38 protein-coding genes and 1 pseudogene (1 of these 39 only partly in view) are annotated in these 57,671 nt (G+C 42.4%); 21 read left to right on the top strand and 18 right to left on the bottom strand.

Features of this window, described 5'->3' with window-relative positions; all coding sequences use genetic code 11:
• Positions 1-2,028: 2,028 nt before the first annotated feature.
• The 5 genes from GCHA_RS22055 to GCHA_RS22035 form a co-directional block, all read right to left on the bottom strand.
• Positions 2,029-3,222, bottom strand: coding sequence for a glycoside hydrolase family 88/105 protein (locus GCHA_RS22055; protein WP_007992307.1), 1,194 nt, complete (start codon positions 3,220-3,222; stop codon positions 2,029-2,031).
• A 9-nt stretch (positions 3,223-3,231) separates the two neighbouring features.
• Entirely contained in the window at positions 3,232-4,950 is a 1,719-nt protein-coding gene (locus tag GCHA_RS22050) for a GMC oxidoreductase (RefSeq protein WP_007992305.1), read from the bottom strand.
• Positions 4,947-5,594, bottom strand: coding sequence for a gluconate 2-dehydrogenase subunit 3 family protein (locus GCHA_RS22045; RefSeq protein WP_007992304.1), 648 nt, complete (start codon positions 5,592-5,594; stop codon positions 4,947-4,949). Before GCHA_RS22045 ends, GCHA_RS22050 begins: the two co-directional genes overlap by 4 nt.
• Positions 5,595-5,668: 74 nt before the next feature.
• Complete coding sequence (locus GCHA_RS22040) at positions 5,669-7,309, bottom strand: LamG-like jellyroll fold domain-containing protein (RefSeq protein ID WP_039992910.1); 1,641 nt, start codon at positions 7,307-7,309, stop codon at positions 5,669-5,671.
• Complete coding sequence (locus GCHA_RS22035) at positions 7,306-7,851, bottom strand: sigma-70 family RNA polymerase sigma factor (protein ID WP_318249033.1); 546 nt, start codon at positions 7,849-7,851, stop codon at positions 7,306-7,308. Before GCHA_RS22035 ends, GCHA_RS22040 begins: the two co-directional genes overlap by 4 nt.
• Positions 7,852-8,093: 242 nt before the next feature.
• Here GCHA_RS22035 and GCHA_RS22030 point away from each other — a divergent pair, with 242 nt between their 5' ends.
• The 6 genes from GCHA_RS22030 to GCHA_RS22005 all read left to right on the top strand — a co-directional run bounded on the left by GCHA_RS22030 (position 8,094) and on the right by GCHA_RS22005 (position 19,378).
• The gene (locus tag GCHA_RS22030) at positions 8,094-10,937 is read left to right on the top strand and encodes an alpha-L-rhamnosidase (protein ID WP_052018014.1); all 2,844 of its coding nucleotides are present in this window, start codon (positions 8,094-8,096) and stop codon (positions 10,935-10,937) included.
• Between the two features lie 54 nt (positions 10,938-10,991).
• Positions 10,992-13,349, top strand: coding sequence for an alpha-L-rhamnosidase-related protein (locus GCHA_RS22025; RefSeq protein ID WP_007992300.1), 2,358 nt, complete (start codon positions 10,992-10,994; stop codon positions 13,347-13,349).
• Positions 13,350-13,364: 15 nt separating this feature from the next.
• Positions 13,365-16,400, top strand: coding sequence for a sulfatase-like hydrolase/transferase (locus GCHA_RS22020; RefSeq protein WP_007992298.1), 3,036 nt, complete (start codon positions 13,365-13,367; stop codon positions 16,398-16,400).
• A gap of 201 nt (positions 16,401-16,601) precedes the next feature.
• Complete coding sequence (locus GCHA_RS22015) at positions 16,602-18,035, top strand: IS1182 family transposase (RefSeq protein ID WP_007992296.1); 1,434 nt, start codon at positions 16,602-16,604, stop codon at positions 18,033-18,035.
• A gap of 347 nt (positions 18,036-18,382) precedes the next feature.
• Positions 18,383-18,589 (top strand): hypothetical protein, encoded by a 207-nt coding sequence (locus GCHA_RS22010; protein WP_039992909.1) that lies wholly within the window; start codon positions 18,383-18,385, stop codon positions 18,587-18,589.
• Positions 18,590-18,592: 3 nt separating this feature from the next.
• The gene (locus GCHA_RS22005; RefSeq protein WP_007992294.1) at positions 18,593-19,378 is read left to right on the top strand and encodes a hypothetical protein; all 786 of its coding nucleotides are present in this window, start codon (positions 18,593-18,595) and stop codon (positions 19,376-19,378) included.
• 534 nt (positions 19,379-19,912) lie between these two features.
• Here GCHA_RS22005 and GCHA_RS22000 read toward each other — a convergent pair.
• Positions 19,913-22,474, bottom strand: a complete 2,562-nt coding sequence (locus tag GCHA_RS22000; RefSeq protein ID WP_007992292.1) for a heparin lyase I family protein — start codon at positions 22,472-22,474, stop codon at positions 19,913-19,915.
• Positions 22,475-22,596: 122 nt separating this feature from the next.
• Between GCHA_RS22000 and GCHA_RS21995 the strand changes: the two genes are divergently transcribed.
• Positions 22,597-25,905: a glycosyl hydrolase gene (locus GCHA_RS21995; protein WP_007992290.1), complete on the top strand. Its 3,309-nt coding sequence runs from the start codon at positions 22,597-22,599 to the stop codon at positions 25,903-25,905.
• Between the two features lie 211 nt (positions 25,906-26,116).
• Here GCHA_RS21995 and GCHA_RS21990 read toward each other — a convergent pair whose 3' ends face one another.
• Positions 26,117-27,394 (bottom strand): type II toxin-antitoxin system HipA family toxin, encoded by a 1,278-nt coding sequence (locus tag GCHA_RS21990; protein WP_007992288.1) that lies wholly within the window; start codon positions 27,392-27,394, stop codon positions 26,117-26,119.
• On the bottom strand, positions 27,391-27,714 hold the full coding sequence (locus tag GCHA_RS21985; protein ID WP_007992286.1) for a helix-turn-helix transcriptional regulator: 324 nt from the start codon (positions 27,712-27,714) through the stop codon (positions 27,391-27,393). The genes GCHA_RS21990 and GCHA_RS21985 overlap by 4 nt, the downstream gene beginning before the upstream one ends.
• A gap of 821 nt (positions 27,715-28,535) precedes the next feature.
• Here GCHA_RS21985 and GCHA_RS21980 point away from each other — a divergent pair.
• A complete protein-coding gene (locus GCHA_RS21980) occupies positions 28,536-29,153 on the top strand; it encodes a hypothetical protein (RefSeq protein ID WP_007992284.1) in 618 nt (205 codons plus the stop codon).
• A gap of 115 nt (positions 29,154-29,268) precedes the next feature.
• On the opposite strand, the gene GCHA_RS21975 is transcribed toward GCHA_RS21980, so the two are convergent.
• Entirely contained in the window at positions 29,269-30,240 is a 972-nt protein-coding gene (locus GCHA_RS21975) for a tyrosine-type recombinase/integrase (RefSeq protein WP_007992282.1), read from the bottom strand.
• Positions 30,241-30,998: 758 nt separating this feature from the next.
• Here GCHA_RS21975 and GCHA_RS21970 point away from each other — a divergent pair.
• Positions 30,999-34,244, top strand: a complete 3,246-nt coding sequence (locus tag GCHA_RS21970; RefSeq protein ID WP_318249032.1) for a TonB-dependent receptor — start codon at positions 30,999-31,001, stop codon at positions 34,242-34,244.
• A 1,174-nt stretch (positions 34,245-35,418) separates the two neighbouring features.
• Here the strand turns inward: GCHA_RS21970 and GCHA_RS23280 are convergent.
• The 3 genes and pseudogenes from GCHA_RS23280 to GCHA_RS21955 form a co-directional block, all read right to left on the bottom strand.
• Positions 35,419-36,175: pseudogene (locus GCHA_RS23280) on the bottom strand (IS630 family transposase); the annotation flags it as partial.
• Between the two features lie 133 nt (positions 36,176-36,308).
• On the bottom strand, positions 36,309-38,789 hold the full coding sequence (locus GCHA_RS21960; protein ID WP_007992275.1) for a TonB-dependent receptor: 2,481 nt from the start codon (positions 38,787-38,789) through the stop codon (positions 36,309-36,311).
• Between the two features lie 224 nt (positions 38,790-39,013).
• Complete coding sequence (locus GCHA_RS21955; protein WP_007992273.1) at positions 39,014-39,781, bottom strand: SDR family NAD(P)-dependent oxidoreductase; 768 nt, start codon at positions 39,779-39,781, stop codon at positions 39,014-39,016.
• Positions 39,782-39,928: 147 nt separating this feature from the next.
• Between GCHA_RS21955 and GCHA_RS21950 the strand changes: the two genes are divergently transcribed.
• The 4 genes from GCHA_RS21950 (at position 39,929) to GCHA_RS21935 (ending at position 44,626) form a co-directional block, all read left to right on the top strand.
• On the top strand, positions 39,929-41,773 hold the full coding sequence (locus tag GCHA_RS21950) for an outer membrane protein assembly factor BamB family protein (protein ID WP_007992272.1): 1,845 nt from the start codon (positions 39,929-39,931) through the stop codon (positions 41,771-41,773).
• Between the two features lie 98 nt (positions 41,774-41,871).
• A complete protein-coding gene (locus GCHA_RS21945; protein WP_007992271.1) occupies positions 41,872-42,942 on the top strand; it encodes a VOC family protein in 1,071 nt (356 codons plus the stop codon).
• Between the two features lie 25 nt (positions 42,943-42,967).
• Entirely contained in the window at positions 42,968-43,972 is a 1,005-nt protein-coding gene (locus GCHA_RS21940) for an alpha/beta fold hydrolase (protein WP_007992270.1), read from the top strand.
• Between the two features lie 429 nt (positions 43,973-44,401).
• Positions 44,402-44,626, top strand: a complete 225-nt coding sequence (locus tag GCHA_RS21935; RefSeq protein ID WP_007992269.1) for a hypothetical protein — start codon at positions 44,402-44,404, stop codon at positions 44,624-44,626.
• Between the two features lie 511 nt (positions 44,627-45,137).
• Here the strand turns inward: GCHA_RS21935 and GCHA_RS21930 are convergent.
• The 4 genes from GCHA_RS21930 to GCHA_RS21915 all read right to left on the bottom strand — a co-directional run bounded on the left by GCHA_RS21930 (position 45,138) and on the right by GCHA_RS21915 (position 47,466).
• The gene (locus GCHA_RS21930; RefSeq protein ID WP_007992268.1) at positions 45,138-45,776 is read right to left on the bottom strand and encodes a TetR/AcrR family transcriptional regulator; all 639 of its coding nucleotides are present in this window, start codon (positions 45,774-45,776) and stop codon (positions 45,138-45,140) included.
• A 252-nt stretch (positions 45,777-46,028) separates the two neighbouring features.
• Positions 46,029-46,484: a hypothetical protein gene (locus GCHA_RS21925; RefSeq protein ID WP_007992267.1), complete on the bottom strand. Its 456-nt coding sequence runs from the start codon at positions 46,482-46,484 to the stop codon at positions 46,029-46,031.
• Positions 46,485-46,588: 104 nt separating this feature from the next.
• Positions 46,589-47,098, bottom strand: coding sequence for a hypothetical protein (locus GCHA_RS21920; protein WP_007992266.1), 510 nt, complete (start codon positions 47,096-47,098; stop codon positions 46,589-46,591).
• Positions 47,098-47,466 (bottom strand): hypothetical protein, encoded by a 369-nt coding sequence (locus GCHA_RS21915; protein WP_007992265.1) that lies wholly within the window; start codon positions 47,464-47,466, stop codon positions 47,098-47,100. Before GCHA_RS21915 ends, GCHA_RS21920 begins: the two co-directional genes overlap by 1 nt.
• A gap of 153 nt (positions 47,467-47,619) precedes the next feature.
• Here GCHA_RS21915 and GCHA_RS21910 point away from each other — a divergent pair, with 153 nt between their 5' ends.
• A complete protein-coding gene (locus tag GCHA_RS21910) occupies positions 47,620-47,817 on the top strand; it encodes a helix-turn-helix domain-containing protein (RefSeq protein ID WP_007992262.1) in 198 nt (65 codons plus the stop codon).
• A gap of 584 nt (positions 47,818-48,401) precedes the next feature.
• Complete coding sequence (locus GCHA_RS21900) at positions 48,402-49,529, top strand: Fic family protein (protein ID WP_007992260.1); 1,128 nt, start codon at positions 48,402-48,404, stop codon at positions 49,527-49,529.
• Between the two features lie 499 nt (positions 49,530-50,028).
• Here GCHA_RS21900 and GCHA_RS21895 read toward each other — a convergent pair whose 3' ends face one another.
• Positions 50,029-50,376 (bottom strand): helix-turn-helix domain-containing protein, encoded by a 348-nt coding sequence (locus GCHA_RS21895; protein ID WP_007992255.1) that lies wholly within the window; start codon positions 50,374-50,376, stop codon positions 50,029-50,031.
• A gap of 364 nt (positions 50,377-50,740) precedes the next feature.
• On the opposite strand from GCHA_RS21895, the gene GCHA_RS21890 reads away from it, so the two are divergent.
• Together GCHA_RS21890 and GCHA_RS21885 are read left to right on the top strand one after the other, a co-directional pair.
• On the top strand, positions 50,741-50,962 hold the full coding sequence (locus tag GCHA_RS21890; RefSeq protein ID WP_007992253.1) for a helix-turn-helix domain-containing protein: 222 nt from the start codon (positions 50,741-50,743) through the stop codon (positions 50,960-50,962).
• A gap of 90 nt (positions 50,963-51,052) precedes the next feature.
• Complete coding sequence (locus GCHA_RS21885; RefSeq protein WP_007992251.1) at positions 51,053-51,958, top strand: DNA replication terminus site-binding protein; 906 nt, start codon at positions 51,053-51,055, stop codon at positions 51,956-51,958.
• A 350-nt stretch (positions 51,959-52,308) separates the two neighbouring features.
• On the opposite strand, the gene GCHA_RS21880 is transcribed toward GCHA_RS21885, so the two are convergent.
• Positions 52,309-53,229 (bottom strand): AraC family transcriptional regulator, encoded by a 921-nt coding sequence (locus tag GCHA_RS21880; protein WP_007992246.1) that lies wholly within the window; start codon positions 53,227-53,229, stop codon positions 52,309-52,311.
• 211 nt (positions 53,230-53,440) lie between these two features.
• Here GCHA_RS21880 and GCHA_RS21875 point away from each other — a divergent pair, with 211 nt between their 5' ends.
• The 4 genes in view from GCHA_RS21875 to GCHA_RS21860 are tightly spaced (at most 37 nt apart) and all read left to right on the top strand, a layout consistent with a single transcriptional unit that may run on beyond the window.
• A complete protein-coding gene (locus GCHA_RS21875) occupies positions 53,441-54,496 on the top strand; it encodes an alpha/beta hydrolase (RefSeq protein WP_007992244.1) in 1,056 nt (351 codons plus the stop codon).
• 12 nt (positions 54,497-54,508) lie between these two features.
• A complete protein-coding gene (locus GCHA_RS21870; protein ID WP_039992907.1) occupies positions 54,509-55,600 on the top strand; it encodes an alpha/beta hydrolase in 1,092 nt (363 codons plus the stop codon).
• 37 nt (positions 55,601-55,637) lie between these two features.
• A complete protein-coding gene (locus GCHA_RS21865; protein WP_007992240.1) occupies positions 55,638-56,783 on the top strand; it encodes a (R)-mandelonitrile lyase in 1,146 nt (381 codons plus the stop codon).
• 32 nt (positions 56,784-56,815) lie between these two features.
• Positions 56,816-57,671, top strand: partial view of an aldo/keto reductase gene (locus tag GCHA_RS21860; protein WP_007992237.1) — the 5' portion only. Its footprint extends 272 nt past the window's final position; only the first 856 of its 1,128 coding nucleotides appear in the window; the start codon lies at positions 56,816-56,818; the stop codon falls past the right edge of the window.

Here is a 57,671-nt window from a genome sequence, read left to right as displayed (position 1 = left end):
ATTGATCGACATCATCAATTAATAGTGTAGCTACTAAACGCTCAAATTTGCCGAGCCATACCCTTGTGCTGCAAGCCAGATAGCCCTGTAAGTTGAGTATTTGTATCAGTCGGCGAGATTAACGTGCTGAGGAAGCCGGTCAACTCGATAGCGTTCCAACATTATATTCAGGACAATAAAACATGCAGCTAGTTAATCGCTTTAGACACCCATTTTAGATGTATTTCTGCTTTAAACCTCGGCCGGTACCGTGTTGCCTTAAAGATTGTTCCAAAACAATAGTGGCAGTTGTAGTGGTTTTTTAAGCACTCTAAATGTAAGCGTTTTTGGTATTATGCAAGGTATTAAAAAATTCATATTGAAATCAAATTAAACTGCTTTAAGTACGATGAGAAGTGTTAAATTTATTGCTTGAAAGACGCTCTAATTTAGAAACTAGTGCCAGTGAATTTAAGAATTTTGCTAACGCAGCAAACAAACTACTTCACGCTATATCGCTGGGCTTGGATACGTAATTAGACGCAGTCCCACTGCCTCAACACTCGATATATTCTGACGATTACTTCGTTGAAGATGCTAAGTTTAAGTATTTAGTTGCGTGATATACTCTGAAAAAAGAGTGCGCGACTGAAGCATTTACCATGATGTAAACTACTGAATCATCGTTTTTTTGGGCAAATTTTACGTGCGCAAGGTCCCGTGTGTTCGCTTTTTTTTTGCTATTTCGGCTTAGCTATGCACGTGAAGTGGCCAACTCAGTGAATTGAAAATTAGACGAATTGACTGCTTTATTGATGAAAAAAGTCGATTGAAATGCATTCTCTTAAAGCAAGTTAATAACGAAAAAGTGTTTTAAATTGACGGCCAAAAGATACTATTTAGTAGATCTTTTTTGAATCATTTCGAGCAACTTTTTTGTGATTAAATGTCGAAATTTATCTCGCTTTTTTACCTGTTTCTTTCTGCTGTTTTGTAAATTTTCGGGAAGGAAATTTGACATTTTTTATTGATTAAGTCGTAATATTTTTTGACTGAATAACATACCTTTCAACGCCGTTTAGTCTCATCTCATCTGCTCAAAATGACGATTTTGGGTCAATTTCAAAAATCGTGATTCGCAGTTTATTTTGACACTCAAAAAGCTAAAAACATTGATTTTTGTCAGTTCTGAATTGCAGAGTTTGTGTAAGACGAAAAACGGTCTTGGAGCGCAGTGAAAAAGCGTTACCCCTGAAACCGAATAATTCAATTCTGGATCCTATCCCCCCCGTTACTCCTGAAATTTTATTTCAGGGGTAACACTTTTTCCGTTTCAGGGGTAACACCTGATATTTCAACCAAATCATCCTTTTTTAGGGTAATATATTTGACCATTGATTAACTGTCGTATTTGCGATTTGATTTTTACTTTAAAAACAAAATGAGCGACGAATTTTCGCTTTATCGTCAGACTTAGACATCTGCGATGTTGATGATTTTTTATCGAGCTCTTTTATTACATTATGAAGTCTCTCGTGTTAATAATTTCATAGCGCAAAGTAAGATCAGAATGATGTCAGTTAAAGTAAAAATAATTCATGATCTTTTCACTTGGCAGAGACGCATAAATATGTGTGGATTGGAAACAATCTAAAACGATTAGGTTGAGTGGTTCTACTTATTAATTCTTAGAGGGTGAACAGACAAGTTAAGTGTCTACGAAACGGGGTGAAGATCAAAGGTCTTTTCTCAGTGTGGCATTAATGCCTTTTAAATTGGTATTGCCATCACTTGCTTCTTTGGTGGTGCTTATGTAGTAGGTGCCTGACAATCGCAACGTTAACCTGTGTTGGTACCTTGCTACCAAGCGTTTTTAAGGCAGATGCATTTCCTCTTGGATCGGTAGGATTATTAGTACAGTGCGCCGCCAACACATGCCCAGTAAACGACGCTATACCAATGACACAAACTGTTTTAATTTTTATATAATATTTATGATCACGTTTTTACACTAGCAAGGCAGTGTCCGTGATGGTTGAGAAAGAAAGCTCATTTTTGCCCTAAAAAGTCATATAGTGCGCTGCCAGCAAGTAAAAAAGCGCCAACTCCGAAAAGCTGAGAATCGTCTTTTGTCACCACGTCGGGCTTTTCATTGACGCCTTGTACCCAGCCGAATTTACCGTCGGGGTGCACGGCTGACGACAGTACTTTCCAGCCCTTCATTGCGGCAGGTAAGTAAGCTTCGCTTTCTAGTAATCCGTTGTTCATTCCCCAAATTATCCCGTAAGTGAAAAATGCGGTTCCGCTTGTTTCGGGTTCTTTATAGTTTTCCCCTGCAAGTAATGACATAGGCCAGGCACCGTCGGCTTTTTGCAGCGCTACTATGGTTTTTGATAATTGAAGATACAGTGCTTCATAATAAGAACGATATTTGTGGCCAACAGGAAGACTTTCTAGCGAGTGAACGACGCCAGCGTAGACCCAGCCCATACCCCGTGACCAAAACACCTGTTCTTCGAATTTTCCCTTTTTATTGAAAAAGCGAGAATCTCTGAAGACAAGTTTGGTTTTCGGGTCTTGTAAGTAATCGATAGTGGCTTTAAATTCTTTGTGGGCATAGTTCGCGTATTTCGGGTCGCCGGTAATAGAAGACAACTCGAAGAGCGCAGGAGGAGCCATGAACAGCGCATCAGCCCAGCACCAACGCCACTGACAGTTGTGTACCTTGTCTTTATTTCTGTCCGCCACAAATTCGAGGCTATTGTCGGGGGCTTGCTCAATGAGCCAGTCAAACGTTTCTTTTACTGGCGCAAGCGCTTCTTCGTTTTTGTGCCTGCGGTAGTACCAAAGGTTAGTTTGGGCGATAACATGGTCATCAGCGAAGTATTTTACTTTCCCTAGCTTCCAATTGTGATCTTTACCAACATAACCAATCCATGTTTCATAAAAAGGATTTTCAGAGCGCTCAGCTAGCTTTGTCAAACCTTTGTAAAAGGCGCCTTGAATCCACCTTCCGTAAGCTTCAGACCCCGCTCTCGCTCGGCCAACATGCGTCATATGCTGGGTACGGGCTATTTGCCAATTCGCTACCTTTTCCATTTGGGCCATAACGCCTTCTTTGAGAGGAAGTGCCTCTTGCTGATCACCGTTTGCCAGCGATACAAACGGAAAGCATGCGAGTATGAAAGTCGTTAATAGTGGTCTAAATACTTGAGTTAAGATTTTGATTATTCTGTTTGGCATATTCACACCTTAGATGATGTTTCTTTGAAGTAATTTTGACGCGTAGTCTGCTGCGCGAGCGGTAATAGCCATGTATGTTAAGGACGGGTTCTGTGTTGCACACGAAGCCATACAAGCGCCGTCGGTTACAAACAAGTTGGGTACATCGTGTGCTTGCCCCCAGCCATTTAGTACCGATGTGTTCGGATCGCTTCCCATACATGCGCCGCCCATTTCATGTACTTGTTTGCCCATGGGAATGTGCTTGCTTTGTGGTGTGGCAGCAACTTCAATATTTGTACAACCGCCTGCTTCAAGCATTTCTTCAATGTCTTTAGCCGCCTGCTTAATCATCTTCCGTTCGTTTTCTTTTATTTCGGCATCGATATGAAGTAGGGGCATGCCCCATTCGTCTTTTTTGCTAGGATGCAGGGTGGCGACATTGTCATAATAGGGCAGTACTTCTCCGTACATAAAAGCTCTGAAGCGCCACGGACCCGGCTGCCCAACGTTTTGTTTGGCAATAATTCCGATACCTTTTTCTTTGGCCGTGGGCCGGGTAGAGGAGCGGTGTTGTGCGGTGGTTTGAAAGCCAAAACCTCTTACAAAATCAGCATCAGCGCGCTTTTCATGCCGATAATTTGGGATATAAGTAGCAATAGGGCGTCGTCCAAATGCAAATTTATCTTCACCACCCGGTACATCTGCACTCGCCACTACACCGGTGACATGTCCCAGTATGTAACGTCCCAGCATGCCGCTGGCATTTGCGATACCGGTTGGAAACGTTTCCGATTTAGAATTTAGCAGTACTTGCACGGTACCAAGAGATGATGCGCACATAAAAACAACACGGCTTTTGTATTGCCTTCTTTCTTTCGTATTTGTATCGATGACGGTAACACCCAAGGCCTTTTTACTGCTCTCATCGTAATCAACTCGTTCCACAATCGCATCGGTGACTACCGTCAAATTACCGGTTTTCTGCGCAGCAGGAAGAGTGGCTGACTGAGAACTAAAATAAGCGCCAAATGTGCACCCGCGGCGACAGTATGAACGAGCCTGGCATTTGCTTCGACCCAAAGCGGTTTGTTCCTGACTTGGTGATGTGAGGTTTGCCGCTCTGCCAATGATGAGGTGCCTATCGGTGTAGCGTTTCGCAATATTGTTGGAAATATATTGCTCGGCATAGCTCATTTCCCATGGCGTTTGAAATTCCCCATCAGGTAATGTCTCTAAGCCATCTTTATTGGCAGAAACGCCGATAAACTTTTCGACATAACTATACCAAGGTGCCAAGTCGTCGTAGCTAATAGGCCAAGGGATACCATGCCCGTCCTTCGCGTTTGCCTGAAAATCCATAGGGCTCCATCGCAAAGCTTGACGCCCCCATGTTAAAGATCGTCCGCCCAGTTGGTATCCGCGAGTCCACATAAAGGGTTTATCTTTAGGAAAGCTGTAGGGGTGTTTCTTATCGTCCACAAAAAAATGCAGTGCATCTGTTTTGTATAAATGACCTTTTTTTCTTAGAGTAGCGTAGTGACCATTATCGGCGAGTTCTTCATCAGGCATTCCACGGTTTTGTAGTTCCCATGGCGCTTGAAAATCCTTGTACTCAGGCCCTCTGTGTTCTACGTTTCTGCCTCGCTCCAAAACTAGGGTATTGAAGCCTCTTTCGCAAAACTCCTTCGCTGCCCAGCCACCGGTGATCCCTGAACCAACAATAATGACATCATATTCTTTGTTCATAAGTATTTTCTCTTGTGGATTGCACTCAGCTCAGACTCTGTAAGGTTTCCCTTGTATCCGCCAGGGACTAAGAAGAAGTTGGGATTAGCTTCTTCAGAAGAGTAGTGAATATGGAAAATCAGCGCTTTTATTCGCTTATATGCCGTTGAAAATTCGTTTCTGTCTTTTTCGAAAGCGTTTCCATCGACATATTCTACGAAGGCTTCACGCTCTTTTTTTGTGAGTGAAAAGTAGTTTGAGTTGTTAGCACCTTTCGCTTTTGATTGAAATTGAGCTAAGAAGTTGGTGAATTGTCGCTGAGTGGATGACGATGCCCAAGAGACCATTAACTCATCTAACACTTGCGCAGTGTGAGAATCTGAAGCTCCAGGGGTGTTTGTAGTAGGTATCATTATATTCGCAAGATCATAAACCAGCGTCATTTGATCAGCGTTAAAGAAAGCCGCATCTGACTTAAAGACGTTGAGTTTAAGCACCTTTTTTAGCTCTGATGGTAAAACAGAAGCTGAAACCACATACAGCATAGCGCCTAAGAATATCCGTCTGTTTATTTCCACATTACCCTCTTCTTCTTTTGACTCGGGAAATTTGATGACGTTGATACTACCTATAAAAACAAGCCAAAAGCAATCATTATCAATCAAAATAATTTACATTATTTTGACATTAATGTATTAGGTAGCAGGATATTAGTTGTAGGTGGGTTAATAGTTTCTGTTTAAAAATTGTCTTTGGGTAAGCCGGTGATGTTATCTAGTAGTAGCGTCTTATTAGGAGTAAGTTCTATATGGCTTTTGTACGGTAACGCTTTTGCAGATGGCTGGCTGCCGTAGTAATTCAGGCCCATCAAAACATTGTTATAGTGAAGCGCTACCATAAAAGGTGTTAGCGCAAAATCATAAAATGCCACTTCATCTATAGTCCCCGCATAGGCCTCTGCGGCGTGCCCTTGAGCGTTAGGAGAATTGCCAATATTGGCTAACCCCGCTCCACCGCTCAATACTTTTGAGCCGGGTGGGTATCGGTAAAGTGCGCCTACTTTTCCGTCGATATAAATTGCTTTTATCCCACTTTCAACGTCATAAGTTGCCGCCACATGGTGAAAGTTTCCATCTTTTAACTGCTGAAGCGTTGGACGTCCGTCTCTGCCGTCTAATGGTAGTTTGAGCTCATGGTACCCTTGACCTAAAATGTACAACCCGAAGCTTAGAGACTCTGGATAGTCTCCAGCTGGCACTACTATTGATTTGTTGCGGTCATTTTGAAAGCTAAGCAGTATTCTATGATCTTTATCACTTTGATCTTTCCTGAAAATCTCATCAATTTCACCGTATCGTGTCGTAGTTGGGCCTTCTCCACTATATAAAGGCTTAATCAATGCTTCTATAGTGACACCATCAATAACGGAGAACGAACCTGTTGCGGGCGCACTTCCACCTCCGCTACCCACGTTAATTCTTGCATGCTTTCCATTATCAAAATAGAAAGCGCCTTTTCCGACGAGTCCATCGATGCGTTGAGCTCCACTACTTGGAACACCGACTGCGCGACCTGCAAAGTCCATCACTCTGTCGCCAACATCATCGAGGTTCCAAAAGTGTTTAGGTCGCCATGTTTTAGGAAAGATTTTTGCTTTGGTGTTACCAGAGACCGAGGTTGCATCACTGTCAATGTTTACGGTTAACTTGCCCGAATGCATCTGAATATCAGAGGCGTTGGCAGAAATAGCAATAGTCTTATTTGAATGAGAGATAACGTTAACCTCACCGCTTTTTAACTCAATTTCGGTAGAGTTAAATAATTTAAAGTGCGAATGAGCAGAGAGTATTAAGCTATCACCAGAGCGTAATTCAAGCTCGACCGGTCGTTCGGTTTTGTACATACCAGGATAAACGAGAGTGTTTTGTACGTTACCATTTTCGTCAATTAACAGCTCCCCACTAACTATTTTTCCTATAAAGGGTTCGTCGGGAAGTGGTTTGAATTGAATAATTAGGTATACCACCAGCATGCACAGCACTGTGAGTCCCCCCGCTAAATAGAACTTACGTTTTGTGCTCGCGGCTCTCTTTTCAGAGGAGGCTTCATAAGGTTGGTTTTGATGAGGTAAATTTGAAGCGTGCGTGGGCCGCATAATAAGTTCGTCGACGAAGGTTTTTCGCCTGACTATTTCAAGTTTTGGAAGAGCATTCGATTTAAGATGAAAGTGAAATTCGATGTAATCAAGGTAAAACCGTTGAGCCTGCTCATCGTTACTCAACAGTGATTCAAGTTTTTGAAGCTGCATCTGTGTAACGGTACCTGCGCAAATATCATCTGCTATGGCCCGAACTTCCTCAAACCTTTCTGAGCGATTCAAGTGTCGTGCTCCACTTTTTGTTTATCAACGCAGTCGAAGAGCTTACGGCGAAGCAAGTGGATAGATTTACGAATACCAAAAATCGAGCGCCCAGTTTTGTCTGCAAGTGCCTGTGCGCTTAAATTTTCTATGAAAAAACCATAATATAATTGGTGTGCGGAAGCAGAGAGGTGAGAAACGCAATGCTGCAGCATGCCCCATTTTTGGTCTGTATTATCTTGATGGGAAGCTACTGCTGATAGCTGCTCTAGCAACTCATCACTCAAACCTGAGACGAGTTTTGTTTGTTGTCTTCGGTACGTTCTGACACAGTTAAACACAATCGTATTTGACCATTTTCTAAAACTCGTTCCTTGCTCAAAAGTCTCGAATTCTTTCCAAAGAATAACGCTTGTCTCCTGAAAAATATCATCCGCGGCCGCTTTGTCTAAAACAAAGGCATAGATGTATGCATACAAACGTTGCTTTTCTGATTCAAACATTGCCGAAAACATGTCTGAGGTTGTATCCAAAGAACCTCGATTACCCTGTGGTGATGGCACGTTTTGATACACCTTAACCTCTCTATTACGATGTGATCATCAAATTCATCGCGACAGTTCACTACTCATGTCAGCAGCGTTAGCGTCACACAATTAGTGTATGCGCAACACTGTAATAATTTACGCAAATTTAACATTTAAGACATTGTTTGACTATATTTGATTGAATTTAAATTTTAAGGGTATCAATCTCACAATTCGGTGCCTTTTCTAATTATATAAAGTCTGATTTGAGCCAAACAATGTCATATTATCGTTACTCACTATTATGTTTATTCGCTATTTTTGTTGTTGCCTGCGAGCACGTAGGGCCTGACTCCATCAATGACAATGAGTCATCATTAATAGCTCCTCCCATTGGACTTACGGTGGGAGAAGGGATGGTAAATCCCATCGGCCACTATGAGAGCGTGCCACGTTTTAGTTGGCAGCTTGACACCGAGTCTTCTCAGCTAGCTCAGCAAAACTACCAACTTCAAGTTGCAAGCGACGATGCATTCAAGCCCGAACAAATCATTTGGGATAGCGGAAGAGTAACCTCCTCTAAAAACGCTTGGATAAGACCTGAAGGCCTCACTTTGGAATCAAGGCAACGCGTGTTTTGGCGAGTTAAAACATGGGATGTACAAAGCAATAGTTCACAATGGAGTGAAATACAGACGCTAGAAACTGGCTTATTGAGAAACAGTGATTGGCACGCTCAATGGATAGGGCATCCAGACACTAATGAGCGTACAGAAGTGCTTAGTCCTAACGCTATTGAGCAATCAGATAACCAATACTACCCGCCACAGTATTTACGCAAAAAATTTGAGCTTAATAAGCCGATTGAGCGGGCTCGTCTTTATATCACTGCAAAGGGCGTTTTTAAGCCATTCATCAATGGTCAGGCTGTCAGTGAAGATGTCATGACTCCGGGATGGACGCCATATCATAAACGTATTGAGACGCTGACTTACGATGTTACTAACCTACTACAGCTAGGCGCTAATGCCATTGGTGCTACATTGGCAGAAGGGTGGCAAGGTCGTATCTTCCATCCTACAAAGCAGGATTACGTAACACCACTGCGTCTTATCGCGCAGCTTGAGGTCACCTTTGAAGACGGCACTAGCTCGCTAATTGTAACGGATGATAGCTGGCTATCAACGGACCAAGGCCCCATTCGCACTGCGGGTAATTACGATGGTGAGCGCTATGATGCGAATTATGAGATGCCTGGTTGGAATACTCCAGAGTTTGATAGTGAGGGCTGGAAACGTGTTTACTCTGAGCCACGTGTACCTGTGGTTAAGCTGCGGCCGAAACGTCATGCGCCAGTAAGAGTAACAAAAACAATTCCTGCTATCACACTTCTGAGCGTGAAAGATGGTGTAGCCATTTTCGACATGGGTCAAAACATGGTAGGCGTGCCCGAAGTATCGCTACCGGTGAAAAAGGACCAAACCGTAAAAATTCGTTTTTCTGAAGCACTGCAAGGAGAGGAATTCTATGTTAAAAATCTACGCTCGGCCAAAAGTACCGATTGGTATATTCCTAACTCTGATGGCCTAATTTCCTATCAACCAACATTTACGTTTCATGGCTACCGTTACGTAGAAGTGTCGGGTTATGACAAAACAGCAACGCCAGCGCTGGATTGGGTTACAGGGAAGGTGCTTCATTCTGATTTCGATGTATATGACAATTTTTCCAGCAACCATAGCAAACTTAATCAGTTATCAAGCAACGTGTTGTGGGGGCTAAGGGGTAACTTTCTTGATATTCCAACCGACTGTCCGCAGCGCGATGAGCGGTTAGGCTGGACGGGTGACGCTCAAGTTTTTGTACGCACATCCTTATACAAAGCAGACGTTTACGCATTCTGGGCATCATGGCTAGAGAGCATGCGAGAAGAGCAGGGCATTGACGGAATGATCCCCAAATTTGTGCCGTTTCGCCCGTTTCTTACTGAGGGAACCGCCGCTGCCTGGGGTGATGCGGCAACCATAGTTCCATGGGAGTTATATCAGCATACAGGTGATTTAACGATCCTTTCGGAAAATTACTCAATGATGAAGCGGTGGGTAAAATTCACCGAGTTTAATAGCTTTGATTATATTTCAAATATCGGCACGTACGGTGACTGGCTACAGCCTTTTACAGAAAACGGGCGTGCATCAGGCGACACGCACCCAGATTTGATAGCTACAGCCTATTACGCGCGCTCGGTCGACATTTTGGCCAAAACTGCACAGGCGCTAGGCTATGAATCTGATGCTCATCAATATCGACGATTATTTAATAACATTAAGCAAAAATTCAGAACGTTCTTTTTTGATGATGCCCTTAACGTTGTAAGCACAACGACTAAGCAAATTAAGAGAGAAAAAGGGAAACGGCTTAAATCACCAAAAACTGTTGAACTTAACCTCAAAACTACTCAAACAAGTTATTTACTGCCGCTAGCGTTTGGTTTGTTTTCTGAGGACCAACAAGCCACTGCGGTTGATAAGTTATTAGACTTGCTAGAGAAAAGTGATCGGCATTTACGTACCGGTTTTCTCGGTACGCCTATGTTTCATCAAGTGCTTCAGCAATATGGCCATAGCGAACTGATGTACGATATTTTGCTGAAGGAAACCTATCCGTCGTGGTTCTACTCAATCAACAATGGCGCAACGACCACTTGGGAGCGATGGAATTCGTATTCCATTAAGGACGGTTTTAACAAAGCAAATATGAATTCACTAAACCACTATGCTTACGGTGCCGTGGCTGAGTGGTTTTATACAGGGATGCTTGGAATTCGAACACTAGAGCCAGGATTCAAAACCTTTCAAATCAATCCGCAGTTCACGAGCAAGCTGAACAACTTACAGGGCACTGTGCCAACCATAAACGGTGATATTAGCGTGGCTTGGTCTATTGCCGCCAATCAATTGTCAATGAGTATCACTGTACCCAAAAACACCCGAGCTGAATTGAAACTTCCGTCTATTCAAGATTTAACACTGACCCGAGATGGTAAGGCGTTGGCAGATACGGATTTATGGCTTGAGCCAGGTTCTTATCTTGTTTCGGGCGAAATTACGATATCAAAGTAACGTGCTTATGTTTGGTCAATCAGGCCTTTGTAAAAGCTTTAATGGATACAATTTATGCGTACAAAAGAAATAATAATTGCTAGCATCATGCTACTCGGTTCGGTTTTACCTCATTCTGCGCTTGCCGTTGAGTGGACAGCAGAGTGGATTTGGGCAAAAGAACGTTTTACCGATCCAAATACTTGGATGGCATTTCGTAAAGAAATTAGCCTAGATGAAATGCCTCAAGAAAGCCTTGCTTATATCAGCGCAGATACCAAATATTGGTTGTGGATTAATGGTGAACTTGTGGTCTTCGAGGGAAGTTATACCGGGGGGCCGTCCCCGGTAACACCTGCGCCACGTACTGATTTCTTTCCTATTGCATCTAACAAATACTATGACCAAGTTGATATCAGCCAATACCTCACTGAAGGCACCAATACTATTGCGGCATTGGTATGGTATTACGGTGACAACGGGCAAAAGGGCACCCATATCTCGTCTAACAAAGGGGGCTTTGTCTTTCAGGCTAACGTGGGCGATACCCAGGTTATTTCCGATGACTCATGGAAAGTAAGCTCACACCCAGCTTACGCCACGAGAGTGACAAAGCAATCTCCGTATCGCGTGGCTGCATGGAACATTAACTATGATGCCAGAAATAGCATGGGAGATTGGACGGATAATGCTTGGTATATGCCCGGCTATAACGATACGTCATGGCAACAAGCAAAAAGCCTGCACCGCCCACCGCGCGCGCCTTTTAATGCGCTTTTTCCAAGTGAAATCCCAATTCTTAACAACTATGGATTAGCTTACTGCGAGAATTATCCCGCCAGCAAGTTTCCTTTTGTGAGTAACGGCGAAACCATTAAATGTGTGCTTGATTTTAATAAAAACGTGACGGCCTATTTTGATATAGAGACTGAGCAAGGCCAAACCGTACATATCGATTCGAATATGCGACTTAACACCATTGAGACTGAGTACACGACAAAAGAGGGTCGGCAGCAGTTTGAGTCGTATTCATGGTTTAACGCCCGCACCATAGAATACACCTTTCCAAAAGGTGTGACAGTGCATGGCTTAAAATATCGCTGGACTGGGGTTGGCTCAACGCCTGGCCATTTTGAAGCAGACGATACTTGGTTTACGCGCATTTGGCAGATGGCTGAAAATACCTTGTACATTTGTGCCCGCGATAACTTTATGGATACCCCTGACAGAGAGCGTGGTTTATGGATTGGCGATGTAGCCGACCAGGCAAGCTATCTGTTTTACTCAATGGATAAGCCTGGCCGAGACTTACTTAAAAAGGCGATTAAAGTAACACTTGCCTTCAGCGATAGTGAAACCGGTATTTTCGCAGGTTTAGGGCCTGGTCGATTTAGAGAATTGCCCGCACAGAGTTTACAGTTTATTGAGCAAGGAATTTGGCACTACTACTATAATACCGGCGATCGTGAGACGCTTGAGTTTGCCTATCCGTATGTACATAAGTACCTCACTTTATGGGGAACCCGTGAAAACGGCCTCGCCACATTCAGAAGTGGCGCCTGGAAATGGACAGACTGGGGACCGCAGGACACCATAGATTATGACGTTATTCAAAATGCACTGTATTACAGTGCGCTGGTATCTGCACGCAAGATGGCCAGGGTGCTAGGTGACGATACTCACCTCAGTTTCTATGATAGCCGCATTGCCACGCTAAAAAACGCGTTTAGAGCTACGTTCTGGCAAAACGGCTTTTACAGCAGTAACCCCCAACAGTTTAAAGATGACCGAGCTAATGCGGTTGCAATCTTGTTCGGTTTAGCTGACGAGTCACAATATGGCCGAATAGTCGACACCGTATTAGTACCCAACCACTTTGCCAGCCCGCATTTTGAATGGATGGTTTATAACGCCATGGCAAAGGCCGGACGTTACGATGAAGCACTGTCTAGAATGAAAGAACGCTATGGCACACAGGTAGCTAACCCGGTTCGGTCTACGTTAACCGAATACATGAACGGCGGGGGAACTGAAAATCATGCATGGAACGCACCTAGCACGGTACTGAGCAAATATATTGCCGGCATAGCGCCAACTTCTGTGGCCTGGAAGACATATCAGATTATGCCTAACATGGCGCACATGAAACGCATTGAACAACGCGTGCCTAGTGTGCAAGACGATATTGATTTTGTAATCAGCCGCACCTCAGAAAACCTTACGCTTGAACTCACCTCCCCAGTTAATACAGTGGCTATGGTCGGAGTGCCCAAAGAGTATTTTGATATCAGTAAAATATCCGTTAATGGCAAAGTAGTGTGGCAAAACGGGCAAGCTAGAAACAATGTGAGCGGTGTGAAGTTTGTGTCAGAGACTTCAAAATACATCAATTTTGAAGTTGACCCAGGCACCTGGAAAATAAACGCAACTTAAGTTTTAGAGGTAGAAATGAGATTAGTATTTAAAAACTTAGCTGCGCTTATGCTTGTGTTTTCAGGTGTATTATTCAGCGTAATGACTTATGCAAGTCAATCTGATAAATCTCCTAACATCGTCGTGTTCTTGATTGATGATCTTCGACCTGACTTGGGCGTTTATGGTCACAGTCAGGTGCATAGCCCAAATATTGATAAGTTGGCTAAAGAAGGAGTCAAGTTTACCCGAGCCTACGCACAACAAGCTATTTGCGGCCCTTCTCGGGTCAGCATTATGACAGGCTTACGACCTGAAACGACCGGATTGTATACCATTAGAAAAGACGGTCGACTTAGACCTAATCAGCCAAATGTGGTGTCGATGCCCCAATTGTTTAAAGCCAATGGCTACAAAACCATTAGTATTGGTAAGGTTTACCACAGTACAGTCGACGATGCAGAAAACTGGTCTACTCATATTAAAAAGCTCGATAATTTTTACGCCATTGACGGTAATAAAGAGAAACGGTTTGCTTATGAGGCTGGCGAGGTAGAAGACGACTTTTATAAAGACGGAAAAGTAGCCAGTGATGCCATACGCGCATTAAAAGAGCTGAAAGACGACAAGTTTTTGATGTTCGTTGGCCTCAGTAAGCCGCACTTGCCTTTTAACGCCCCCAAACGTTATTGGGACCTCTATGACAGCGACGAGTTTGCAGTGCCAAGTCGAAATAAGCCAAAGGACATGTATCGCCTTGCGCTCACAAACTGGGGCGAGCTTCGAATGTATGGCGGTATTCCTAAAGAAGGCGACGTTGATGATGAACTTACCAAAAAGCTCAGGCATGGATATTACGCATCGGTAAGCTACATGGACGCGCAAGTTGGTAGAGTAATGCAGGCACTTAAAGAAATGGACCTGCGAGAAAATACCATGGTTGTGTTGATGAGCGATCATGGTTACAAGCTTGGTGAGTACGGCGCGTGGAACAAGCATACTAATATGGAGCTAGACACCAAAGTACCGCTGATTATTAGCAGAGAAAGCTCTTATGCGAAGCGTGTTAGTGGTGAAGCTTCACATGCGCTCGTGGAGAATGTTGATATATTCCCAACGTTAGCGGAAGCAGCAGGCATAAATCCTCCCAAAGTGGATGGGAAAAGCTTACTTGGGGTACTGGATAAGCCTAAAAGTCAACACAAGTCAGCGGCTTATAGCTTATTTAACCGTGGAAAAATAATGGGTGTGTCGGTTACAAACGGTGATTGGCGTTATACCGAATGGAGAAATGCAAAAACTCAAGCAGTTCAATATACCGAATTATACGACCATCGGCACAGTGACATCGCCTCGGCTAATGTGTCTGGCAAGCAAGAGTTTGAGGAAATAGAAGCAGGGTTGGCGGTATTGCTGCGTAAGCAATTCCCCTTAGACGCGCCGAGCTTTTATGAAAAGCGCCACATAAACAATACTGCTTCTACAGAGATGGTGCTATCCACAGACTTTACCAAAGATGATACTAAAATAGGCCCGCTATACGACTTTTTTGATGTAGCCGTGAGAACAGAGCGTGGTAACCCGAAATCGAAACCTGCTACGTTTGGTAGGCCCCCTAAAGTGAATACGGTAAGAATGTTAGGAGGTTGGTACAACCAAGATTTGACGGGTGATACTTACCAGTGGGACGGCGAAAAGTACGTTTATAATTTCGCAGCAGCTACCCAGCGTATCGATAGCTGGATAGATAATGATTGGGACATATTTCAAATTGTTTTAGATAACCCACCTTGGGCTTTTCAAAGAGGGCATACCTTCGTAGAGGAACCTGACGGTGCTCATTATTTAAAGAAAGATAAAGTGGGCGTTTATGGAAACGGGCTACCGCCCAACGATGCCAAAGCATGGAATAAGTATATTCAGGACTTCATTACCCATTTGATTGAACGTTACGGTAAGGAAAGGGTGGCTTCCTGGCGATTTAGAGTGGGATCTGAAATAGATACTCGGCCCCAGCATTGGTCGGCCAGCAGAGAGGAATTTTTTGATCACTATCGCAATACAGTAGCAGCAATTAAGACTGTGCTGCCCAGTGCGAAAGTAGGGGCTCACTTCAGAGAAGCCTCTCATAAAAGTAAATATGTAGATTACAAGGGCAACAAAGAAAACGCCTACGCCACTTACTTTATAACTTGGGCAAAGCAAAACAAAGTGCCTTACGACTTTCTGGCGATTTCTTATTACCCCCACATAACCCACCCTCACGAAATGGATATGGATAAGGTTTATGCTAATCAGATAGCCCCTATTTTGGAGCATGCAGATTATAACCCTGAAGCTAGCTTTGAAATTCATGAGTATAAATTCATTGTGAAAATGAAGCGGGCGGGATTTGTAAGTGTGGCTACCTCTCACAACTCTGCATTTTTTGCCATGTTGAGTAAGATGATGTTAAAGCAAAATATTAAAGAGGTGTTTCAGTGGGGGAACATGCGTGATGGCTCATACAGCCCCGAAGCGATGACGCAACTAGCGCTACACTCTATGCTGGGTAACACAGTATTTGAAAACGCTACAACGAGTGACCGGACAGTACAGGGAAATCGCATTGACGGAATCTTCTCAGTTCGCAAGGAAGGAGAGGGGATGGACGTACTAACGTTTAATTTCAACAACAAAAACGTAAGCTATTTAAAGCCTGAGCCACTTACACTAGCAATGAAAGTCGACAAGCCAGCTGGTACAAGGTTTCAGTATCGTGTTGCGCAGATTGATCGATATACGAATATTGAGCAACAGTTCTTCAACGATTTTCCCAAAGCTATGATAGTTGAAAGCCAGGGTGGCTGGCGCAAGGCCGACGCACACCCAACCGCTTCAGTTCACAACGCTCTAAACGAAGAAGGGCAATCAGTATTTCATAAGAATAGAGACAAATACGGGAAAATGGATTCTCTTAATTGGAGTGAGTGGCAAGAGGGGAAAACCGAGGGCACTTCCCAGCATTCAGATGTAATAATACAAAGCTTAATCCCTTCTTTTACGGTGCAAAAGTATGAAGTGCGATGGTGATACGAAACAATGAATTAGCTGCTGTAGTGTACGGATAAGGAATTTCTAACGTCTGCTTAGAGCGCAGGCTGTGTGAAAACTATTGATCACCTTTTGGTCTAAGCCTGTCATTCTCATGATCAATCAGTCTTAGCAAGTGATCCAACTCAAAGTGCAGGTTTAGTATAATAAAGTGGTAAGCCAAACCAGAGGAAATCTGAGATGTCTCACCATATTAAAGGCCATTCAAGACAGCAATCAACTTTGTTTCCTGAAGCCTTGGATGATTTTGTTACAACTGAAAATCCCGTCCGCGTTATCGATACTTTTGTGGACAGTTTAGAGCTCCAAGTGCTCGGTTTCGAAAGGGTTCAAGCCAAAGCAACTGGCCGTCCATGTTATCATCCCGCCACTATGCTGAAGCTTTACATTTATGGTTATCTAAACCGTATTCAGTCTTCACGTCGATTGGAAAAAGAAACACATAGAAATGTTGAATTGATGTGGTTATTAGAGCGACTACAACCTGACTTCAAAACGATAGCTGATTTTAGAAAGGACAACGGACAAGGAATTAAAAATGCTTGCCGCACGTTTATCGAGCTATGCCGTGAGATGAATATGTTCTCTGATGTGATGGTGGCAATTGATGGCAGTAAATTCAAAGCCGTTAACAGTAAACCCAATAATTACACGCCTAAGAAAGTGCGAGACCACATAGCCAGAATCGAAAATAGCATTGCGCATTACTTGTCTTTGCTGGCTGAAAAAGACAAGAAAGAAACATCAGATGACGATATAACATTAATGCACGGCAAGCTCGCCTGGATGAAAAATAGACTCGCTGAGTTGAAAGAAATTCAAGTGGCTGTTAACGAGCATCCTGATAAACAAATATCCTTAACCGATCCTGATTCACGGTTAATGAAAACGAGCAATATGACTCGCCAAGTCTGTTACAACGTGCAGTCAGCAGTGGATACTAAACATCACTTAATCGTGAGTCACGAAGTGACACAAACCACTGATCGAGGAAAGTTGCACCAAGTAGCTAGGCAAGTTCAAGAAGTGCTCCAGACCAAGGATATAACCTTTATTGCTGATAAGGGATATTACAGTAGAGAAGATATCAAGGCCGTGCTTGATACTGGCTCTGATGTACTAGTACCGAAAGGTGATACATCGGGTGCAGCTAAAGCGGGGATATTCAATCGAACAGAATTCAAATATAACCTCGATAAGGATGAGTATACTTGCCCTGTAGGCAATACCCTTCCTCACCAACGAAATTCTGTTGAGCATGGGATGCACCTCAAAGTCTACGTCAACCACATCGCTTGTCGCGACTGCAACATACGAAGCCAGTGCACACGCTCTAAGAAAGAGCCAAGAAAAATGAAGCGTTGGGTTCACGAAAATGTGATCGATAGCATGCATGAGCGACTGAAAAAGGCATCACACATTACCGTGACCCGAAAGCAAACGGTGGAGCACCCATTTGGCACGATTAAAATGTGGATGGGAGCGACTCACTATCTGACGAGACGCATTAAAAATGTCAGCACAGAAACGAGCCTTCATGTGTTGGCATATAACTTAAAAAGAATGATGAGGATAATGGGAACAACTGGATTGATGGAAGCCATCAGAAAATAAAGGCAAATTTAGCCTAAATTCGCGCTAAAAAACCGCGTTACAACGTCATACTTACCATAATAGACTCCCCTTCATACTACAAAACTAGAATTCAGTTCTAAAGCTACTAATCGATGATTTACTCATTCATTCGGTTGAGTATCGTCCAAATCAGGGTTAGCAATCATATCACGAGTTTTTACACAGCCTGAGCGATTAACGGTCAGTGACACCCAATTCTACAAAGTAGTTAAGCAAGTCATTTAACGATATATCCTCTTCAATGGGTTCCGTCTGAATACCTAGCAATTTCTGAAAAGAGTGTTAATATATACAGCATATTTATCGAAACAATGAGGAGACCTTCTATGGAAGCAATCATCAATTGGATTGTAGGTTTCGATGCTGACAATGATGTCGTCAAGAGCCTAAAATCCTCAGCTAACAAGTCTCGCAAGGTTGTGGGACGCGGAACGTTAGTGGTCGATACCGATGAAGTTCGACGCTCAATTAAATTTAAGAATGATGCAAGGAAGGCAGCCGATATTGTAAGGTTGAGCAAATCCAAAGGATAATAAATGCTCGCATTTTTGTTACTACCCGTACTTACGTGCGGGTTTTTTATTTGTTACTACAGTCTTCCCCATTTTTATAAACTTCACCGCTATGAAGGTCAGCAACTCTATCTGAAAAGTGCTTGGCTCGGTGTTCAATGTCTTTTTTACGCACTTTTAATCGTAGCAATACTAAATGCTTTCGTTCCTCCAACGATGTTCTGTGTTCCGACTGACTTATACTTCTTCGTACTAACCCTTGTTAAAGGAATCGTTCCCAAACACTCGAATGCCAGCGAATTGACCTGGTTATTTTTGATAGCAGTTACAATGCACGGCGTCGCATTTATTCGCGTTTGGATTACAAATTGGGCTATGAATCAATTTCAGCAAAAAGAGGGCGTCGATCCAAAGATAAAGCTAATGTCAGACGTACTCTCTGATAGTCCATTAGATAGCGAACTTTTGTATTCGTACATCCACGACCAGTCGGTCCTCATCTCATTATCAAATCGCAAAGTGTATGTCGGGCAGGTCGTTTCGTTGGGGGAGCCAAATGAATCAGAAGGAATGGATCAAGAAATATCAATACTCCCCCACATATCAGGTTATAGGGATAAAGATAACCTCACAGTAAATTTCACAACACAATATGAAAGCATCGATACGAAAGTTGAGATAAAAGTCACTCTACGGCAAGAGCTTATTGAGTCAGTGGCGCGCTTTGACTTTGACGTGTATCAGCAGTTTTTAGAACGGAAAAAGGAATTCATCGAAAAACCGAAGCAAGTTCCTTTTTCGAAAAGATAGTTGATTTAAGCATTTCCGAAATTACATAGTCCCAACTCAAAGCCAAGTGTAATGGCGTTTTAACAATCCGCTATTGACCAAGACCAGAGATAAGAAATCTCCCCTTTTAACGTCCGCTCATTGTCTGAGGAAGACCACCACCATCGCGGTGGTGACGGTCCTGTATATCGCTCATTCCTGCCATTGGCTATCGATATACCTGAGGGGCCGCTTTACGTTCACAGCAGTCGTTGAAATTTTTAAAACTCAACGACCGCTATGGCACTTAGGTGACATTAAAATTAGTCGCTTGGTGTTAACAAGGTCGGGCGCGCGATCTAATTGTTTGGAATAGTGAGACCAGGTAGATAGCGTCATACTCATTTCTATCTTTAATAACTTAATCTACCCAGTATTTCGCGAATAAAAACAGGTACAATTTGTGAGCTCGGTATATTCGGTAGTGCGAGGCAGAGTGGGTACTATAGCTATATTACAAACCTTGTTTGCGGATAACTAAGCCGTTAAATTGCTGCAGTACCTTAGCGCTATTGATTACTGCCCAGGTGCCACATCTTCGTAAGTTGCATTAGGGTCATCTGTCATACGTATTTCATCAAGATACAGATAGTGATCATTCTGCATACCGCTTAAATCACCATTGAAGTACATTCCCCAAGAGGGATAAATTCCTTTATCGTCGTTATAGCCAAACTGAATACCTTGCTCATTAAGGACTTTTTTTCCGTCTACCCAAAGCTCTAAAAAACCAGTTTTTTCATCCGAGTAATCCACTTTTACATGCAGAACAAAGTCTACCCATCTATCGAGGTAGTCAGCTTTGCTGCCGGGTATTTTAAAAGCTGAGGTACCGTCGCCGTGGCGTGTGGGGCTAAGCTCATACGGGTCCCATTTCCAATTCCCTTTCATGCCGTTTTCAGTAAGGGTTAAGCTAAATGGAGGGTTTCTTGAGTGTTCTTTTAACCGCTTGTCAGCGCTGCCGTGTATTTGAAAGAATAGCCATTCATTGGGTTCGTTTTGTGTTCCTTCGTGTGGAAAGAAAAAGCTAAACCCAAACCAAGCTTCTGCGTCTTGAACTTTTCGTGTTTTGAATCCGTGGAACATGGCTTTTCTATCGACGTTATCCATTTTCTTAGGGTTGCCATTGTAAGCGGCTGGATTTTCATGATGCCATGCTAGTTTTGCGGCGTACTGACCACTGCGAACAACCTCTGTTTCCAAATCAAAAGCGTTTTCGCTTTGGAGTTGGTTGAACATAAGGTTCTTGGGAAGCGCAGTATTTAACCCCGGCGTGAACCCTCTGGGTGATGCGGCATTCCAACCTCCATCTTCAAACGATTCATATATGCCTACCGTATTGTTGGAAAGGGTAACAAGGTTTGATTCGTCTTTCTGGGGGGCTCTAAAGGTGCCGTCTTGCCATAAATATAAGCGTTGGGATGCGCCTTTTTTAACATTTAATATAACGGCTACACTGTCATCTGAATCATCATGAATGGCATCCATTTGAATGCGGGTGTTTTTAAGCGAAAGGTAGATATCTGACACGCGCCAGTTCACACCATTTTGACTCGTTACTTTTGCGAATGCTGTGTGTTTATTTTGATCACGGTAGATCACCACAGCCTCGTGATTGCTGTGCTCACTTTGAAGCGGCTCTAAACTTAAAATTTTATATAGTTCTTCGTTACTCTTACCGCGAAGCGTGCGACTTACGGTGTTGGGCATAGGTAGACTATGCTCCCACTGCTCATCTTTAAATGCAGCCAAGCGCCATTCGCGAATATCTTTTGTACGAGCCTCGTATGCTACAGCCGGCGTACCACTTTCTAATACCACAGGCGAGGTACCAAAAGGCGTTTCTTCCTTATCAGTGGAATCGAAAGCGAGCATTTTTTTGTTAGCTACATCAAGTGTTACCGGGAGTTGTATTTGCTCACCTTGGGCGTTGTAGAACGTGTCAGTTGTTGTATCTAAACGCATGTAATATGCATTAATACGGGCGTAGGTCGTTTTGTCGTGTACTTCAAGAAAATTACATTCATGCCATAAGTAGCTGATCGCGATTTCTGAATCAGATATTTTCAATGGATTGATATAAAACGTATCCACATTGATTGGGTTATCTTGCTGTGGCGTTGGTACTGTAATTATTACTGGTTTCTCAAACCTATGGGTTCCCGCTTTCATTTTGTAGTACACCCAAGGGGATTTGTGCGTACCTGCCCGTGTAAACAAGTAGATATCGCCATTACCCATTTTGTAGCTTTTGGTATATGAGGCAAAGGGCGATATGTCATCTATGTACTTAAACTCGCTAATATCATAGGGCTTCTTTGACATGACATGCAGCATTCGCCCGCCAGCGTGAGGTGTATCAATAGACATTGGGTTTAACCCGTCTTCACGCTCTCCACCGTGGCCGCCGTATACAATGTGTAAATACCCGTCACGGTCCATTTCTATGATTGGCCTTCCATGACTATCTATTTTTCGTTCACCCTTTGACAGAGTGCTCTCTGCTGCTTTGTAAGGCCCCTGCCATTGGTGAGTAACAAGATTGTATTTAGCGATGTAAGGGTCTGTTAACTGGCCTTGATAGGTGATGTATACCGTATCGCCGTCTACATAATGCCAGCCTCTATGGGGGTTACCACGTAGGTTTTCTGTGAAATAGCCTAGCGGTAATTCCGGGAGTGATTCAGGTAACGGTTTTTTAGGGCCTAAATCTTCTTCTGACAGCCCGTAGATATCGTGAAAACTTTTATCGCTTTTGAAAGCATTGTAAACAGGTTGGTATTCTGGATATTGACCGTACATGTACTGGTCTATTCGCCACTGCCAATAACTTTCACTTTCAGGATCTGTAGTGTCTATTTGTGCTTTTAGCGTAGCGAAAACGTTATCCTTTATGGAAAACTCATCGATCAAAGTTTGGCGCTGAGAATGAAAGCTGCCTTTCTCTGTCGGTTCCACTGGGCTATGCGTTGGGCTGCAACCGGCGGTAATAGAAATAGCAGAAAACAATAAGGCCGTCAGCCAAGAAGATTTGGCGTTCGAAGCACCTGTTGTTAACGCTTTGCGATCGAGTTTCATTATTAGTTTTCTCTCAGTTGGTTTCACATTGCTGTTTGTTTTAAGTCACCTTCACTTTAAAAACAAAAGGTGGTGATATATATTCGCTCACATGTAATCACTATGTTACAAAAGTAATCAATATGAATCAAAGTCAATTTGCTGAAACGCTAAATCGTATCATCAGCGTCGCTTGTAAAATGTCATTAGTCATCCTTCTATTCGGACGCTTAGCTACCGCAGACTCCCTGTCTGAACAAGCATTTAAAGAGCCTGAAAAGGGCTTTCTACCTAAAACTTGGATGCACGCAATGAATGGTAATCTCAGTAAAGATGGCTTTACCGAGGATTTCACGGCACTGGGTGATGCAGGGATAGGGGGCGCCATATTTTTCCATGTTCATCGACGAAACGTACCTTACTCTTCAAAGGGGCCAGTCAGGTTTGGTACAGAAGAATTCTACGAGCATCTTGTGCATGCTGCTGCGCAAGCTGTCAAAAACAGCGTGGAGTTTGGTATTCATAATTCAGATGGCTGGACATCGAGTGGCGGGCCTTGGATAACGCCTGAATTGTCCATGAAGCGAATAACCTGGTCTGAAATTGCTGTAAGTGGTGGTAAAAGTTTAACGCCACCTCAGCCGGGTTACGCTGAGGGCTTTTATGAGGATGTTGCTGTAATCGCCTTACCTCAGAATAGGTTCAATGCAAACAACGCCTTTGCCAATGCGAAGCTAAGTGCATCTGATTCTACGCTGGCGGTGGCAGCATTGAAGGATAAGGATTGGGATACGGAGCTCGAATTTGTTAAAAATGACCACGACGAATATTGGATCCAAATCGAGCTTGAAACCGCTGCGTCGCTACGTAGCTTACAGATAGAAACGCCCAACCGGCATGGGGATGCTTCGCTACAGGTATCTGATGATGGTATCAACTTTACCACCGTAGTTGAAAAACTTCGCAGGCCAAGAACGGGCGCTAGAATGTGGACGTTCAGTCCTCAGCTCATCAGTAAGGAGCAGGATGGATTTAGGGCAAAGTACTTTCGAATTGTATTTACTCAACCTATTGCACTTAAACGCTTCGACTTGTGGTCGATACCTCGAATTGATAATTGGCTTTCAATGAATGCAATGGAGCGCGGCAGGCTTAGCATGGCACCTTCAATATCGCAGGATGCGATTATTAGCGCCGATGATGTCATGGTGCTAAATAAAGGTGAGTTACCCGTAGAAGGTATACAAGTGCCAAGTGGAAACTGGCGTATTCTGCGATTTGGCTATACCAGTACTGGGGCTTTTAATGTGCCCGCTACAGTAGAAGGAGAAGGTTTAGAGGTAGATAAGTTTGACCCTGATGCTTTGCGGTATCACTTTGAACAGTACGTAGGGAAACTGGTTAAGAAAGTACAGGCCCAAGGCATACAATCACTAAAAACAACTGAGATTGATAGCTATGAAGTAGGAGGCCAAAACTGGACACAGAATATTGATAAGTCGTTTAAAGCGAAGTTTGGTTACGATCTTATTCCATGGTTACCCTTATTGACAGGCCGCGTTATCGAATCCGCTGAACATACAGGCGCTATTTTACAAGAATTTCGCCAACACCTTTCTGATCTTATGGTTCAGAATTATTTTGGTGAGTTTACTCGGATATCAAATGAATATGGGCTGGAGTCGTACATTGAACCCTATGGTTGGGGGCCTTTTGATGAATTAGCCGCTGGTGGCCAAGCTGACCGCCTTATGGGGGAATTCTGGGTACGTGAGCAAGAATACAATGGGCGTATTATGGCGGCTATCTCATCGGCCCACATATACGGAAAGAAAGTGGTATCTGCTGAGTCATTTACGTCTATTAATACTGTAAATTGGTATGGCCACCCATATTTCTATAAGCATTATGGCGACGAAATGTGGGCAAGAGGCATAAATGAAACCATGTTCCACCGCTTTGCGCATCAACCCAACAACTTTGTAAAGCCGGGCATGACAATGGACTCGATTGGGTCGCATATTGATAGAACCCAAACATGGTGGGGTAATGGCGGAAAAGCATGGTTTAAGTATTTGGCACGAGGCTCATATTTGCTCCAGCAAGGCGTTCCTGATGCCGATTTTCTCGTTCACCTTGGGGATATGGCCCCGCTGCGTGTAGGTAATGCGAACAATACGTCTGTGCCGGATGGGTTTGGCTATGATTACACCAATACCGATGTGCTTATTAACCGTGTAAAAGTGGAAGACGGATACCTTGTGTTACCAGAAGGTACGCGTTATCGCGCATTGCATTTGTATAAAACCAAATATATGCACCTCAAAACGTTGAAGCGAATTAAAGAGCTGGTGGCCGAGGGGGCTACCGTAATAGGAGATAGACCACAGAAAGTTATTGGGTATAGTGAATGGGCTGAACAAAAAGACTTTGATCTCATCGTAAACGAACTGTGGGGGGAAGAGGCGCATAACGCTCCCCAAGTGCGACGTTATAAGAACGGATTAGTTAGTAGTTTTACACTTCAGAAAACCATAGCCCAATTAAACTATGAACCCGATTTAGTGATAGATGGAAAACCAGCCCAGTTCTTCGCGCACCGGCGCATAGGTGAAAATGACCTGTATTATTTTTATAACGATGACCCTGCCTTTAAGCAAGTTGAAGTGAGTTTACGAAGCGGCAGTGGTAAGCCAGAAATATGGAATGTAGATGATGGAAGCGTTGAAAAAATCACTCACTATACAAGAACGAATAAGCGCCTTAAAACCACCTTGCCTTTAGAGCCATTCGCGTCAAGGTTTATTGTAATACGCCGTGAAGGTCAAGCACCTGACTATGTGAATAAGCAGAGCACATTATTGCATGATTACTACGTTAACCAACATGACGTATCACTTGATTTAGACCAACCATGGGAAGTGGAGTTTAGCGAAGCACTGGCTGGGCCAGGCACGGTAACTTTTGATACACTGATAGATTGGAAAAATAGCCCGTTGTCGAGCGTTAAACACTATTCCGGTACAGCGAAATATACCAATCACTTTTTTATAGCGCCATCGAAAAGGACGAGTGACCAACCGCTTTATCTTGATTTAGGCGACGTTCAACAAATAGCTGAAGTGAGCGTTAACGGAGAGCATATTGCAACGCTTTGGAAGCCACCATTTGTGGTGGATATTAGCGAGGTTACTGAATCGGGAGAAAATACCCTTGAGATTGACGTGACTAATACCTGGGTGAACCGACTTATTGGTGATGAAGCCTTACCTGATACAAGTGGCTACTCAATGACGGGCGATACCGTGCCGTGGATTGTCGAGAATAGTCCCCCGCCCAAAAGCGAAAGAGTGACGTTTACCGGTTTTAATTTTTTTGAAAAACACCCCAAAGAGCTGCAGTCATCGGGGCTACTCGGGCCGGTTAAGATAATCAAAGCGAAGAAAAACTAGCAATTTGGGGTTAAAAATCTCAGTTATTAGTTGTATTCGTTATCTTTAGCAGCAGTAACACTACAAGTTTCAGTTTTGAATAGAATTGATGAAAACTGTTGTGATAACAACGCGCCTGTTGCTAACAGATAATCGCTTTCTCAGAATTAAGCCACGTATCTATTGATATCATACGTGGTGCACCTTAATTATTCGTTAACTGAGATAGCCTTTATTTTGAGGCTTCAATTTTGAAATCTTCCTGAAGCTTGCTCCAATGTGCTCTAAGTCCTTCTTTATGTATTTCGTCCATAGGTAGCGTTTTCAGTGCTTCAGGCCACAGCTCTCTTGCCTTGCTCATTGTGTCATCTAAGTGGGGCTTTATTGCTCTCCATGGGATACCTGATTTATCTGCCCACGTTCGAAAGTGTGCCATGGTGACGGTAAACCACTCTTTTGTCTTACTCAGATTGAGCGCGAATTGGGTTTCATTCTCGATATAGACACTGGTGGTTACGATATCGTATGCAGGAGAAAGTCGCGGCGTGACTTTGTCAGGATATAGGAAGCTCCAGTTTTTCAAATGCGCATCGCCATTGGCTAAGAGAATATTCACCAGTAAACGCCTTGCGAACTGTTGAGCGTCGGCCAGAGAATCTCCAGAAAAGTCATAAATGACTTTGCCAAGATTTTCATAATTTGCTGAGGTATATTTGTCGCGAGGATATTTCACCAGAATTTGCGCGAAGTCTTCCATATGGATGCGTTTATCATCAGCTCGGTCAAATCGCTTAATGGCAAAAGCTAGTTTCTCGTCAGGTAGGTTGATTTGTGGGAGGTTATCAAGCTTATTGAGTTCAACGAGTTTGATCTGCGGAATGTCTACGCCAACGAGTTCCGCTAATGACATGGCAGTGTATTCATTCAGTGGCACAAATTTGTGTTTAGTCGATGGTGTTTTGATAATCCAGTCGCCTAGTACATCACCCTTGGATAAGTTATAGCGTCCTTCCTTCTCCTTCATGGAAAACTTCATTTGCACGCCCGCCAAGGAAAACTTGTTTTCGTGAGTGACTTTATCAAATTTTACAGCTTTAGCTTTTCCGTGTGTGTTGAGCACATGATCGGGGACGTCTTCAGGTTCCATCGGTATGGCTTCGATAGCACCCGGTAAATCTGCACCTAGATATGAAAGTATGTGAAATTCATTATCGACATGTACCTTCAGGGATTGTGCAATCAGTTCACGCAATGAACCTTCTGGTAGCAAGTTTGACAGTACAGGATGCAAACGTTGATTTCTTGCCCATGGCTCGGCCATCAGCTTATTTGATAGTGGGAACTTAGGGTGAGTAATGAGGCTGAATGTTGGGCGCTCTGGATTGTTCTTAAAAGTATCGGCAATGCTCAATACATTGCGTCCATTCTTAAATCCTGCAAGATAGCCGATCAGTACGTCATGAATTGAGATCTGTAATACATTCACTTCATTATTTGCATCTGCGCTCATTCATTTTCTCCTAACATCCCTTGCCATGGATCATCAGTTAATGACTTGTTCTTTTCTTTAGCCGATTGGCTTGGTGTATTAGAGGCTTTTGATTCTTCGGCCAATACATTCAGCACTGCGTTTAACTTTTCTTGCGGTATGAGTAGCAATTCACTTTTAAGACCCTTAGCAATTAACTCGAGCGTATCCAGCCGAGGATTACCTTTTGATTCTAATCGTTGATATTGCTGGCGCGATATACCAATGCGCAGCATCATATCGTGCTGCTTGAGTTCCAGTGCGATACGGCGTTTTTTGATCTGTTCGAGTAATGAATTCATGATGAAACTCATATGTTGCTATTTACCAAAAAGAAATACCTTAGTTTCTTTATTTGATATTAGCAACATATAAATTGCCTTTTGACTGTATAGAGCTTTTGAATTGCATAAAGAAGTATATATGTTGCTTTTTAAGCGGCCTCTATTTACTTATATTAGGGTGAGTTAAATAGCAAAGGCCTTTAAACCCCTGGTAGGTTTCCCAATTTGCCACCAAAGATCTATAGATGACCAAAGCGCATTACTTAGCGCAAGGTGTACTACTCAACTGTGAATAATAGAGCTCACCTTTTACCTTGGTTTCTAAGTAAAAAGTGTCTAAAGAGTTAGAGGTAAACAAGTTTAAATAATAAATGTCGCGGCTAAGTTCTCAGTCACTAGGATTATAAAAGTAGTGGATACGGCACCATACCAGTTACGTTATAGCAAAAGCTCTTCCGCCGCACGCGGCGGGCCCGCGCGCTTCGCGCATGTTTAATAAAACGAGAGCGCTCCCAGTGAGAAGAGCACGTATTGCCCCACGGGTGTGTCAGCATTGTTGGGAGTGGTGTAAATGTGGTTGGGTAGGGAAATATTATTCACTTTTTATGTCACAATACATTTTGCAGTAGCTCAAGTGTTACAAACGTCTGGCTATTCTGGTTTGCAACTTGGTATGGTGCCGTATTCTAATTGCCTTAAGAAACCTTAGATTGTTTACTCATCAACCAACATTAACAACTCGCTAAAACGGAAAATCGAGTTTTGATAACCTTTCAATCCCAGTTATCATGCGTTACCAGATGCTATGTAAAATTAGATTGTTTTTATGGGGAGTCACTGTGCCACACCCAGGCCGTCAAAAAGATAAAACTGAAATTTATGCCTTTTGGAAGCAGTACGTTGAACACTATGATGTGATAAACAAGATTGCTGCCGTAGATGTAGTTGAAGGAGCAAATCTAAGCGCATTAGTTCTTTCTGGAGATTATGAAAAAGATGTAGTGGCATTAAGAGATGCACTTACTAAAGACGGGGCTCGCAGGGCTTTGTCACGCTTCAGTAAATGGGTTAGTCGTAAACGTTCTAAGTCAACGACCATAGTCCTCAAAGAAGAAACACTTGCTAGGCTCAGACAAGTCGCAATGCATACAGATTTCGATAAAGACGGCTACGATCTCATGTTCGAGTACATATTAGAGTCGCCTGAAGAATTTGAAGAAGCAAAAAAAGAAATTCGGAATATGCCTCTTGGCCTTGACGCTGACCAGAAGAATAAACTTTTCTTAAAATATCTCACCAAAGAGCATTACAATCTATACCGACAAGTTAAAACGCTGGTTGATCATGCTTACTTCTCAGGATGGCACGATAGCCGTAGGCGCCGAGGCAAACGCACGTATGAGCACTATGAGTCTGATTTGGCCGACTTTTGGAGCAGAACAGCCAGTAATGATTAGATCACTGGTCGGGCGATGTATAAAAAACAATATGCTCGGTTGTACAACACTAAAGCTAATTCAAATATCTATAATTGAGCTCCCCATTGGAGATTAGCTAATACGTTTTAAAGGTTTACCGAACCTTCGCCATCCCCGTTTTACTCGCCTGGTATTGCTGGCCGTAACGGATGGGCATGGCTTCTGACTTCCAGTGACCTGAGAGCACAATATCAGCCATTGGTACGCCAGCTTCCATCATAGTAAGCACGCCACCAGTTCGTGTACTGTGACACGTAAATGCCCCTTTGTTATCCAAAGCCATACCAACTGCATCGTATCGTTTTAGTAAAGCCTGGTATTGCATCGGCTCAGCTTGCACTGTTTGTTTTGGCGATAATTTTCTGAATAAAAACCCGTCGAATAAGTTAGCTTGTTCTATCCAACGCTTTAGTAAACCAGCTGTCTCATCCGAGATGTAGCCGTAGAATCCTTCACCCGATTGGTCAGTTTTTGATTTTGGTGTAAAAATGGTTTTAGCATCCCAATCGATGTGTTTTAACTCTATATCGACGATGTTAGACGCACGAAACAATGTGTCGAGAGCTACATTAATAAGAGCAGCGTCACGTAAACCCAATAATGTGGTTAGCTCTAAAGTACGATTAAGCTTTTGCACATCACCTAATTTAAGTGGCTTGGCTTGCTTCTGTGCAGCGGGTTTTTGCTTGAGTTGCCCAGACACAAATTTGGTAAAAAGCTTAGAATGCTTCCACGGATCAGGGAGCTCAGAAATACCTATGAAAAATCTGATCGAGGCTAATTTCCGCTTAATACTATGATGACCAAGTGGGCCTGAGATCATAAATTTGAGATACGCTTTGCAGCTTTCTTTAGTAACACGCCAATCACTTGCCATCGCCGGCATTCCATTTTCTCTGCAGAACGTGAGATATTGATCAAAATCTTGCTGATACGCTTTGCGTGTGTTTTTTGACATGGTTTGCCAAACATCATCACGCAGTTCAAGCAAATTGCTAATAACAGTTTGCTTATCGGCATCGTCGATCGCAAAGTCGTGTTTTGAAATAGTGATATTGGCGTTCATAACTTCATTATTACAGATAAGTGTAATTATCTATAATAATAGCTTTTCCAAATATTACAAGCTGGCCAGGCATATTTATGACTTGTCATAAAAATACATCTGAAATAAATACAAGCAAACCCAATCGAAAACTCAATAGATATTTAATATGACAGGTCATATAAAAAGACGTATTTGTATGTTGATTTTATGATGGTCTTAAAAAATATCACTGGGAGACAAAATCAGCCACTTAGTCAACACTGGTCATTTTCAATCGCATATTATTAAACCATTATCTTAATTAACTAAATGCATGTAGTTATCTGCGTGCGGTTATGGAAGCTGGTTCCACAATCGCTTCTTGATTGCAGTCGATTATGGATGTGTATTCGAATATCAAAGGTGGCAAAGGTATGTAGTTGATATTTACTAGCTGAAGGTTGCTGCAGATAGAGCGAACTCGCGCATATCATTGAAATAAAGCACGAAGTGAGCAACGTCTTGATTCTATTACAAAAGCGACCTTCTATGTGTGACGAGATAGCGTTAAGCCTATCTTAAACTTACGTTTTCTCTATTAATCACCACGTTTTTGCAAAGTATATAATAGGCACATCAACCAGCTATTTATTAAATTCCAGAATAATATGCAGAAAAGTAAGCTTTTCGCCTCTCATTTCTTCTTTAAAATCAATTTCAGCAATCAAAAGCAATCACGTGTAGACCTAGCAGAATGGATAAACTCATTATAAGTGATGACAAATGACTTGTTTTGATTGGATATTGAGGTTAACATAACTTTACAAATCGTTAACAACGATTCCTTAAGAACTGGCAAATTTGGAACACATAACAAAGAGACTGGGTCGATGAAAAATAGAAAATCAAATTTAAATCGGAAACTAATCGGTAATACAGCCGCATTATTGCTAACCGTAAGTTCCCCCTCATTACTGGCGCAGGAAGTTAATTCTGCTATCAATAATGCTCAGCAGAGCACTGAAAATAATGAACAACTCCAAGATGATGTAGAGGTTATTGAAGTTTCCGGAGTTAGAAGCTCTCTTGAAAACGCACTAAATGTTAAACGCCAAGCGCCTTCAATTGTAGATGCAATTTCTGCTACAGATATTGACGCCTTACCCGCACTGGACTTTGGTGAGGCATTACAAGCTTTACCTGGTGTGCAATTAGACCGTTCAAATGAGGGGCGTACTTCTGAAATTAGTTTGCGAGGCTTATCTGGTGGTTTCGTGAAAACAACTGCTTTTGGACAAAGCTTCGCAACGCCAAGTAGAAGTTCAGGCCCAACAGGCGGTACCAACCCATTCGCAGCGTTTGAAGCTGGTGTATTTGACGGAGTAACTCTTGTTAAATCTCCCACGGCGGATATGCAGGCCGGTGGTATGGCAGGTATTGTTGATAAACAATTACAACAAGCACTATCGAAAAAAGATGGAAAGTATAGCGTCAGTTTAGGTGGTCGTTATGAAGAACTTACAAGTAATTGGGATAAATCAGTCAAGATTTCAGCGTCTAAGCACTTAATCGAGGACGAGTTAGCCGTAGCATTTAAGTTTGCAGGTTCAGATCAAACTTTTCGTCGTGATTTAATCCAATTCAGTCAATATTCTTCGTTTGAAGAAACCACAAACGACGGACGTGTTGTTTCTGAAAGCATCGCTGCATATAAAGAGAAATATGGTTTAGCGCCCGACGCAAACGTACTAGGTGTTGCCAGCGGCCGTAATGTAAGTGAATACAGTGAAGGTGATCGTCACTCATTTACTGGTAACATTGAGTGGAAAGCGACTGACGATTTAAAATTGGGTGCTCATGTTTTATATACAAAACGTGATTTAGGCGAAGGCACCAAAGAAGATACCGCGTTTACGGCTGGGTTAAACCCAACCAGAAGTGACAGACATCATCGCCATGCGGGTTTTGAGCCCGACATGGAAACCGCCCCTTTCATTTACAAGCATGACGAAGATGGCAATCCTATTTATGCTGTTAGTCAAGCCAGTTTTACTGATGGTGCTTGGCTAGTTACTAACCGCAAAACAACTTTTTTAGAAACCTCTAAGGGCTTATTGTTGTATGGCGATTATGCAACCGATGATTGGGTTTTCGATAGTGTTGTTAGTTATTCTAAAGCTGAAAACGAGTTTCTAAACGTCGGCTTAGATTTTCGTCATATGGAACATCACAATGCTTCGGTTAACCATTTAGCCGCAGGAGCTGATTCTAGAGTAACCATTGATTCTGTTGGAACTGGCATTGACGGCACCTTAAATACTGGACAAGGCGCAATGGGCCAAATGGCAGTGTCGGCAACGGGTTGGGAAAACTTTAATTATGATAATTTAAATTGGTCAGCACCTTCAGTTGCCGGAGCAAGTGTCACTTCTATGGATCCCTCCAATGGTGGCGTTCGTATCGGTCATTACGTTGATGGCCGTGTTGATAACCCAACCCGTACCATGAAAGCCGCTGAATTTAATGCACAGCGGTATACCGAGTTTGCTTTGGGTGATGTGCTAACTATTGGCTCAATTAAATTCGGCGTACGCCATAGCATTGAAGATTTGCAAAATCGTGATCAAAAAATTGGTGTACCTGGTATAAATGTGGCGAACATCAATTCAATGTTCCTTAGTGACGACATTTTAACAGAGCAACAAACCGCATTTTTTGATGGCAAATTGCCCGGAACTTTTGATGTATCTAATGGTTGGTTAACATTAGATACACCTTATGTGACCAGTCAATTACAAGACGGAATGGCTGATTTAACTCAGGTAACAGAGGATAATCCAGTAGCTCTAACGTTTGCAGACCCTAGCGGCTTCTATGATCGATTAAATAATGGAACTCGATTACCACAATTTTATACAAATAATTTTGCCACTGAGCAAGCAATTACAGCTGCGTATATTATGGCAAGCTTCGAAGGTGAAATTGGCGACATAAGTTATCGTGGTAATGCAGGTGTTCGCCATGAGAAAACAACCAATGATTTTGACGGACGCTCTATTACGCAAGTAAATGGTGTGAGTATGCCTAGCGAATTCACCTATAGTAGTGATTACAGTAATACGTTGCCTTCAGTAAACTTGACTGTTGATCTCCATGAAGATTTTGTTGTACGAGCGTCATACTATCAATCGTTAGTCAGACCAAACTTAAGAAGCCAAAACCCTGCACTTAATGTTAATGAAGGAAATTCTTCTATTAACATTACATTACCTAAAGCGGACGTCAGCCCCTATACGGCTGATAACTATGATTTATCCTTTGAATGGTATAACCGTGAAGGTAGCGCTATTTCATTAGGTTTATTTAGGAAAAACATTACTGGATTGTTTGACATCTCTAGGGATTGCCCTGGCTTAGGTGAATATCCCTTCCTAGATGACCTGTATGGAGAATTTATTGGTGAAGATTCAGAGTTACCTGGAAACTGCCTCCAATCTACTGTGTTTATTAATCCCGATACAGGTGATGAGATAAATCGAACAGTGACAGTAAACCGTACTTTCAATGCAGATAACGAAATAAAGTTAACCGGTGCTGAATTTGCAGTGCAGCAAAAACTTGATTTCCTCCCCTATCCTTGGAATGGCTTAGGAGGAGTATTCAACTACACATATATTGACCAAGACGCGACTTTAGAAGGGGATAGTAAACTTTATAAAGTATCACCTAGTTCGTATAACCTAATTGGATATTGGGAAAATGACGGCATTAGCATTCGTCTAGCATACAACTGGCGTGACAAATTCGATGTTCAATATCCTGGCGGCTCCTATTACGGCACCGAAGATCGTACTGTTAAAGCAAGCGGTCGTTTAGATTTAGCATCAAGCTATAAAGTCAATAAAGACTTAAGACTTCACTTTAAAGCCTATAACTTAACGAATGAGCAAACCTACGAGTACTTTGGTGATGATGAAAGAGCAATAGCTCGTTTAGATTACACTGGTCGTATATACGAAGTAAGCTTAAATTATTCATTTTAATTGTGAAGCTTAGAACCTAGCGTCTGCTGTAAAAGCTACTCAGTTAAAGCTGAAGTAGTGGCGATATAAAGCTTAATCATGATCTTTGTTATGATTAAGCTTTTTCGTTTGTAATCTTGCCGAGTATCTCCCGTGACCTGAGCAAAGCTACATCCCTAGATAGTTTGCTACGCGTTAACGGCAGAATGGCAATAATGATTGCTCCTGTTACTTATGCAAAGCTCGGAGAATTAGAACAAAAACCTGTGTCACCTTCCCACAGTAACGTAGACACTTAACATACGTGTAAATATGTATTTTCATCTGGGGCACATATCCAAGGTGGCTGTCCAGTCGTGTTCGATTGTAAAACACTTCAATGTAATCAAACAAAACCGCTCTAACTTCACTTCGATTCACGTACTCTTTTCGTTTAATTCACTCAGTTTTAAAAGAATGAAAAAAACTTTCTGCAACAGCATTATCCAGACAATGACCTCTGCGACTCACGCTGGGTATCAGGTTATGTGTATTTAAAAAGTCTAAATAGTCGCCGCTGGCATGTTGACTGCTCTGATCACGATGTACAGTACCCCTGATACCACAGGTCGTCTCAATATCGCCATCAATCACGCTTTAATTACGATACCTGATTGTTGTCATGCTAGCTTATTTTAAGAAGACTATGATGTGATTACGCCCCCTAATCAAATCACCTTTTGATGTGAAAAACTAACTTTTATCTACCATTTTAGCCTTTGTGTAGACCGAAAAATCCAAAAAATCAGATAGAGTATCAAGCGTAACTGTGCAAGCTAATTAAAGTTTGAAACTATCGAAACCTGCACTTCAATCCGCACTAAAATGTGTGGTATTAATGTTTGAAACTGATTGGCATTAAACAGTGACAACTCATCAATCTAAATATGCGGTGTCTAGAGAGTCGGGGAGGATCAACCGTCTGCTTTTAGGTGTATTAGTGTGATTACCAAGGGATTGTGTCAGTCTAATTACCGAGCGGCTTTGTCGTTATGAGGATATCAGATAGGTGTTAAACTTGATATGGTTTATGCAAAACCGTTTAACTCCAAGTGAGCTGTATCCATTGCATTTCTTAGCTACATACGTCTCAAAAATGCAGACTATACTCATGGCTGAAAGTTAAAGTGGGGAGAAATTAAACCAATTCCATTAATTAAATGACCATATTGATCCAGCTTCGAGCACACAGTGTTTTTACGCGTTTGATATCAGCCACAAAGTCGTTCCATGCATCAACAATGTCACTGTATCCACTAAAACAGCGGTTGGATAAGTTATGTTGTCGAAGCCAACACCATACTTGTTCTATTGGACTTAACTTGGGCGAATATGGTGAGAGTTTTATAATACTCAGGTTGGCAATATCATCGGTATGTCAACCTAAACCATCCATTATCACCACAGCATGTCTTTCGGGCTCAGTACGTTTGGATATCAAATCAAGGTGTTGTTGCATTATCTCTTTGTTAACCCAAGGCGCTATCAATGCTTCAGTTTCACCTGTTGCTGCGCATACTGCTCCAAATAAATAGGCATATTCAAACTGCTGTTGATTCACCCCTCTAGAGCGACTACCTTTGCTTGCCCATATATGCGTTGTGGTATATTGCTGGCCAAACCTAGCTTCATCCTGAAACTAAATATCTATTCGGTCCAGCGCCATATGTCCTGGGATCTTGATGATCAATTCAATTTGGAATTTTTTTAAACTCGTCTTGGGCTGATTTTGATTGCTTAGGATGTTTTGAACGACTGGTGATCCATGAAAAACCTAACTCATGCATCAAACGGTAAATATTCGATATTTGGTAAGTGACTTCAAACTTATCAGTTAAGAACTTTTGTACATGGGACGCTTGTAGGCGACCACCTGTATCTGACTGACTGAACTGTTCAATGTAAGCTGCTAACGCATTGAGTCTGTTTAGGTCGCTAACAATATGATATTAGATCACATTGTTAATGTAATTGGTATAAAAAAAGACCCACCAAATGGCGGGTCAAACATACCAGAAAACACAAATCAGGATTTAGATACACATATCATTCAAAGTGATAAGTAACGCGCACACCATAAGTGCGTGGGTCGAGGTAGGTCGGTGTGCGGTAACGCCCTACTAATGAGTTATCTACTCCTAAACCGGTAATCGACGCTTCATCGGCAGCGTTTTTAACATAAAGTTCAAACTCCCATGTTTCATCTGCTATATCACGCACTGTTACACTAAAGTCAGACTGCGACCAACTATCTTGCTTATCCGTCTTGATGTTATACAAACGGGAGTAGAAGGTATCTTGCCAGTAGGTTTGAGCGCGATAAGAAATTTCCCAGCCATCACTTAATTCATGACTATACTGGATACCAAACTGCACTGAACTTTCAGGAGAGTACTGTAAAGAGTTTCCTTTTAAGTTAACCGGGCCTGAGCCCGATGGAGATGAAATATCTGGTGAGGTTAAAAAATCCTCGATTACTTCGGAATCAAGAAATGATAGGTTCAGGTTAACACGTAAACCGTCAATAGGTGCCGCCACAAATTCAAATTCAGCACCTTTAACTTCAGCATCAACATTGGTGTTAAAAGTAGTACCGTCACCTAAAATACCGCCCACTTGCAATCCGTCATATTTGTAGAAAAAGGCCGTTATATTGGCTTGGAAAGTATGATCCGCCATTGTATTTTTAGTACCCACTTCTAATGCGTTGATATATTCAGGATCGAAGGTTGGGAATGATGATTCACTTGCTCCTGGGTTTATACCACCACCTTTATACCCACGAGACAGAGTACCGAAAAATAGGGTTTCGTCAGTCATCTCTAAATCAGGGGTATAACCAAAGCCTACTTTACCCGTGAATTCTTCCCATTCACCGTCACCGAATTTATAAGTGCTTTCCATATCAAAGTCACTGGTCAAATAGGAGCCAGGGGCAAAGGGATAAATATCCAAAGGCGAATAAGTTCTAGTTTTGGTTGACTTTTCTTCTTCAGTATAGCGAATACCAACGGTCAATGTTAAATCCTCGGTGACATCATAATAACCTTCCGTAAACACAGCCCAAGAGTCTGTAAATACCTCTGGTGTTTCAAATGTAAATGCACCGAGTTCATCAGGAATAGCTTTGAATGCTGCAACGGCTGTCACCTCTGGAATGAGGAATCTAATTAGGCTTTCACCTTCATATTTTAAATAAAAGGCCCCAGCAGTATAGTTAAAAGGCCCTTCTAAATATGATGCAACCCTAAATTCTTGGCTATATTGTTTGCTGGCACCGCTATCAGTGCGAGTTGTACTGTGACGGGTAGTAGGTTCTGAACGCCCTTCTGGTAACAATAAAGTTTGCGCCACCAACATTGCATCGGCGCCATCGCCATTATCAAAATCTCGGTGAGCCTCATTATCTCTATCATGGTAAGCCGATACTGATGTAAAAACATAGTCGCCAAAATCGTAATTGAATTCAAAGGATAAAAGCAAATCTTCAGCGTTAAATGTAGGTTGATAGTCTGTTGCTACTTTTCTTGGATCGTTTGGATACTGGCGAGGTGAGCCGTCAAGATTAGTATTATAGAAATCAGGACGTGTGGCATAGCCAAGAGATGCAAACAGCCCTGCTAGAGAACCATTTGCTAATGAGCCATCGGTGAAGCTAGTATTGGGGTACTCATAGCCTAAAGTTTCACTGTTGTCACAACCAAGAATCGGATCTGCTTTACATAAGACTCCTACACTAACACTGCGATCACTATGCTCTCTGAAGTACTGAGCAAATAAGAAGCCCTCGGCGTTATCACTGAATTCGAAGATAGTTGAACTTCTCAAAGACCATTGGTCGCGCCCGTCAAGAGTGTCAAAATCAACATCCCTGGCCACTGTTTCTGAATACCCATCTCGTTTTACTGTACTGAAAGCAAAACGTTGCAATACTGAGTCACTGATAGGGAAGTTTAAGTAACCCTTTGTTCTTAAGCCATTATAGTTAGCAATATCAGTTGTTATAGCAGCTTCGAATATATCACTTGGGCGCTTAGTAATAGTGTTAACCACACCCGCAGTGGTATTACGACCAAACAGCGTCCCTTGAGGACCACGCAGCACTTCAATTGATTGCACGTCGTAGAATTCGTTCTGTGAAGCATTAACGGATAAATAAACACCATTTATGTGTACACCCATTCCAGGATCGGCGCTAGATGAAACCGCATTATCACCTACACCACGTACACTATAATCGCCCCCAGCTGTGACCATAACGTTTGGCACTGCAAACTGCATATCGGCACTATCTTGAATGTCTTGATCTTCTAACATTGCACCGTTAAATGCACTTATTGCGATAGGTGTTTCTTGTAATGTTGTCACACGCTTTTGCGCGGTCACTTCAATAACTTCAAGTCCTGCGTTTTCTTTTTTCTTTTTCTCATCAATCGCTTGTGCTACGTCTTGGGCAAGCGTTGAAAAAGCAAAAGGCAGTAAGGCAATAATACTTAGCATGGAGTTTTTAAGGTTTATCGCTGGCATGGTGGGCATCCGGTTATAGTGTTTAGTTAGGCGTTCAGTTAGCGGCACCTTGACCACTACTGAACAACTCGTCAATAACATAAAGGTTAATGACTATTTCTACAATATTCAACCTTTTTTGTTGCTAATTTGTTAACTTTTATATTTTTAGTGGTCACTGCAAATAAAATTATAGTTAAAATACATGGGGTTAACTATGTGATGATACTGCTTGGACTTATTGACTAAAAGTTAACAGTTTTAATTGTCCCCCCGTCAACACGCAAATTTATCCCGGTAATGTTGGAAGCAACTGGACTAGCTAAGAAGGCTGTTGCGTTTGCCACTTCCTGTGCAGTGCCCAAACGATTGAACACTGACAAGGCTTGAGCCCGCTTATATAAGTCGGGCTGATGCTTTTCTACCCCTTGCCAAAAACCATTTTTATGATAAATCGGCCCAGGGGAAAGCAAATTTACACGAATGTTTTCTTTGCCTAATTTATGTGCTAATTGCGACGCGTACGAAATGAGAGCGGCCTTCATTGCCCCGTATTCAGTCTCCGTCGGCATGTTTGCGCTCATGATTGAGGCGATGGACGCGATATATACGATAGATGCATCTTTACCTTTCCTCAGGTGGGGCAACGCCATTTCGGTGGCCCTTATATGTTGCATCAAATCGGCTTCAAAAGCCTGCTCCCATCTAGCTTCCCCACTATATTCATTCTTACTAGTAACATTAGACACGAACACATCTAGGCCACCCAATTGCTCTACAGCTAACTCAAACCAACGTGCAAATGCCTGTGAGTCACTCACATCTACGCTGGCGCCGTAAGCTGTTCCACCTTGCTTCTGCCACTGTGCGAGTGCCGCTTCTAAAGCTTCCGCGCCACGAGCGCAAGTAGCAACTGCTGCACCCTCATTAATTAGTGTTTGCACAGTCGCATGACCAATACCGCGACTGCCCCCTGTGACTATTACTCGCTTATCAGCAAAACCTAAGTCCATATCAATCTCCTAATGCTTTTGTAATAAAAATGTTAGTTAAATGCTACACTCTATTGAACTAACCGTCAATAGTGTTTATATTAGTGAACATGCTTGTAACCATGAAGTCCGTTTTTTGATTTTGAGTTGAAACCCGTGGGAATAAAAATGACAAATAATCGTCGAATTTGTGTGCTTTTTGTGTGGCGTTTTATGGCTCTTGTTGGCCTATCACTTGTGAGTTTAATCAGTGTTCAGGCCGATGAATTAAATAAAGCCGAGAAAATTTTCCAAACTAATTGCGCGGCATGCCATATGGGGGGCTTACCTGAGGCTCCCAAAATTGAAGCACTTAAAATTTACCCTCCAGAAAGAATAATTAAAGCCTTAGAGTCTGGATCAATGAGTACTGCAGGCATGGCTTTATCTCGCGCTGAAAAACATGCAGTGGCTCAGTTTTTAACCGGTAAAACAGTTGAAGAATCCAACAATACGGCCACTACTTATACCTGTAAAAGTACAGGTATTAATTTGCCTAAAACGATGTCTCAGTTAGCTTGGAATGGCTGGGGAGGTAAAACCGGAAACACACGATATCAAGACAATGATTCAGGCTTAACCCCTGATAATGTGGCTGATCTAAAATTGAAGTGGGCATTTGCCTTTCCTGAGGCAACACGAGTGAGAGCACAGCCTATCATAAGCCAGGACATGGTTTATGTCGGAAGTCAGGCTGGGATAATCTATGCTCTTAATGCCGAAACAGGCTGTGTACAATGGGAATATGTGGCTGTAACTGAGGTGCGTGGCGCACTTTTTTTACAGCAGGACACCCTTTTATTTGGTGATTTAGAAGGCAACGCATATGCCTTAGATGCGCAATCAGGCGAGCTGAAGTGGCGTACCAAAGTACACCCCAATCCATTAGCGGTGATCACAGGTTCGGTGATTGCAGATGAAAAAAAGGTGTATGTACCTGTTTCTTCTCTTGAAATTATTCCTGCTGCCAGAGCGGATTATGAATGCTGTTCGTTCAGAGGAGCAGTGGTTGCGATCGATATACAGTCAGGTAAAAAAGTATGGAGTACATTTACCACTGACGTCCCTAAACCCACCTATAAAACCTCGGCTGGCACGCAGCAGCATGGTCCCTCGGGAGCCCCAGTTTGGTCTGGGCCCACCTTAGATATAAAACGTAATTTACTGTATGCCACCACTGGGCAAAACTATTCGACTCCCGCTACCGGAACAAGTGACGCTGTACTTGCCTTGAACTTAGATTCAGGTGAAATTGAGTGGATAACTCAGGTAACCAAAGGCGATGCTTGGAATGGTGCCTGTTCACGCAACACACCTAATTGTCCTAAAGAAGACGGACCCGACTATGATATTGGTGCTTCCGCAATGCTAAGCAGTCCCGTGAAAGGCAAAGAACTGCTTATCATCGGTCAAAAATCAGGCATGGTGTATGCGCTTGACCCTGACGCTAAAGGTAAAGTTGTTTGGAAACAAAGGGTTGGAAGCGGCGGAACTATGGGCGGTGTGCATTGGGGAATGAGTACCGATAACCAAAATGTTTATGTGGGGGTATCTGACTTGCCCACTAATAATCCTTACAATGTTGGAGCTCCACATCCGGGGCTGCACAGTTTAGATTTGCAGACTGGCGAATTTAGATGGCGTACGACATTGCCTAATGTTTGCCCCAAGGATATTAAATTCTTGTGTTTTCCGGGTATATCCGCTGCGGTATCAAGTTCTGCCGACCTAGTCTATGCCGGCAGCTTAGATGGCATGTTTAGAATTTTCTCCGCATCCAAAGGCGAAATTCTTTGGGAGTATGACACTAAACAAACGGTAACAACTATCAATGGTGTAAAAGGCTTTGGTGGATCTATTGAGTCAGATGGACCGGTGATTGCTAATGGTAAAATCTATCTAAGTTCCGGCTATGATAAGTGGGGTGAAATCCCTGGTAATTTGCTTATGGTGTTCTCGGTTGATGGTAAATAAGACGCAAAGAGACAATCAGTTTTAATAGAGTCGCTATGTTGTTTCAGCCTAATATCTAGTTGGTTGAAACTGAACAACAATTTAATTAGGAGATTATTATGGGTTTTGCCAAACGTTGTATGTTAATGGGTTCGGTACTGATGGCTACTTTGCCATTAGGTGCTATCGAGATAGATAAAACGGCTACAATGAAAGACACAACGACTACTATGATGGGACTGAATCACATCGGTATATCAGTGGCAAACTTAGATGAAATGTTGAAATTTTATCAAGACGCTACGGGTTTCGAAGTCATAAAGCGTGAAACAGTTAAAGGAAGTATTGCAGATAAGCTTTTTGGCCACGAGGGTATCGAATACGAAGTGGCGATTCTCAAAGCACCAAATATGTTGTTTGAACTCACTTCTTTTAAACATATGCATGATGCTGATATCACTACTATGCCCGTTATTGGACCGGGTATGACCCATACATGTTTTCAGTCACCAGAAAGTAATTCTGGTTTTGAAAAGTTTGTCCGAGCTGGGGCCAAGGTATTATCTCGCAAAAATAAACCTGTGGACCTAGGCGGGTACGGCGTGACATACGCATATGCCTATGATCCAGAGGGCAACATGATGGAAATGGAACAGTTAGATGATAAATTGTTGGCACGCTCTGGATATGACCCAGTATGGAAGACCCTAAATTACAACTTATGGATGTCTCAAGTTGCACTAGTAACACACGACATGGAAGCATTGATGAGCTATTACCAAGATGTCCTTGGCTTTAAGCCTTACCGTGTGGTTGCTTTAGAAGAAAGGCCAGCGTTAGATGATCTGATTGATATTGATAACAGTTCCGTGCTAGGCGGGTGGTTCAAAATGAATGAAAAATCTAAAGTCATGGAATTTTGGCAGTATAGAGAGCCGGTAACACCTAAAAACACAACTGTTCGTCAACCAACAGATCTTGGTTATACCTTTTCAATTGAAGTAGCGGATATTCAAAAAGAATACAAGCGCTTAAAATCCTTAGGTGTAGATTTTATTAGTGAGCCTCAATTGTTAGGTGAATTCTGGCAAGTATTTGCCAGAGACCCTGACAGTAATATCTATAGCCTCAGACAAGTGGTTAATCCCAATAGTACCTATTCAGTTAACAGTTTTGACCAAAAAAATTAGGGTCACAACTTTTTAAGGAACTGCGATGTCCAGTAAATTCAAAGTAATTTTTTCTAAGCGTTTGTTATGTGTATTAGTAACCACTTTAACGCTGTTGATTCCTGCTGCATACGCCCTAAATAAACAGGAGCATGACCAAAAGGTAGATATTAGTTCTCTTGGATATAATGACGAGTATGTCACGCTCAACGGATTGAAGTTTCATTACGTGCATAGGGGTGCGGGCGATATTATATTGTTTTTACATGGTTATCCATTTTTTGGTGCGTCCTGGGACAAACTCCTATCCCATTTTGCCAATGATTATCATGTTGTTGCTCCAGATAATCGTGGCTACAATTTATCGGCAAAACCCGAGGGCGTCGAAAACTATAAAATGGAGCTTTTAGTCGAAGATGTAAAAGCGCTTATAGAGCATCTTCCTAAAGGTAAAAAAGTCACGTTAGTCGGTCATGACTGGGGAGGCGCACTGGCATGGACAACGGCGCAAAAATATCCGCAACATATTGATAAAGTGGTAGTGATCAATGCGCCACCCTACAATGTTTTATTGCATATGCTGGTTAACGATGTAGAACAAAAAAAATCCTCTGCCTATATGGAAAAGCTAAAAAGTCCAGCTATTGAAAAAGTATTCGCCGAGCTTGGTCCAGAAATGCTATGGCGTTACGGATTCGATAAAAGTTATGCAAATGGCCACTTAGATGACAAATTTAAAAATGCATTTTTTGAAGCTTGGAGTCAGCCAGGTGCACACACGGGGGCAGTGAATTGGTATCGCGCTAATGTACCAGCATTGGCCGATATAAATGACTCATCTTATTGGCCATCGAAAATGGCCAGAGTGACAGTGCCAAGTTTATTGATATGGACAGAAAATGAACGTTCTTTTGTGCCCGCTATGTTGGATGAAATCCCCAAGTATGTAAATGATATAACGGTTACCGTTATTCCAGGATCAGGGCATAGCCCATTTTTTGATAAACCAAAAGAAGTGATAGCGGCAATGGAAAAATTCTTTGATAAATGACTTTAATTTAAGTTAAGTAAGTCTAAAAAGTGCATTTTCATATTGGCAGATAGACTATTCGAGTGTTTTGCTGGGAGTCCATTGTGGTGTTCTTTCTCGATGTCGAACTCTCAACTTAGGAGCCATAACTCAATCGAACTACCACAAAAGAAGGCTTTAGTTGCTGCTAAAGCTTGGGGCTCACTTTACCTCATCCCGATGAAAATCAGGATGATTTGCATGAGTTATTATCCATACAATCACTCAATCTTTGCCCATTGAAACCAAAAGTTACGTGGTTATTGCCAGTGGACGTGAAAATAAAGCTGATGCGCCTGAATCTTTAAGTCAGCCTGCTTAGCAATATTCAGGAAAAGATTTTCTATCCGAGCACGGGACCTGATCAGGTTGAACTTAGGTGTGATGGCGAGTTAATCGATAGGGTCGTTTATGAGCAATATTATCAATGCCCAGCAAGCAGTGCTCATTGATAACATTGACTTCGAAACTACGATGAAAATAGCTGAAGAAGAACTACGTCGCAATATCGCCACTGAAGAACTAAAGATTTGGGCCATCCGCGATCGAGTTATTTCTCCTGCGGCCGCTGCCAAGATATCCAGTTTATCTTTGGATAATATTGATGGGCTATATCATACTAAACGGTTGACATGATCGATAGTAAACACGCAGTAAGGCATTTTGCATGGGCAATCGCCAATTTGTATTGCGCCGGCAATAATGAAGTAAAAACTGACTACGTGGACGCTCTAAAAAGACCAGAGACTCTACCAAAATTTTGACTAATCACGGTTGATAATGTTCGAGAAGATCGAATATTAATCGACGATGTTCACAAATTAGTGGGTAGTTTTGTCAAAAAACGTAGTCGTTCTTGGTAATTCAGATTACTTCCAAAGCTATGAAGCGTATTTAGATAAAAGACGTAATGCCCTGCAAATTTTCTTTATTAATGTTCTTATAAGACTAAGTCATTTTTTCAGGATATTTTTTAGATATTTTGTTCTACTCTTAAAATCCAAACAGCTGTTTACTTATTGGTGAAAGAGCTGGTTTTTTAGAAATATTAAGTAGCGAAGGCCCATTTTCCGACCAAGTGACACTTCGTCGATAAGTAAGATGAAACAGGGATTAACTTTAGTGTTTACGTTATTGGATAGCCGAATTAAACTCCAGTTTTTTTAACTAGTGGTTTCAATGCAGTATCATAATTACGTTTAACTCCTTCAACGCTTCCGATGATCATTTCAACAGTGATGTCCTCAATGGTCTGTCGGCTAACATTATGTTTAATCAGATAGTGACCTGCAGCAGCTGGCATACCAAATGAAATGTCCGCTGTAGGGTAGGCGACACTCATATCAATGCCAAAATTATCCCTTATAATCGTGGCGACATAGAGTACAGCCCCTTCCCGACTATATTCGGTAGGATCGCCATGATCCTCGAGGCTGGGTTCAGCGGCCAACCTTTCCAGAATTAGACCTCGTTCCTCCATGTAGGTCAAATAGGTGGATGTAACTAATCTGACAAGTTGCTCAAAGGTCTCGGCATTTTCAGCAGCTTTGCTTTGCAGTTTTCTCAAGCGTTTATATTCACGTTTGAGTAAAGTTTGTAGCAGCTCTTTCATGCTAGGATAATAGGCATAAACTAGGGATTTACTGATTCCGGCCTCCTTCCCAAGTCTCTCCATACTTAATGCAGACACACCTTCTACTGCAACAACTTCGGCTGCATGATCAAGTATAAGGTCTTTCCTAACTTCTGGTGAAAGTCTTGTACGTGTTTTCTTTGGTTCTGCCATGATGACTGAGCTAGACAAATTGAGATAACAATGTGGTGCAATAGTATGGATGCAAAGAATAAATGCAAGTTTTGTTGCGAATAGGAGATGGAGTTAGGAAGGAACATATTAGGTTTGAAAATAATAATACTTTAACCATAGGACTTCCATGTAGGATTGAGGAAATAACTAATAGTGCATTATGTATACGCCTCAGCAATTGCCCTCTTTAAAAGCGGGTTCCAAAAAACTTATGTCAGTTTGAAACTTTAATTAGAGTGCACAGTAACCACCCAGATTAATGCCTTCAATGTAATCAACAAGTTCAATGAAAAGACCAGATTCGACAGCTGATTTCGCTGTCATCCCTAATGCAGCAATCGTTTCAGTTTCATACCAATTTAGTGCCGATTCATCACTCCCTGCCCACATTTTAACGCGACACAAAATGAACTCCTGCTTCATCGTGTCTTTAACTCTTAACCGCCTAAGAGTTGGACATCCAGGATATGAGAGTCTGGTCCCGTCAAGCATAAACTGCCCACTTTGATATAGCTCGCTAACGGTTTCTCTGATTTCATCTACAAAACGCTCAACAGGCCTTGAGTCATATGCACCTTGTCCAATATGCATAGCGATATGCAGATTATCGTGCTGATCTAGTGCGACTATCAAATTGTCGGATTTTGAGTATTCCACTTGTATTTTTTTTACGACGTCGACATCCATTTTAGTACCTATTTCAAGTTTAACTTTTCATATCACACTGCGAGTTTCATTTATCACTCGTGAACCTGTCAGTAATCAACGCTTGTTTGGCAAATATCAACCTATTAATCTAAGCAATGCTCATCTTGCCTTATATCGATCCATGTAGAGTCCAACAATTGAATATTTAAGCTATGTGTCAAGATGAGCTCATCATCCTGCTGCAGCGTTATTTTGAGCGGGCGCGCAATTTTCACCTTATGCTCAGTATGAGCCCCTCCCTGATTCAAATTCGCTGGCAGATGTTTCATGACGTCCCACACGACTACATCATCATGACCATGATAGCTAATGACATGCAATTTTAATGTATGGTCGCCTTCGTTCAGCGCATAATGTTGCCTAAGTTGAAAGATGCAGTTGTCGATTGTGACAACACACTTACTTTTTGCAGAAGCAAAACATAGAACACGTTTTTCCTCAGACAAATATCGCGCAAACGGGATTTGCATCTGCCAGTCATTAAACAGTGGAGCGGATTCATGCTCATGACTATTGCGATAGTTTTGCAAATCCCAGTAATAATCATAATTTAATCCGAACTCCCCTTTTCCCTCAAATCCTAAACGAAACATTATGCTTCCACCTCAGTTAAAAGAAGTTCATCACGCATGATTTCAACGCAACTCTCAGCCTGCACCCCCAGCTTCAAGTGCCCTCGTTTAACTTCTAAAAAAGAACAGCTGACATAAACTGGGTTACCTAATTCATTTTTCAGACCCGAAATTTCAAAATCGTTGCCAGAGTGCTTGATGATAACCGGCTCTGAGGAGCTAACGCTTACCATGGTCAATCCAGTGTCTATTTTTACTGCACATGAAGCGTTGTAGCAGATTTTGGCTTCATTACTTGTCACCTTTCTAATAACAAGCTGAACAGACTGGTTGCCTGCTCTCAATACCAGAGATTCGCCAGATTTACGTGTAATCACTAAAAAACTCATTTTGACACTCCTAAATATGTTAATTTAAGCAGCAAATAACAACTTATAAGAACGTTTTGCCACTCTGAATGACATTATGTAATTATAAGCAGCTTAGGTCAACCACAAATTGTCGCTTAAAGTGACAAATAACAATTTTAGGTATCAAAAAGAATGATTAAATGTCATTTAGCCCGCCTAATGGGCGAGAGAAAAATGAAGGTGATGGACGTCGCCCGAGAAACCGGTTTGCACAGAAATACAGTGACGCTTCTGTACAAAGAAACAGCGCAGCGTATTGATCTAGATGCGATCGACAAACTATGTGAATTGTTTAAATGTGAAGTCGGTGAGCTTTTAGAAAGAAAATAAGACGCACCAAATTTTATGGCGGCTAAGTTGTTTGAGCGCTAGAGTTGGTGGCTCCTTCAACCCATTCTGTGAGTATTTGCTCAGGTACATTTAAAAGTGCAGATTAAGGCGTTGATACAGTTGTTGTAGTGGTCCACTATAGACCGCTATAGGGTTTACACGTATATAATGGTTCTATTTAGCTCATAATAAACTAATGAATAAGACTGAAATTTTTCCTTAATTCCCAGTCCAAAAGCTCCCCAATTATAGGATCTTCAGCATGCTTTCGTGTGCCCCCTGCTCGTTGAGTTTTACTAGTTTTAATGGTTAGATTCACAAAGGACAATCGCTCACTCACGAGACGTTGTAATACTCCCATAAAGCCAGACCATTTAGCTTTCTTATGGGTTACTTCCATTCGGAACTTTCAGACCTATCGTTAATAATGCTCATCAGGTTTTTCATACTGTAATAAAATGTCGCTGCCTAGAAATTCCACTCACAAAGTAAGACAATAACCATCTATCAAGTACTCTTTGATTTGATTAATCTCGCTAATCACATCACAATCTGATGCGATTACAGTTATCCGGATAGTTATAATGTGGATTTGGCAGCGAGAGAATTGGCCTCATTTTACTTGGGACAAGAGCATCATCGAACCCTTGCTCCGGACAGCACGTCTGAACCAAGGGATATTATTAGGTAAAACGTCTCATTATCCACAGAGTGATGAGCGCATCATGCTTGATACGTTGGTGGCTAATATCATGCACTCTAGCGCGATAGAGGGTGTTAAGCTTAATGCGCATGTGATCCGTTCTTCTTTATCTAGTCAAATAGGCTTTGAACAAGAAAATGTTCAAACAACAGTGCAAGCCGATGGTTTGGCAGAAATAATGATTGATGCTGTCGTCAATTGGAATACTCCCCTTGCTTTAAATCGACTCCTTCATTGGCATAAAAGACTGATGAATATCGCTCAGCCTATAGATAAATCAATTAATCTAGGGAGGTTGAGAGGTAAAGGGATAATGCAAGTTGTGTCGAAAGCGGGTGACAAGACAATAGTTCACTTTGAAGCGCCTGATCAAAGTATAATTGACGACGAACTGACACAATTCTTAATGTGGTTTAATGACTCACGAATGGATCCAATACTAGATCCATTTTTGAGGGCAGCTATAACTCATCTCTGGTTGATCACCTTGCATCCTTTCGACGATGGGAATGGCCGAATAGCACGCTTGTTAACCGATCTAGTATTTGCTCAGGGTGAGCATTATTCAGTGCAACTATTCGCTATGCCAGTTAGCATTTTCGGGGACCGAAAAGGGTATTGCGATGCTCTGGAAAAAACGCAAAAAGGCGATACAGATATAACATCTTGGTTAATGTGGTTTATCCAAACGCTTAATTCAACTCTACTCGATGCAATGAAAGTAATAGATAAAGAGCTATTTAAAACAAAAGTATTAAATAATATTGATCAGACAAAACTATCAACCTCGCAACTCGACGTTTTGCTCTTAATGCTGGAAGGAAAGTTCAAGCATGGCATCAATACCACTCAATATCATGCTTTAACTAAAGTAAGTAAACCAACCGCCAGTCGCCATTTGGCTGGGTTAGTTAAATCGGGAGCTCTGATTAAAACAGACGCAAATGGTCGCAGTACAAAATATATGTTGCGACTATCTAAACTCGACAGTTGTAAAACTAAATTATAGCTGCTCTAAAAATCTCCTTTGAAGGAAAAACAGTCGTTTATTGAATGGACTTCAATGCTCATAGTACTAGAACTACCTAAGATTATGAGGAATGAATGCCCCCAAGTCATGTCCTACAAATCATTTATGTCAATTTCGATTTATTTTTGGTGCTCCCGCCCATAAGTTAGTTTCATTAATTCGTCGTCTTCTTCAATTGACGATTGCAAAGATGATAAATCGTCAATTTTGATAGACCTTAATATTCCCTTCGACTTGTGATTTTTACTCATAAATAACACTTAAAAAATAGAGATTATTGCAATAATACCATAAGCAGGTTTTGGCACTCAGGCGTTGGTTTCTAACGAGCTAATAGTGGGCGAAGCACAGGGTAAAAACGAAGGTATTACACACTTATTATAGTGGTCTTATAAGGACCACTATAGACATTAGGTGACTATATTGGTCCTATTTGAACCATAGTAAACTGATGAATTTAGCTAAAGTTATTTATTAATTACCAATCTAATAGCTCGCCAATTACTGGCTCTTTAGCATTTTTTCGCGTGCCTCCTGCTCGTTGTCTGACCTTCCCTTTCAGTTTTACAAGTTGTAGCGGAGAGATTTCTGGCTCATAAAGAAAAACATCTAAGTGTTCTAAAACGCCTAGTTCTTGTAAAATGGCGACGAGGTTAATTAGGCTAACCTTCCCATTTTCTGCGTTCTTCACTATGTTACGAGATGTACCTGAACGCTCGCCAAGCTCAGCTTGTGTCATATCGCGATTTAAGCGCTGTCGTTTGAGCCGTTTCCCTAAGCTCGCCGCTATAGAGTGTGGGGAGTCATAAATAGATAAACTTTTCATAATATTAAGCTTCAACCCCTAGTTATGATATAAGACCAATAATAATCTAATTTGATTATTATACTTTTAATAACAATGATGTTTTGTAGTTGAAAAATCAACGGGAAAAGCTTGGAAAATATATACTTGAGAAGGTAAAGCTAAAAACGTAGGTGATAGAGAGCCTGAAAATTGTTTCTTGAATTGCTTACGAACGTTTTGACAGCTTTAGCTGGTTTATACTTGTTATTACACGCTTTGGTTTCTATACACTAATGCCCTATATTCTGTGCATTAATTTGCTTACGCACATTTTAACATGCATAAAACCGAACTATTACTCTCATCATTGGGAGAGCTTATTAAATCAAGTAGAACGCTCACAATGGATCAAGAAGCGTTAGGGAAAAGCACAGGTATGGGTCGTAATACGATTTCTGCTATTGAAAATGGTCTAGGTGCTAACGCTAGACATCTTTTTGCCGTGATGGAACAACTGGGTTTAATCGACGACCTTCCAACATTGGTAAATGAAAAGTTATCTGCCACGAATAACTCACTCGTCCGTAAATCATGTAAAGCACCGGAGATGATTTCCCGTGAATAATAAGGCTTGCGTGTTCGTTTTGGCCGAGTGCGAAAATCGTTGTATCGTGAAAGTTATTTTGCTTGGACCCTATTTACAAGGCATGGGTGAATGATGAGTAATTTAATTGATTTAATGTCTGAGCTAGAAGCTGAAATTTTGCAGCTCAGAATGTTATTACGAGAAGTGGCTATCCCTGAGTTGTGTAGTTATTTTCACGTGCCACTGGTGACTAAAGAGGAACAGGATTCAATTATAGAGTTTGGTTATTCTAAGATCGAAGTCACAACCTTGACGGGGCATGAAGCGTTACAACGAAGCTTAGAAGCCCTCACCGATTTTTATGTTCCCGACAGCTCATTCTCAAGACGCTTTGTCACTAAGCATCCTGGACTTATTGTGGTCTCTGGCGCTAAGTTCGAGATTTCAGCACAAGTAAAACGGGTAAATTCTGCAAAATTAGCATTTAAAGCTGGAGTCCTTGCTTTAAGCGAAACTGCGTTGGAAAAGTGGAAAGAAGTTCATGACCGCTTTATGCACCTGATAACTACAACCGTGTACCGTTCCATCTACTGCTTTGATGAAAATGTTCACCGGATTAACTTCAATTGGGTTTCTCGCCCCAGAGTGAGCAACTTAACGAAGACGGAACTGTTAGAGAAGATTGAGAACGGAATATTTACTGTTCCCCCTTCTCATTCAATGGAAAGCTGGAAAGCTGTTTTAGCGGCAGATAAATCGTTAATCGAGCGGCAGACGAACGATACATTTACAATTCGTCGTAGAATCAAGTTACGGCCTGAAGCTTCCATTAGGCTAGAAGATGCGAATTCAGCGATAGGTTATAGTGCTGGCCTGCCCTACATCGTATTTAATAGGCCCGGATATTTCACTCCTCTGGAGTCATTTGATGCCAGTAAAAAGCAGAATCGAACAAGAAAGGAAGACTCGCTACAATTACTAATCAAGAGAATGAACTTGTATGCCGATAGCAATAGTTCGAAAGGAAAATCCTAACGCTCATGAAACTATCCACAGGCTTGTGGATAGTTTAAAGCATATCCCGCCGCGGTCAGAGTAAAGTACTCAACTTTTGACTGGATAACCCCCACGGGAATATCGGTGAAAAAGTTCGCAGCTATCTTAACGCAGATCGTCGCCATAACGCACTGAAACGCTTTCGTTTGCCACCTAACCTGCTTACGAGATATCTGATCATTGTGTTTACCGCTACGCGCCTGACCGAGCGTTAATTAAACTTGCTCACTAATGACAAATTCACAGGCAAGTAAAGTGTCTACGAAGCTGGGGGAAGATCAAGTGAAACTTATGCCTATGAATCACGCAGATTATTCACTTCATTACCTTTAATTTCCCGTTTGCGCCAATTTATATCGCAATTCGTTGACATCTTTCGCCGGGGAGCATCCATAAAGTCGTGCGTATTCACGACTAAACTGGGAGGGACTTTCGTAACCAACCTGAAATGCCGCAGTTGCAGCGTCGAGGTGCTCGGTTAGCATTAAACGTCTGGCTTCCTGAAGTCGAATTTGCTTTATATATTGCAGCGGACTCATCGCAGTCATATTTCGGAAATGGTGGTGAAAAGTAGATACCCCCATGTTCGCGACCCGAGCCAAATCCTCCACCCTGATATGTTCTGAAAATTGAGATTTGAGCCATGCGATTGCCTTTGCCACCTGATGCGTTTGCGTCCCCATTGCGGCGAGTTGCCTAAGCTTTTCACCCTGCTCCCCGACAAGCAAACGATAAAATATTTCTCGTCTTATCATGGGCGCGAGCATCGGAATATTTGTACTCTCATAAGCCAAATCAAGTAGTCGTTGAAACCCGCTGATTAACGCTGGTGTTAGTTTACCCGTTGCCATACCACGATCTGAACGTTGCCCCTTGGGAGGCGGTAGTTGGCTGTCCGCCATCAGTTGCGTGATTTCCTGATAGTCGAAAGTCAGTTTAAGACCAAGATAAGGATGTTCGGCACTTGCTTCCGTGACTTGAGCTACTACCGGTAAATGAACACCTGAAAACAAATAGTGCTCTGTGTCATAAAAGAAGGTTTCCTCACCTAATTGAACACGCTTTGCTCCCTGTGCAATCAGACACACACTGGGTTCATATGCGCCGGCCATCGGAATGTTCGCGTCAATTTTCTTGAATACCGTCAATCCAGGAATATCTGTCGGGCAGTAATCATCGTGTACGGTCAGCTTCGAAATGCTTGATGCTAAGTGCTTCATATTGTTTACATGGGTAGGGTCGGTTTTCATCTTTATGCCACATTACAGATGTTTCAGATACAGTCAGTATAGCCACCCTGTAGGCGCTAATACATAGATCTAATTTGTACTCAGAGAAATAGGCAATTATTGAACAGAATTTGAATACTGACTTTTTCTCGCCGTTACTATCCTTAAAAGCATGAGATTAACTCTTGGTGTGTGAGCGCTATTTGGCACCTTTTTAAGTCACGGGAAAAATATGAAATCACTGGTTAAAACGGCTGCATTCCTACTGTCGGCAAATCTATTGTCTGCTGAAGTATTGTCGGCGGACTATCGACAGAATCCATTTACGTTGACGTACGAAGGGGCCATTACGAAAAACGTTGAGGGTAAGGTCAATATTCATGCGGTGAGTTATAAATTAAATAACATCGACATCGCCGCGAATGTGTACACTCCACCTGGTTTTGATCCGTCGAAACAATATCCTGCGATTGTCATCGCTCACCCTAACGGTGGTGTGAAAGAGCAGGTTGCGGGGCTGTATGCTCAACGACTATCGGAACAAGGCTACATCACCATCACTGCTGATGCCGCTTACCAAGGTGCCAGCGGAGGTGAGCCTCGAAATATTGATAAACCGGCTAACCGTATTGAAGACATCCACGGCATGGCGGACGTCATTTCTACCTACCCAGGGGTTTCAACATCCCAGATAGGACTTCTTGGCATTTGTGGTGGCGGTGGCTACTCCCTTAAAGCAGCGCAATCCGACAAACGTTTCAAATCCATCGCGACACTTAGCATGTTTAATTCTGGACGTGTTCGCCGAAACGGTTACATGGACTCTGCGCTAGATACCATTCAGCAACGTTTAACGTCCGCTTCTGAAGCGCGAGAAATCGAAGCCAAGACGGGAGAAGTCCGTTATGTCGGTGATGCAAAGCTAACCGACGAACAAATTGCAGCCTTGCCCTTCGATCTTTACCGACAAGGATTCGAATATTATGGCAAAACCCATGCCCATCCAAATTCGACTTTTCGCTATACAGAGAGCAGTTTGTTGTCGCTGATGAATTTTGATGCAGCGACGAATATGGATCTTATTAATCAGCCCTTATTGATGATTGCCGGTAGTAAAGCGGATTCATTGTACATGACCAAAAACGCGTTTGAATTAGCGACCAAGTCTGAGGATAAGCAATTATTTCTTATCGAGGGTGCTACACACATTGAGACCTATTGGAAGCCTGAATACGTTTCACAAGCCATGACGCAACTCAGCCACTTCTTTGATGACGTATTGAAGTAAGGAGTTAATGACATGATTTCGATCATAAGAAGCTATCGTTCGTTGACTCTAATGGCGTCAACAGTTCTGGTACTGAGTGCATGTAGCACTACCTATAAGACAAATGACTCAGCATCCCCTTTAATGCTCGCAGAACAAGGTAGTTTCGCTGTGGGTGGGACTGTCATTCAAAAAGAAGGGGAATTTGATCCGATAAAATTGACGTCTGCCGGGCAAACGTTACATGGCGATCACGCTTATGTCTTTTATCAAATTCCAGTCAATGAACGAAAATACCCGTTAGTAATGTGGCATGGTTTCGGGCAGTTCTCGAAAACGTGGGAATCTACACCAGATGGCCGTGAAGGTTACCAGAATATATTCCTACGCAAAGGGTACGGCGTTTATTTGATTGACCAACCCCGGCGTGGTAACGCCGCAAAAGCCACACTCTCTGGTAGCTACGAGCCGATTCCGAATGAGCAAATGTGGTTCAATACTTTTCGCGTTGGTACATGGCCTGACTACTTCCCCAATGTGCAGTTTCCAAAAGATGAAGCGTCGTTAGAACAATATTTTCGACAAATGGTGCCTGATGTCGGCCCTATCAATATCAATGTAAATGCTGATGCGGTTGAAGCCTTATTTACCAAAATTGGCGATGGCATCCTAGTTACCCATTCACACAGCGGAGGAATGGGGTGGCAGGCAGCCATGCAGAGTCAGCACATCAAGGCCATTGTTTCTTATGAGCCCGGTAGTAATTTTGTTTTCCCTGAAGGCGAAGCGCCTGCCCAGAAGCAGAGTAGCAGTGGTCCATTAACTGCGGTAGAAGCTCCTCTGGATGATTTTAACAAGCTGACTCAGATCCCAATTGTGATTTATTACGGTGACAATATTCCAGAAAAACCCAGTCAATTGCCCGGCGAAGATGGCTGGCGAATCAGGCTTGAGATGGCTTACGAGTGGGCTGATGCCATAAACCGACATGGTGGTGATGCTACTGTTATTCACCTTCCCCAAATAGGTATTTATGGTAACACCCACTTTCCATTTTCAGACCTGAATAACTCTGAAATAGCAACGCTCATGTCTGATTGGTTGCACGAGAAAGGTTTAGATTAAACGTATATGAATCATCATTTTGCGCGAGGGAATTATTTTGAAAATCAATAAGTTTTCGTTAAAGCAGGTCATCGTAACGCCACTTCTTGGATTATGTGCGTTGTTCGTCAGCGCAGTCAATGCCACAGAAGAAAGTCAGTCTCTAGACAAACGCCAAGCCTCAATGATTCCGATTGCTGCACTCACGGCATCAGGCGATGTACAAACGCTGAATGAAGCGCTCAAGGCTGGGTTGGAAAATGGGTTAACCGTCAACGAAATTAAAGAAATTTTCATCCACTCTTATGCGTATGCAGGGTTTCCCCGTGCACTAAACGGCATTATGACTTTTATGGATGTGGCTTCAGAACGAAAAGCGCAGGGAATGACCGATGAAGTAGGCAGAGAAGCGACACCGCTTCCGGATGATTACAACGCGAATAGTTATGGTCATCAGGTTCGCAATGAACTGGTAGGGCGAGATATGTCCAATCGCACAACGGGCTACGCGGGCTTTGTACCAACTATAGAGACATTTCTCGTAGAGCATTTATTCGCAGATATATTTTATCGGGACGTACTAACCGTTAAAGACAGAGAGCTACTCACTATTAGTATGCTTTCTGCGATGCCGGGGGTTGAAGCCCAATTGATGTCGCACATGAAGTTATCACTAAGGGTCGGTTACAGCCCCGCACAGTTGCTCGAATTCACACGCATTCTAAAGGACTCCGTGAGTCAGGACAGCGCAATAAGAGCCAGTCACGTTCTTAGTAGTGTTGCGAATATCGATGTGAACAACGAAACCACCAAGCACGTCACCGTGAGCAGTGATTCAACGGTTACACAAGGCTCACCCACTAACTTTAGTGGAGTAGCGAAAGTCAGTTCTCGGTTCACGTCGCCGATAGATGGTCATTATCGCGGAGCATTGGTGGAGTTTGAAGCGGGAGCTCGTACTGCCTGGCATACCCACCCGAAAGGCCAAACACTCATCATTATCTCAGGAAAAGGACTGGTTCAGAATGAAGGTGGGAATATTCAGGAGATGTTACCGGGTAATGTTATCACTATCCCACCCAATACCCGGCATTGGCACGGTGCCGCGCCAGATTCATTCATGTCACACATCGCAATTTCAACGCCAGACAATGGCGAGACCGTAACTTGGATGGAGTTGGTCTCGCAGGAACAGTCTCATTAATAATTTTAACCTGATTTGACCGGAACAGTTTTATGCAAAACAGAAGACAATTTCTTTTATCGGGGGCGAGCCTGGCGGCTGCATCACTGCTGAGTACCAATATACAGGCGTCAACCTCTGAACAAAAGAAGCGCACAATTTCAACAAGTCCAAACACACGAAAGCTTGGCAAACTACAAGTTTCGTCTATTGGATTGGGCGTTCAGAACATGAGCCGGAAGTACGACACATCGGTTCCCAATCGACAGGAAATGCATCAAGTGATCCGAAGCGCCTACGAGGAGGGAGTCACATTTTTTGATGCGGCTGAAGCGTATGGTCCCTTCGAAGTCGAACGTATTCTTGGTGAAGGCGTTAAACCGTTTCGGGACAACATCGTCATTGCCACCAAATTTGGCTGGAATATTGACCAACAGACCGGGGCGAGATTACCGGGATTGAACAGTCGCCCTGCCCATATCAAGATGGTTGTCGAAGGCATGTTATCGAGGTTACAAACGGACCGTATTGATTTGCTTTACCAGCATAGAGTGGACCCCGATGTACCCATTGAAGATGTGGCCGGTGCAGTAGCAGATCTGATGAACGAAGGAAAAGTCCTGCACTGGGGGCTATCAGAAATGGGCATCAATACACTCAAACGCGCACATGCGACCTTACCTGTTAGTGCCGTACAAAGTGAATATTCGATGTTATGGCGCGGTCCTGAAAAATCTGTTTTGCCGTTGTGCGAGAAATTGGGCATCGGCTTTGTTCCCTGGAGTCCGCTGGGAGTACAGTTTTTAACAGGATGGATTGACGAAAATACTCGTTTTTCACAAGGCGATTTTAGAGCTACGGAGTCTCGATTTAATCCTGAAAACCTCGCTCATAATATGTCGCTGGTAA

It is taken from the genome of Paraglaciecola chathamensis S18K6 (assembly GCA_000314955.1).
Lineage (GTDB): Bacteria > Pseudomonadota > Gammaproteobacteria > Enterobacterales > Alteromonadaceae > Paraglaciecola > Paraglaciecola chathamensis.
The sequence above is the reverse complement of the archived record's forward strand: the minus strand, read 5'-3'. Positions and strand labels throughout refer to the sequence as shown.

Coding starts and splice junctions, on each gene's coding strand:
- GCHA_RS22055 (WP_007992307.1), bottom strand. CDS start 3,222: ATGCCAAACAGAATAATCAAAATCTTAACTCAAGTATTTAGACCACTA.
- GCHA_RS22050 (WP_007992305.1), bottom strand. CDS start 4,950: ATGAACAAAGAATATGATGTCATTATTGTTGGTTCAGGGATCACCGGT.
- GCHA_RS22030 (WP_052018014.1), top strand. CDS start 8,094: ATGTCATATTATCGTTACTCACTATTATGTTTATTCGCTATTTTTGTT.
- GCHA_RS22025 (WP_007992300.1), top strand. CDS start 10,992: ATGCGTACAAAAGAAATAATAATTGCTAGCATCATGCTACTCGGTTCG.
- GCHA_RS22020 (WP_007992298.1), top strand. CDS start 13,365: ATGAGATTAGTATTTAAAAACTTAGCTGCGCTTATGCTTGTGTTTTCA.
- GCHA_RS22015 (WP_007992296.1), top strand. CDS start 16,602: ATGTCTCACCATATTAAAGGCCATTCAAGACAGCAATCAACTTTGTTT.
- GCHA_RS22010 (WP_039992909.1), top strand. CDS start 18,383: ATGGAAGCAATCATCAATTGGATTGTAGGTTTCGATGCTGACAATGAT.
- GCHA_RS22005 (WP_007992294.1), top strand. CDS start 18,593: ATGCTCGCATTTTTGTTACTACCCGTACTTACGTGCGGGTTTTTTATT.
- GCHA_RS22000 (WP_007992292.1), bottom strand. CDS start 22,474: ATGAAACTCGATCGCAAAGCGTTAACAACAGGTGCTTCGAACGCCAAA.
- GCHA_RS21995 (WP_007992290.1), top strand. CDS start 22,597: ATGAATCAAAGTCAATTTGCTGAAACGCTAAATCGTATCATCAGCGTC.
- GCHA_RS21990 (WP_007992288.1), bottom strand. CDS start 27,394: ATGAGCGCAGATGCAAATAATGAAGTGAATGTATTACAGATCTCAATT.
- GCHA_RS21985 (WP_007992286.1), bottom strand. CDS start 27,714: ATGAATTCATTACTCGAACAGATCAAAAAACGCCGTATCGCACTGGAA.
- GCHA_RS21975 (WP_007992282.1), bottom strand. CDS start 30,240: ATGAACGCCAATATCACTATTTCAAAACACGACTTTGCGATCGACGAT.
- GCHA_RS21960 (WP_007992275.1), bottom strand. CDS start 38,789: ATGCCAGCGATAAACCTTAAAAACTCCATGCTAAGTATTATTGCCTTA.
- GCHA_RS21955 (WP_007992273.1), bottom strand. CDS start 39,781: ATGGACTTAGGTTTTGCTGATAAGCGAGTAATAGTCACAGGGGGCAGT.
- GCHA_RS21950 (WP_007992272.1), top strand. CDS start 39,929: ATGACAAATAATCGTCGAATTTGTGTGCTTTTTGTGTGGCGTTTTATG.
- GCHA_RS21945 (WP_007992271.1), top strand. CDS start 41,872: ATGGGTTTTGCCAAACGTTGTATGTTAATGGGTTCGGTACTGATGGCT.
- GCHA_RS21940 (WP_007992270.1), top strand. CDS start 42,968: ATGTCCAGTAAATTCAAAGTAATTTTTTCTAAGCGTTTGTTATGTGTA.
- GCHA_RS21935 (WP_007992269.1), top strand. CDS start 44,402: ATGAGCAATATTATCAATGCCCAGCAAGCAGTGCTCATTGATAACATT.
- GCHA_RS21930 (WP_007992268.1), bottom strand. CDS start 45,776: ATGGCAGAACCAAAGAAAACACGTACAAGACTTTCACCAGAAGTTAGG.
- GCHA_RS21925 (WP_007992267.1), bottom strand. CDS start 46,484: ATGGATGTCGACGTCGTAAAAAAAATACAAGTGGAATACTCAAAATCC.
- GCHA_RS21920 (WP_007992266.1), bottom strand. CDS start 47,098: ATGTTTCGTTTAGGATTTGAGGGAAAAGGGGAGTTCGGATTAAATTAT.
- GCHA_RS21915 (WP_007992265.1), bottom strand. CDS start 47,466: ATGAGTTTTTTAGTGATTACACGTAAATCTGGCGAATCTCTGGTATTG.
- GCHA_RS21910 (WP_007992262.1), top strand. CDS start 47,620: ATGATTAAATGTCATTTAGCCCGCCTAATGGGCGAGAGAAAAATGAAG.
- GCHA_RS21900 (WP_007992260.1), top strand. CDS start 48,402: ATGTGGATTTGGCAGCGAGAGAATTGGCCTCATTTTACTTGGGACAAG.
- GCHA_RS21895 (WP_007992255.1), bottom strand. CDS start 50,376: ATGAAAAGTTTATCTATTTATGACTCCCCACACTCTATAGCGGCGAGC.
- GCHA_RS21890 (WP_007992253.1), top strand. CDS start 50,741: ATGGATCAAGAAGCGTTAGGGAAAAGCACAGGTATGGGTCGTAATACG.
- GCHA_RS21885 (WP_007992251.1), top strand. CDS start 51,053: ATGATGAGTAATTTAATTGATTTAATGTCTGAGCTAGAAGCTGAAATT.
- GCHA_RS21880 (WP_007992246.1), bottom strand. CDS start 53,229: ATGAAAACCGACCCTACCCATGTAAACAATATGAAGCACTTAGCATCA.
- GCHA_RS21875 (WP_007992244.1), top strand. CDS start 53,441: ATGAAATCACTGGTTAAAACGGCTGCATTCCTACTGTCGGCAAATCTA.
- GCHA_RS21870 (WP_039992907.1), top strand. CDS start 54,509: ATGATTTCGATCATAAGAAGCTATCGTTCGTTGACTCTAATGGCGTCA.